The organism is Streptomyces sp. NPDC000134, assembly GCF_042899225.1.
GTDB lineage: Bacteria > Actinomycetota > Actinomycetes > Streptomycetales > Streptomycetaceae > Streptomyces.
The window spans coordinates 1-56,543 of record NZ_JBIAZN010000005.1; the positions used below are offsets into that span (position 1 = coordinate 1).

The 56,543-nt window shown below is 74.6% G+C and carries 48 protein-coding genes (1 of these 48 running past the window's edge); 16 read left to right on the forward strand and 32 right to left on the reverse strand.

Annotation, left to right across the window (positions count from 1 at the left end):
* Positions 1-464 precede the first annotated feature (464 nt).
* Entirely contained in the window at positions 465-914 is a 450-nt protein-coding gene (locus ACFY32_RS08835; protein ID WP_359193921.1) for a PTS glucose transporter subunit IIA, read from the forward strand.
* A 73-nt stretch (positions 915-987) separates the two neighbouring features.
* Positions 988-2,658: a phosphoenolpyruvate--protein phosphotransferase gene (ptsP, locus tag ACFY32_RS08840; RefSeq protein ID WP_359193924.1), complete on the forward strand. Its 1,671-nt coding sequence runs from the start codon at positions 988-990 to the stop codon at positions 2,656-2,658.
* A gap of 60 nt (positions 2,659-2,718) precedes the next feature.
* On the opposite strand, the gene ACFY32_RS08845 is transcribed toward ptsP, so the two are convergent.
* Both ACFY32_RS08845 and ACFY32_RS08850 read right to left on the reverse strand, forming a co-directional pair.
* Positions 2,719-3,609, reverse strand: a complete 891-nt coding sequence (locus tag ACFY32_RS08845) for a hypothetical protein (RefSeq protein WP_390673776.1) — start codon at positions 3,607-3,609, stop codon at positions 2,719-2,721.
* 70 nt (positions 3,610-3,679) lie between these two features.
* Positions 3,680-5,656, reverse strand: a complete 1,977-nt coding sequence (locus tag ACFY32_RS08850; protein ID WP_359193930.1) for an acetoacetate--CoA ligase — start codon at positions 5,654-5,656, stop codon at positions 3,680-3,682.
* Positions 5,657-5,870: 214 nt separating this feature from the next.
* On the opposite strand from ACFY32_RS08850, the gene ACFY32_RS08855 reads away from it, so the two are divergent.
* Complete coding sequence (locus tag ACFY32_RS08855; RefSeq protein WP_390673777.1) at positions 5,871-8,234, forward strand: glycoside hydrolase family 31 protein; 2,364 nt, start codon at positions 5,871-5,873, stop codon at positions 8,232-8,234.
* A gap of 142 nt (positions 8,235-8,376) precedes the next feature.
* Here ACFY32_RS08855 and ACFY32_RS08860 read toward each other — a convergent pair whose 3' ends face one another.
* Together ACFY32_RS08860 and ACFY32_RS08865 are read right to left on the reverse strand one after the other, a co-directional pair.
* The gene (locus tag ACFY32_RS08860; RefSeq protein ID WP_390673778.1) at positions 8,377-8,910 is read right to left on the reverse strand and encodes an NUDIX domain-containing protein; all 534 of its coding nucleotides are present in this window, start codon (positions 8,908-8,910) and stop codon (positions 8,377-8,379) included.
* Between the two features lie 47 nt (positions 8,911-8,957).
* Positions 8,958-9,770, reverse strand: a complete 813-nt coding sequence (locus ACFY32_RS08865; protein WP_359193937.1) for a M15 family metallopeptidase — start codon at positions 9,768-9,770, stop codon at positions 8,958-8,960.
* 130 nt (positions 9,771-9,900) lie between these two features.
* On the opposite strand from ACFY32_RS08865, the gene ACFY32_RS08870 reads away from it, so the two are divergent.
* Complete coding sequence (locus tag ACFY32_RS08870) at positions 9,901-11,535, forward strand: EAL domain-containing protein (protein ID WP_390673779.1); 1,635 nt, start codon at positions 9,901-9,903, stop codon at positions 11,533-11,535.
* Between the two features lie 246 nt (positions 11,536-11,781).
* Here ACFY32_RS08870 and ACFY32_RS08875 read toward each other — a convergent pair whose 3' ends face one another.
* From ACFY32_RS08875 to ACFY32_RS08890, 4 genes are read right to left on the reverse strand one after another with little or no spacing between them, the layout of a single operon-like run.
* On the reverse strand, positions 11,782-12,390 hold the full coding sequence (locus ACFY32_RS08875; RefSeq protein WP_359193943.1) for an ATP/GTP-binding protein: 609 nt from the start codon (positions 12,388-12,390) through the stop codon (positions 11,782-11,784).
* 13 nt (positions 12,391-12,403) lie between these two features.
* On the reverse strand, positions 12,404-12,799 hold the full coding sequence (locus ACFY32_RS08880) for a DUF742 domain-containing protein (protein WP_359193945.1): 396 nt from the start codon (positions 12,797-12,799) through the stop codon (positions 12,404-12,406).
* Between the two features lie 9 nt (positions 12,800-12,808).
* Positions 12,809-13,243 (reverse strand): roadblock/LC7 domain-containing protein, encoded by a 435-nt coding sequence (locus ACFY32_RS08885; protein ID WP_359193948.1) that lies wholly within the window; start codon positions 13,241-13,243, stop codon positions 12,809-12,811.
* A complete protein-coding gene (locus ACFY32_RS08890) occupies positions 13,240-15,993 on the reverse strand; it encodes a nitrate- and nitrite sensing domain-containing protein (RefSeq protein ID WP_390673780.1) in 2,754 nt (917 codons plus the stop codon). Before ACFY32_RS08890 ends, ACFY32_RS08885 begins: the two co-directional genes overlap by 4 nt.
* Positions 15,994-16,434: 441 nt before the next feature.
* Between ACFY32_RS08890 and ACFY32_RS08895 the strand changes: the two genes are divergently transcribed.
* Positions 16,435-16,983 carry a hypothetical protein gene (locus ACFY32_RS08895; protein WP_390673781.1) on the forward strand — a complete coding sequence of 183 codons (549 nt, stop codon included), beginning with the start codon at positions 16,435-16,437 and terminating at the stop codon, positions 16,981-16,983.
* 166 nt (positions 16,984-17,149) lie between these two features.
* Here the strand turns inward: ACFY32_RS08895 and ACFY32_RS08900 are convergent, their stop codons facing one another.
* The 4 genes from ACFY32_RS08900 to ACFY32_RS08915 all read right to left on the reverse strand — a co-directional run bounded on the left by ACFY32_RS08900 (position 17,150) and on the right by ACFY32_RS08915 (position 25,178).
* On the reverse strand, positions 17,150-21,829 hold the full coding sequence (locus tag ACFY32_RS08900; protein ID WP_390673782.1) for a hypothetical protein: 4,680 nt from the start codon (positions 21,827-21,829) through the stop codon (positions 17,150-17,152).
* A 45-nt stretch (positions 21,830-21,874) separates the two neighbouring features.
* The gene (locus tag ACFY32_RS08905) at positions 21,875-22,759 is read right to left on the reverse strand and encodes a hypothetical protein (protein WP_359193955.1); all 885 of its coding nucleotides are present in this window, start codon (positions 22,757-22,759) and stop codon (positions 21,875-21,877) included.
* A gap of 46 nt (positions 22,760-22,805) precedes the next feature.
* Positions 22,806-24,335, reverse strand: a complete 1,530-nt coding sequence (locus ACFY32_RS08910) for a hypothetical protein (protein WP_359193957.1) — start codon at positions 24,333-24,335, stop codon at positions 22,806-22,808.
* A gap of 147 nt (positions 24,336-24,482) precedes the next feature.
* Entirely contained in the window at positions 24,483-25,178 is a 696-nt protein-coding gene (locus ACFY32_RS08915) for a GntR family transcriptional regulator (protein WP_359193960.1), read from the reverse strand.
* Positions 25,179-25,305: 127 nt separating this feature from the next.
* On the opposite strand from ACFY32_RS08915, the gene ACFY32_RS08920 reads away from it, so the two are divergent.
* A complete protein-coding gene (locus ACFY32_RS08920; RefSeq protein WP_390673783.1) occupies positions 25,306-26,628 on the forward strand; it encodes an MFS transporter in 1,323 nt (440 codons plus the stop codon).
* Positions 26,629-26,753: 125 nt separating this feature from the next.
* Here the strand turns inward: ACFY32_RS08920 and ACFY32_RS08925 are convergent, their stop codons facing one another.
* From ACFY32_RS08925 to ACFY32_RS08945, 5 genes are all read right to left on the reverse strand, one after another.
* Positions 26,754-27,107, reverse strand: a complete 354-nt coding sequence (locus ACFY32_RS08925) for a hypothetical protein (RefSeq protein WP_390673784.1) — start codon at positions 27,105-27,107, stop codon at positions 26,754-26,756.
* A complete protein-coding gene (locus tag ACFY32_RS08930; protein WP_390673785.1) occupies positions 27,104-28,273 on the reverse strand; it encodes a glycosyltransferase in 1,170 nt (389 codons plus the stop codon). The genes ACFY32_RS08925 and ACFY32_RS08930 overlap by 4 nt, the downstream gene beginning before the upstream one ends.
* Positions 28,270-29,397, reverse strand: coding sequence for a glycosyltransferase family 4 protein (locus ACFY32_RS08935; protein ID WP_390673786.1), 1,128 nt, complete (start codon positions 29,395-29,397; stop codon positions 28,270-28,272). Before ACFY32_RS08935 ends, ACFY32_RS08930 begins: the two co-directional genes overlap by 4 nt.
* Before the next feature lie 161 nt (positions 29,398-29,558).
* Positions 29,559-30,977 (reverse strand): HEAT repeat domain-containing protein, encoded by a 1,419-nt coding sequence (locus ACFY32_RS08940; protein ID WP_359193972.1) that lies wholly within the window; start codon positions 30,975-30,977, stop codon positions 29,559-29,561.
* 310 nt (positions 30,978-31,287) lie between these two features.
* Positions 31,288-31,680, reverse strand: coding sequence for an ankyrin repeat domain-containing protein (locus ACFY32_RS08945; protein ID WP_390673787.1), 393 nt, complete (start codon positions 31,678-31,680; stop codon positions 31,288-31,290).
* A gap of 308 nt (positions 31,681-31,988) precedes the next feature.
* Here ACFY32_RS08945 and ACFY32_RS08950 point away from each other — a divergent pair, with 308 nt between their 5' ends.
* Both ACFY32_RS08950 and ACFY32_RS08955 read left to right on the forward strand, forming a co-directional pair.
* Entirely contained in the window at positions 31,989-32,183 is a 195-nt protein-coding gene (locus ACFY32_RS08950) for a hypothetical protein (RefSeq protein ID WP_190206493.1), read from the forward strand.
* Between the two features lie 43 nt (positions 32,184-32,226).
* Positions 32,227-34,011 carry a hypothetical protein gene (locus ACFY32_RS08955; protein WP_390673788.1) on the forward strand — a complete coding sequence of 595 codons (1,785 nt, stop codon included), beginning with the start codon at positions 32,227-32,229 and terminating at the stop codon, positions 34,009-34,011.
* 66 nt (positions 34,012-34,077) lie between these two features.
* Here ACFY32_RS08955 and ACFY32_RS08960 read toward each other — a convergent pair whose 3' ends face one another.
* Positions 34,078-35,580, reverse strand: a complete 1,503-nt coding sequence (locus ACFY32_RS08960) for a PLP-dependent aminotransferase family protein (RefSeq protein WP_359193982.1) — start codon at positions 35,578-35,580, stop codon at positions 34,078-34,080.
* Positions 35,581-35,682: 102 nt separating this feature from the next.
* On the opposite strand from ACFY32_RS08960, the gene ACFY32_RS08965 reads away from it, so the two are divergent.
* The 4 genes from ACFY32_RS08965 to ACFY32_RS08980 all read left to right on the forward strand — a co-directional run bounded on the left by ACFY32_RS08965 (position 35,683) and on the right by ACFY32_RS08980 (position 39,187).
* On the forward strand, positions 35,683-36,363 hold the full coding sequence (locus ACFY32_RS08965) for a hypothetical protein (protein ID WP_359193985.1): 681 nt from the start codon (positions 35,683-35,685) through the stop codon (positions 36,361-36,363).
* Entirely contained in the window at positions 36,360-37,127 is a 768-nt protein-coding gene (locus tag ACFY32_RS08970) for a glycerophosphodiester phosphodiesterase (RefSeq protein ID WP_359193988.1), read from the forward strand. The genes ACFY32_RS08965 and ACFY32_RS08970 overlap by 4 nt, the downstream gene beginning before the upstream one ends.
* A 60-nt stretch (positions 37,128-37,187) precedes the next feature.
* Complete coding sequence (locus ACFY32_RS08975) at positions 37,188-38,534, forward strand: MFS transporter (protein WP_390673789.1); 1,347 nt, start codon at positions 37,188-37,190, stop codon at positions 38,532-38,534.
* Positions 38,535-38,812: 278 nt separating this feature from the next.
* Positions 38,813-39,187, forward strand: a complete 375-nt coding sequence (locus ACFY32_RS08980) for an RNA polymerase-binding protein RbpA (protein WP_003977404.1) — start codon at positions 38,813-38,815, stop codon at positions 39,185-39,187.
* A 360-nt stretch (positions 39,188-39,547) separates the two neighbouring features.
* Here ACFY32_RS08980 and fxsA read toward each other — a convergent pair whose 3' ends face one another.
* The 4 genes from fxsA to ACFY32_RS09000 all read right to left on the reverse strand — a co-directional run bounded on the left by fxsA (position 39,548) and on the right by ACFY32_RS09000 (position 43,605).
* Entirely contained in the window at positions 39,548-40,114 is a 567-nt protein-coding gene (fxsA, locus tag ACFY32_RS08985) for an FxsA family membrane protein (RefSeq protein WP_359193995.1), read from the reverse strand.
* 47 nt (positions 40,115-40,161) lie between these two features.
* Complete coding sequence (locus ACFY32_RS08990) at positions 40,162-40,977, reverse strand: polyprenol monophosphomannose synthase (protein ID WP_359193998.1); 816 nt, start codon at positions 40,975-40,977, stop codon at positions 40,162-40,164.
* Between the two features lie 535 nt (positions 40,978-41,512).
* Entirely contained in the window at positions 41,513-43,117 is a 1,605-nt protein-coding gene (locus ACFY32_RS08995) for an amidohydrolase (RefSeq protein WP_390673790.1), read from the reverse strand.
* Positions 43,118-43,164: 47 nt separating this feature from the next.
* Positions 43,165-43,605, reverse strand: coding sequence for an Lrp/AsnC family transcriptional regulator (locus ACFY32_RS09000; RefSeq protein WP_359194003.1), 441 nt, complete (start codon positions 43,603-43,605; stop codon positions 43,165-43,167).
* Positions 43,606-43,871: 266 nt separating this feature from the next.
* Between ACFY32_RS09000 and ACFY32_RS09005 the strand changes: the two genes are divergently transcribed.
* Entirely contained in the window at positions 43,872-44,309 is a 438-nt protein-coding gene (locus ACFY32_RS09005) for a hypothetical protein (RefSeq protein ID WP_359194006.1), read from the forward strand.
* An 88-nt stretch (positions 44,310-44,397) separates the two neighbouring features.
* Positions 44,398-44,643 (forward strand): hypothetical protein, encoded by a 246-nt coding sequence (locus tag ACFY32_RS09010; protein ID WP_390673791.1) that lies wholly within the window; start codon positions 44,398-44,400, stop codon positions 44,641-44,643.
* On the opposite strand, the gene ACFY32_RS09015 is transcribed toward ACFY32_RS09010, so the two are convergent.
* From ACFY32_RS09015 to ACFY32_RS09025, 3 genes are all read right to left on the reverse strand, one after another.
* On the reverse strand, positions 44,606-45,778 hold the full coding sequence (locus ACFY32_RS09015) for an acyl-CoA dehydrogenase family protein (protein ID WP_390673792.1): 1,173 nt from the start codon (positions 45,776-45,778) through the stop codon (positions 44,606-44,608). The genes ACFY32_RS09010 and ACFY32_RS09015 overlap by 38 nt on opposite strands.
* 437 nt (positions 45,779-46,215) lie before the next feature.
* Positions 46,216-46,356 carry an SCO1431 family membrane protein gene (locus ACFY32_RS09020; protein ID WP_359194012.1) on the reverse strand — a complete coding sequence of 47 codons (141 nt, stop codon included), beginning with the start codon at positions 46,354-46,356 and terminating at the stop codon, positions 46,216-46,218.
* A 164-nt stretch (positions 46,357-46,520) separates the two neighbouring features.
* Entirely contained in the window at positions 46,521-47,912 is a 1,392-nt protein-coding gene (locus ACFY32_RS09025) for a peptidase C39 family protein (RefSeq protein ID WP_359194015.1), read from the reverse strand.
* Positions 47,913-47,974: 62 nt separating this feature from the next.
* On the opposite strand from ACFY32_RS09025, the gene ACFY32_RS09030 reads away from it, so the two are divergent.
* Together ACFY32_RS09030 and ACFY32_RS09035 are read left to right on the forward strand one after the other, a co-directional pair.
* Positions 47,975-48,730 carry a uridine kinase gene (locus ACFY32_RS09030; protein ID WP_390673793.1) on the forward strand — a complete coding sequence of 252 codons (756 nt, stop codon included), beginning with the start codon at positions 47,975-47,977 and terminating at the stop codon, positions 48,728-48,730.
* Between the two features lie 458 nt (positions 48,731-49,188).
* A complete protein-coding gene (locus tag ACFY32_RS09035) occupies positions 49,189-51,054 on the forward strand; it encodes an AAA family ATPase (protein ID WP_359194020.1) in 1,866 nt (621 codons plus the stop codon).
* A gap of 105 nt (positions 51,055-51,159) precedes the next feature.
* Here the strand turns inward: ACFY32_RS09035 and ACFY32_RS09040 are convergent, their stop codons facing one another.
* The 7 genes from ACFY32_RS09040 to ACFY32_RS09070 form a co-directional block, all read right to left on the reverse strand.
* Positions 51,160-52,233 carry a hemolysin family protein gene (locus tag ACFY32_RS09040; protein ID WP_359194023.1) on the reverse strand — a complete coding sequence of 358 codons (1,074 nt, stop codon included), beginning with the start codon at positions 52,231-52,233 and terminating at the stop codon, positions 51,160-51,162.
* On the reverse strand, positions 52,230-53,561 hold the full coding sequence (locus tag ACFY32_RS09045) for a hemolysin family protein (RefSeq protein ID WP_390673794.1): 1,332 nt from the start codon (positions 53,559-53,561) through the stop codon (positions 52,230-52,232). The genes ACFY32_RS09040 and ACFY32_RS09045 overlap by 4 nt, the downstream gene beginning before the upstream one ends.
* A gap of 334 nt (positions 53,562-53,895) precedes the next feature.
* Entirely contained in the window at positions 53,896-54,375 is a 480-nt protein-coding gene (locus tag ACFY32_RS09050) for a PH domain-containing protein (RefSeq protein WP_390673795.1), read from the reverse strand.
* A gap of 20 nt (positions 54,376-54,395) precedes the next feature.
* On the reverse strand, positions 54,396-55,253 hold the full coding sequence (hisG, locus tag ACFY32_RS09055) for an ATP phosphoribosyltransferase (protein ID WP_359194032.1): 858 nt from the start codon (positions 55,251-55,253) through the stop codon (positions 54,396-54,398).
* Positions 55,254-55,299: 46 nt separating this feature from the next.
* The gene (locus ACFY32_RS09060; protein ID WP_029383007.1) at positions 55,300-55,572 is read right to left on the reverse strand and encodes a phosphoribosyl-ATP diphosphatase; all 273 of its coding nucleotides are present in this window, start codon (positions 55,570-55,572) and stop codon (positions 55,300-55,302) included.
* 13 nt (positions 55,573-55,585) lie between these two features.
* Entirely contained in the window at positions 55,586-56,092 is a 507-nt protein-coding gene (ribH, locus tag ACFY32_RS09065; RefSeq protein ID WP_390673796.1) for a 6,7-dimethyl-8-ribityllumazine synthase, read from the reverse strand.
* Between the two features lie 30 nt (positions 56,093-56,122).
* Positions 56,123-56,543, reverse strand: partial view of a bifunctional 3,4-dihydroxy-2-butanone-4-phosphate synthase/GTP cyclohydrolase II gene (locus ACFY32_RS09070; RefSeq protein ID WP_359194040.1) — the final stretch only. The gene runs 923 nt beyond the window's last position; only the last 421 of its 1,344 coding nucleotides appear in the window; the start codon falls outside the window, past its right edge; its stop codon occupies positions 56,123-56,125.

A 56,543-nucleotide genomic window follows, 5' to 3' on the forward strand; every position in this document is an offset into this window, starting at 1 on the left:
CCGATCGGAACCGATCAGGTCGGGGTATCAACATATCTGGCGTTGACTTTTGGCACGCTGTTGAGTTCTCAAGGAACGGACGCTTCCTTTGTACTTACCCGAGAGACTCTCTCAGGCTTTCCTCCGGGCGCTTCCCTTCGGTGTTTCCAACACTATCAGGCTTTTCCAGTCCCTCTGACCACCCTCCTGCGGACATGCAGGAGTGGAGCCGAAGATTAGGATCTGACAGGTTGGTCGCTGCCGGGTGAGGACGCGTGGTCGCGCCGCTCCGTCTCCAGCAGGAGTATCGACTGTACACGGAGCCGTGGAACGGGTGCAAATCGATGGGGACTGTGGTCTAGACCTCTATTCGGGAGCACTCATGCGGAACCGGTACTTCCTATGACATACCCTGCTGCTCAACGTGCCGTCCGGGACAGGCAGCGACGGCCGCCCATCTGCATCTCCACTCTGGGAGGCTTCCCATGACCACCGTGTCGTCCCCGCTGGCAGGACGCGCCATCGGACTGGCCGCCGTGCCCGATCCGGTCTTCTCCGGGGCCATGGTCGGCCCAGGCACCGCCATCGACCCCGTCCGGGAGCCCTCCGCGGCGGTCGCTCCCGTGGACGGGGTGATCGTGTCCCTGCACCCGCACGCCTTCGTGGTGGTGAACGAGAGCGGGCACGGCGTGCTGACGCACCTCGGCATCGACACCGTGCAGCTCAACGGCGAGGGCTTCGAGCTGCTCGTGAACAAGGGCGACACCGTGACCCGCGGCCAGGCGGTCGTCCGCTGGGACCCGGCCGCCGTCGAGGCCGCCGGCAAGTCGCCGGTCTGCCCGGTCGTCGCGCTGGAGGCCACCGCCGAATCCCTCTCCGAAGTCCGTGAGGACGGCGAGGTGGCGGCCGGCGAAAGCCTTTTCCTCTGGCAGTGACATCGGGTGCCGTCGCGTGACGGCCGGCAGGACAACCACCGCGGCGGGCGCCGCACTAACGGAGACGGGTGAGATGGAGACAACGCTGCGAGGCGTCGGTGTGAGCCACGGTGTGGCCATAGGCGAGGTCCGGCACATGGGGACGGCGGTGCTGGAGCCGCCCGCCAAGCAGATCCCGGCGGAGGAGGCGGAGCGCGAGCAGGGGCGTGCGCGTCAGGCCGTGGAGGCCGTGGCCGCCGATCTGATGGCGCGCGGCAACCTGGCGGGCGGCGAAGCCCAGGCGGTGCTCGAGGCGCAGGCCATGATGGCCCAGGACCCCGAGCTGATGGCGGACGTCGAACGGCGTATCGCCGTCGGCAGTACGGCCGAGCGCGCGGTGTACGACGCCTTCGCGGCGTACCGGGCGCTGCTGGCCGGTGCCGGGGAGTACCTGGCCGGCCGGGTCGCCGACCTCGACGACGTGCGCAACCGCATCGTCGCGCGGCTGCTCGGGGTGCCCATGCCGGGGGTGCCGGACAGTGACGAGCCGTACGTGCTCATCGCGCGGGACCTGGCGCCGGCGGACACCGCGCTGCTGGACCCGGCCCTGGTGCTCGGGTTCGTCACCGAGGAGGGCGGGCCGACCAGCCACAGCGCGATCCTGGCGCGGGCGCTCGGAGTGCCGGCCGTGGTGGCGCTGCCGGGCGCGGGCGAGCTGCCCGAGGGCACGGTGATCGCGGTGGACGGCAGCAGCGGCGAGATCTTCGTGAACCCCAGTGCGGAGAAGAAGGCGCAGATGGAGGCGCAGGCCGCCGAGCGGAAGGCCGCGCTGGCCGCCGCGACCGGGCCGGGGGCGACCTCCGACGGGCACAAGGTGCCGTTGCTGGCCAACATCGGCGGGCCGGCGGACGTGGCCGCCGCGGTGGAGGCCGGGGCGGAGGGAGTCGGACTCTTCCGTACCGAGTTCCTCTTCCTGGACGACAGCGAGAGCGCGCCGTCCGAGGAGAAGCAGGTCGCGGCCTACCGGCAGGTGCTGGAGGCGTTCCCCGAGGGGCGCGTGGTGGTGCGCGTGCTGGACGCGGGCGCGGATAAGCCGCTGGACTTCCTGACCCCGGCCGACGAGCCGAACCCGGCACTGGGCGTGCGCGGGCTGCGGACGCTGCTGGACCACCCGGAGGTGCTGCGCACCCAGCTCACGGCGCTGGCGAAGGCGGCCGAGGGGCTTCCGGTGCACCTGGAGGTCATGGCGCCGATGGTGGCGGACCGGGCCGACGCCAAGGCGTTCGCGGACGCCTGCCGCGAGGCCGGGCTGCGGGCGAAGTACGGGGCCATGGTGGAGATCCCGTCGGCCGCGCTGCGGGCGCGTTCGATCCTGCGGGAGGTCGAGTTCCTGTCGCTGGGGACGAACGACCTCGCGCAGTACACCTTCGCGGCCGACCGTCAGGTGGGTGCGGTGTCCCGGCTTCAGGACCCGTGGCAGCCCGCGCTGCTCGACCTGGTGGCGCTGGCCGCCGAGGCGGCGAAGGCCGAGGGCAAGAGCTGCGGGGTGTGCGGTGAGGCGGCGTCCGACCCGCTGCTGGCATGTGTGCTGACCGGGCTGGGTGTCACCTCTCTGTCCATGGGCGCGGCGTCGCTTCCTTATGTCCGGGCGTCGCTGGCCAAGTTCACGCTCGCCCAGTGCGAGCGGGCGGCGGCGGCCGCACGGGCCGCGGACAGTGCCGAGGAGGCACGTCACGCGGCGCAGGCGGTGCTGTCCGGCGAGTAGGGACCGGATGTGGTGGTCCGAAGGGGCGCTCCGCCTGTGGGTGGGGCGCCCCTCCGGCGTTCAGTGGTGGTGGTCCGGCCGGGGTTCGTCGTCGCCGAGGTCGGGCGGCTCGCAGTAGTCGACGCCCGGTTCCGGTGAGATGAGGTCGCCGGAGTCGGCGTCGGTGCAGTAGGCGTCGAAGACCTCGCTCGCGGTGAGGGGGGTGAGGCCGTGGCCGCGCAGGCGCCAGCCGTAGATGCGGTCGGGGTGGCCGGGACTGGTGGTGCGCATGACGAGTCCGCCGGGGGTGTGGGTGGCCAGGCCGACGGCGAGGACGCTGGTGAATTCCAGGGCCTCGGCCTCGTCGAGGTGTGTGGTGCCGTCGGTGTCCTCGTCGGCGTGCAGGACGGAGACGAGGGTCTCCGGGGCCGCGGAGACGCTGCAGACCAGGTGGCGGTCGCCGGGTGGGGCGGTGTCCAGGACGCGGGTGAGCAGGTGTGAGGCGCGGGTGAAGGCGGCTCGGCCGATGTCCTGGCCGCAGGAGGCGCAGGTGCCGAGGCGGGCCAGCAGGGTGCTGGCGTACTCCCAGGTGGCCTGGCGGACCGCTTCATCGACGAGGGTCGGCAGGAGGTCGGCGAGGGGCTGGCCCTCGTACGGGACGGTCGGCCCGGTGGCGGCGAGTTCGGCGGTGAAGCGGGTGCGGCTGGTGTGGTGGTCGGGGTCGAGACCCGACTTCGCGCAATAGTCGGCGTACTCCTCGGGGTCGAAGAGGGCGATGGTGGTGTGGGAGCCCTGGAGGGCGCGGGTCCTGAGGACGGCCTCGACGTGCCCCAGGTAGGCGGTGTGGTCGTGGAAGGTGAAGCTTCGGTAGCGCCGCATGGCGCGGAAGTCGTGTTCGTCGGTGAGCAGGCCGATGGTGCCGGCGATCTCGCGGCGCAGGACGCGTCGCGGGGTCAGGTCGGTGTGCGTCATGTTTCCCCCTGTGTGCACGGTCGATCGATGCTCACTCACCGTAACCGCGGGCACTGACAACGGGCCGGGATCAGGGGCGTCGGCGGGCCAGGTCCTCGTAGAAGCGCAGGAGGTCGAGGTTGTCGATGGAGCCGGGGTTGACCGCCTTTTCCAGGGGGGTGCCCTGGAGGAGGCGTTTGACGGGGACCTCGATGCGCTTGCCGGTGAGGGTGTGGGGGATGCCGGGGACCTGGACGATCTCGTCGGGGACGTGGCGGGGGGAGAGCTGTTCGCGGATCGTCCGTGTGATTCGGGCCCGGAGGGTGTCGTCGAGGACGGCTCCGGGGGCCAGGTGGACGAACAGGGGCATCCAGTAGCCGCCGTCGGGCTGTTCGACGCCGATGACGAGGGACTCCCTGATCTCGGGCAGGCGTTCGACGGCTTCGTAGATGTCGGCGGAGCCCATGCGGACGCCCTGCCGGTTGAGGGTGGAGTCGGAGCGGCCGTGGATGACGACGGTGCCGCGTGAGGTGACGGTGATCCAGTCGCCGTGGCGCCAGACGCCGGGGTAGGTGTCGAAGTAACTGTCGTGGTAGCGGCTGCCGTCGGGGTCGTTCCAGAAGTGGATCGGCATGGACGGCATGGGGTTGGTGACGACGAGTTCGCCGAGCTCGTCGGTCAAAGGGCTGCCGCCGGGGTCCCAGGACTGGAGGTCGGTGCCGAGTCCGGGGGCCTGGAGTTCGCCGATGTGGACCGGGAGGGTGGGGACGGCGCCGGCGAAGCAGGAGCAGACGTCGGTGCCGCCGCTGACGGAGGCGATCCACAGGTCGGCGCCGGCGGCCGCGAACTCGTCGTGCAGCCAGCGGAAGCCGTCCGGCGGGAGGGGTGAGCCGGTGGTCGCGACGCACTGGACCTTCGACAGGTCGTGGTCGCGGGCGGGGTGGACGCCGGCCTTGCGGCAGGCCATGACGTAGGCGGCGGAGGTGCCGAACAGGGTGGTGCCGGTGCGTTCGGCGACGTGCCACTGGGCGCCGGTGTCCGGGAAGCCGGGGCTGCCGTCGTAGAGGACGACCGTGGTGCCGGTGAGCAGGCCGGAGACAAGGAAGTTCCACATCATCCAGCCGGTGGACGTGTACCAGAAGAAGCGGTCCTCGGGGCCGAGGTCGCAGTGCAGGCCGAGCTGTTTGAGGTGTTCGACCAGGATGCCGCCCTGGGACTGGACGATGGCCTTGGGCAGGCCGGTGGTGCCGGAGGAGTAGAGCACCCACAGGGGGTGGTCGAAGGGGACCTGCTCGAAGACGGGGTCGGTGTCGGCGGCGGTCAGGGCCTGCCAGTCCAGGGTGCCGTCGGGGGCGTCGGTGCCGAGCAGCGGGATGTGCACCACCGCGCGGAGGGTGGGCAGTTCGCGGCGGAGTTCGGCGACCACCGCGCGGCGGTCGTGTTCCTTGCCGCCGTAGCGGTAGCCGTCGACCGTGAACAGGACGACCGGTTCGACCTGCTGGAAGCGGTCCAGGACGGCGCGGGCGCCGAAGTCGGGGGCGCAGGAGGTCCAGACGCCGCCCACGGCGGCGGTGGCGAGGAGGGCGACGACGGCCTGGGGGACGTTGGGGAGGTAGCCGCTGACGCGGTCACCCGGGCGTACGCCGAGGGCGCGCAGTTCGGCGGCGAGGGAGCCGACCTGGCGGCGCAGCTCTCCCCAGGTGACCGGGCGCGGTTCGTGGGTCTCGTCGACGTACAGGAGGGCCGGTTCGTCCGCGCGGGTGGCGGCCGCGCGCAGGGCGTGTTCGGCGTAGTTCAGTCTGGCGCCGGGGAACCACTGGGCGCCGGGCATCGCGCGGTCGCCCAGCACCCGCGCGCAGGGGGTGGAGAAACGGACGTCGAACCACTCGGTGACGGCCTGCCAGAAGGTGTCGAGTCGCTCGACGGACCAGCGGTGCAGCGCCGGGTAGCCGCCGGTCGCGGGGGCGCCGTGGTGTTCGGCGGCCCAGGTCTGGAAGCGGGTGATCGCGGCTCGGGCGATGCGCTGCGGATCGGGCTGCCAGAGAAGCTGGGGGTTCACGGTCGTCATGGGGCGGCTCCCGGACTGTGCGCGTCGTGTGCGTCGTCCCGCGCACGGGCTGGGGTGTGCGCGTGACGCGGCTGACGCGGACGATGCCATGTGATCGACTTCTGCACCAGGGTGCGCCGCACATAGTCGCCATCGTGAAGATGTGGTCCCGGCACGGGTGAACGGGAGTTGAACGGCGCCCGTTCGAGGGTCGGTCGGTGGCAGGGTGAGCAGCATGGACGGTCGTGACCTGGTGCGTTCGGTGAGAATGGTGGGTTCGTTGCGGACGGGTCAGGGGTTGCGGACCGTACGGGCGGCCTGGCGTCGGCGGCGGGCCGACGCCGTGGGGCTGGAGCGGCGGGGGGCCGAGCGGGCCCGGGTGCCGGGCCTGCTGCGGGAGGCGGAGTCCGGGCCGGGCGGGGGCGTGGTCCGCTTCGAGCGTTCGGAGCTGCGCATCCTGGTGGCCGTGAACGGTGCCGTCTTCTGGAGCTGGGACGGGGCCGGTCCGGAGCCCTCGTACGCGCTGGCGCGGTGTCCCGAGCCCGATCCGCGGGCGGCCCTGGAGCCGGACAAGGACGGTGGCTGGCGGGTGGTGGCCGAGCGGGTGACGGTGGCCGTCTCCAGGCACGGCGCGGTGGAGGTGCGTACGCCGGGCGGGGTGACGCTGCGGCACGAACTGCCGCCCCGGTGGTGGGAGCCGGTCGATGGGGGCCGGGCGCGGTGGCTCCAGCGTTCGGAGGTGACCGCCGACGCGCGGTTCTTCGGGCTCGGGGGGCGTGCCTCGGGGCCCAGGCTGCGGGACGGGACGTACCGGCTGTGGAACACCGATGCGGGGGCGGCGTCCGGGCCCGGGGACGGTCCGCTGTCCGTGACGATGCCGGTGCAGGTGGTGGTGGCCGACGCGGGCACGCACCTGGTGTTCTACGACAGCTCCTGGGACGGGTCCGTGGTGCTGCGGGAGGGCGAGGAGGGGGCCGGGTCGGGGCACGACCGGCCGGGGACCAGCGTGCTGCGGATGGAAGGGGGGCCGCTGCGCTGCTGGGTGTCGGTGGGGACGCCCGCGCGGGTGCTGCTCACCTGGGCCGCGCTGACCGGTGCGCCCGCGCTGCCGCCCGCGTGGGCGCTCGGGCACCATCACGCGCGGCGGGGCGTCGGCGATGAGCAGGAGGTGCGGCGGATCGTCGCCGGCTACCAGGAGCGGGGGCTGGCGCTGGACGCCGTGCACCTGGACGCCGGTCCCTCCGGCGGGCACCGGGTGTTCGGCGTCGACGAGGAGCGGTTCCCCAAGCTGCCGCAGCTCGCCGAGGACCTGCGGGCGGACGGCATCCGGCTGGTGTCGGCCGTCGGTCCCGCGGTCCGGGCGGAGTCCGGTGACGCCGTGTACGACGGCGGGGCGGCCCGGGACGCGTTCGTCCGGGACGCCGCCGGGGAGGTCGTGCGGGGGGTGGCGCGGTCCGGGGAGGCGGTCTTCCCCGACTTCACGCACGCGGGCGTACGTGCGTGGTGGGGCGGTCTGTACGAGCGGCACCTGGGGCAGGGCTTCACGGGGTTCTGGCACGGCACGGACGAGCCGACGTCGTTCGCCGCGTTCGGGGAGCCGGCGCTGCCGCGTTCGGCCCGGCACGCCCTGGAGGGCGGCGGGGGTGACCACCGGGAGGCGCACAACGTGTACGGGCTGTGCATGGCCCGCGCCGGGTACGAGGGGCTGCGCGAGCTGGTGCCCGGACAGCGGCCGTTCGTGGTCTCGCGGTCCGGCTGGGCCGGCCTGCAGCGCTACGGCGGTACCTGGTCCGGGGAGGTGGCCACGGGCTGGGCGGGGCTGCGGGCGTCACTGGCGCTGGTGCTGGGGCTCGGGCTGTGCGGGGTGCCGTACTCGGGGCCGGACATCGGGGGCTTCGACGGCAGTCCGTCGCCGGAGCTGTATCTGCGGTGGTTCCAACTGGGCGCGTATCTGCCGCTGTTCCGGACGCACGCGGGTGCGAGGGCGGGACGGCGGGAGCCGTGGGAGTTCGGGGACGAGGTGCTGGCGCACGCACGCGTGGCGCTCGTCGAACGGCGGCGGCTGCTGCCGTACTTCATGACGCTGGCGCATCTCGCCCGGCGCACCGGCGCCCCGTACGTGCGGCCCCTGTGGTGGTCGGCACCGGAGGACCGGGCGCTGCGGGACTGCGAGGACGCCTTCCTGCTGGGTGACTGTCTGCTGGTGGCGCCGGTGCTCGCCCCGGGGACGCAGCGGCGCGCGGTAAAGCTGCCGCGCGGGCGCTGGTACGACACGGCCACCGGACGGGCGTACGAGGGGCCGGCCCAGGTGCTGGTCGAGACGCCGTCCGCGCGGCTCCCGGTGTTCGCCCGCGCGGGGGCGGTCCTTCCGGTGCGCGGCGCCGACGGCGGCCTGGAACTGGAGGTGTGGGCGCCCGCCCGGGGACGCACCGGGGGCGGGCTGGTCGTGCCGGACGCGGGCGACGGATTCGCCGAACCGGAGATCGAACGGTACGCCGCCCGCTGGCAGGGCCCGCGGCTGGTGGTCGAGCGGGAGGGCGTGGACGGCGGGAGCGGGTCGCCGTATCCGGTGCGGGTGCGGGGGCTGGCGGAGGGCTGACCTCCCGCACGGTCCGCGGGGCCGTGGACGGCGGTACGGGTCTGAGTGCCGTACGCGGGGGCCGGCCTCCGTACGGCACTTGACGGGCTGGTGCCCGTGCTGCCCTGAGCGCCGTGCGGGCGAGCCGGCGTCCGGGCGTGGCTCAGTACCGTCCCTCGAACCAGGCGCGGACGGCGACGGAGTGCAGGGGGAAGGCGAGTTCCTCGGGGCGGCGCAGCAGGTGCCAGCCCTGTGTCTCGTCCGTGGGGGCGGAGGGCGGGAGGCCGTCGGCCGGCCGCTCGGGGAGCAGCCCGAAGAGGAGCAGGTGGCCGTCGGGCGCGCTCATGGCGTCGGCCAGGCGTACGTCGCGGCTCGGCGCGTCGATGCCGGTCTCCTCCTTGAGTTCGCGGACGACGGCCTGCCGCCAGTCCTCGCGGTCGTCGACATAGCCGCCGGGCAGTGCCGTGCCCCCGCGTGCGGGGGACACGGTCCGGGTGATGACCACCAGGGAGGTGCCTTGGGTGTCGTACACGGGCTGGAGGGCGATGGCCACCGGCAGCGGGTTGCGGTACGCGACGGTGCCGCAGGCCGGGCAGGTGCGGGGCCAGCCGGAGACGCCCGCTCCGTAGGGCGTGCCGCAGCTCGAACAGTGCGAGCCCGGGGAGGAGTTGGGGACGTGGGTTTGATTCTCGGACACGCGGCGGACTGTAGCCGATCGTGGTACGGACGTCTCCGGCGGGCGGCTCAGCGGCGGCCGGTCAGGGAAGCGGCCGAGACGGGGAAGTCGAAGTAGGTGTCCGGGTACGCCTCGGGCTTGTAGGTGAAGTGCCACCACTCCTCGGCGAGGTTGACGAAGCCGAGGTCCTCCAGGGTGTTCTTGAGCAGCAGCCGGTGGGCGCGCTGGGCGCCCTGGACGCGCGGGTCGAGGGTGTGGGAGAGGGTGTCGAAGCAGTCGTAACCGGTGCCCATGTCGACGGAATTGTCGGGGAAGCGCTCGTCCTCGGGCGCGGTGCAGGGGACCAGGGGCCGGCCCGGGTGGTAGGGGCGGGTGGGGCGGGACGGGAGCGGGACGAGGGTGAGGTCGACGGTCGAGCCTCGGCTGTGGCCGGACTTCTCGGCGATGTAACCGTCGGCGAACAGGCGGGTCTTGTCGACGTTCGGGTAGAACTCCGCCTTCATCCGCTGGTCGTCGAGGTCCTGGGCCCAGCGGACGAAGTGGTCGACGGCGCGCTGCGGCCGGTAGCAGTCGTACACCTTGAGGGAGTAGCCCTGGCGGCGGAGTGCGGTCTGGGCCTCGGCGAGGGCCTCGGCGGCGGGGCGTGTGAGGACGCACAGGGGCTGCCGGTAGCCGTCGACGCGCTCGCCGACGAAGTTGTGCGGGGTGAAGTAGCGGATGTCCTCGATGATCGTCGGGGCGACGCTCCGCAGGGCGACGAAGTCCCGCGGGGCCTTCGGGTCGCCGGTCGTCGCGTGCGCGGCGGTGGGGGCGGCGGTGACGGTGAGCAGGGCGGTGAGGGTGGTGACGAGGGTGCGGAGGGAGCCGGAGAGTCGTGTCATGTCCCCTGCATCTATCAGGAAGGTGCTCCGTCGCGGAAGTGGCCCCCGCGGACGGTCGCCGGGCGGTACGGGTGCGTGAACGTCTCATGAACTGGCCCTGGGGGTGCGCTCGCGGCGCCATCATGCTCGCGTGCCCTCCTGGACGGACAGCCTTCGCTTCGCCTTCCAACCGGTGGTCAATCTGATGACCGGCGGGGTCGCGGCGCTGGAGATACTCGCCCGTCCGGAGGCCGGCGACGCCCTGGCCGAGGCGCGGCGCGATCCCGAACTGGACGGCAGGCTGGCGGTGTCGGCGCTGCGGGCGGCCGTGCGCAAGGAGACGCTGCTGCCGCTGCACGTCAACGTGTTCGCGGCCACGCTCGCCGACCTCGGCGGGCTCGGGGCGCTGCACGACGCGGTGCGGGAGGCGGCGCGGCTGCCCTGGGAGGTGACGATCGACATCGGTCCGCCGTACACCCATGTGCCGTCGCGGGCGCTGCTGGAGGCGGTCGCCTCGGTGCGCGAGCAGGGGTTCCGGATCTGCGCGGACGGGGTCGGGGACGGGGACGTACCGCTGCGGGCGCTCGCGGACCTCGCGCCCGAGCTGGTGAAGCTCGACGCGTCGCTGCTGGCGCGGCCGGCGGCCGTCCGGGCGATGCGGACGCTGTGCGACGGGCTCGGGGCGCTGCTGGCGGTCGAGGGCGTGGAGACGGAGGCGCAGTGCGCGGCGGCGCGGGAGGCCGGGGCGCAGTGGGCGCAGGGCGAGCTGTTCGCGCCCCCGGCCCGGCTGCCCGCGGCGGACGTGTACGTTCCGCCGCGCTCCCCCGCCGTCTCGCCGGTACCGCGGTCGGGGCCGTCGGTACGGGAGTTCGTCCGGCCGGCCGCGCTGCTGCCGGTGACCGCGTCGGCGGGTCGGGTACGGGCGCTGCTGACCGGGTCGCCCGGGGTGTCCGGGGTGGTGCTGGTGGACCGGGCCGGGGTGCCGGTGCGGTCGGTGCACCGGTCGCGGTTCCTGCTGTCGATGTCGGGGCGGTACGGGCACGCGCTGTACGCCGACCGGCCCGCCGTCAGGCTGGGCGACCCGCCGCGGACGGTCGGTGCCGACGCGACGGCGCGGGAGGTACTGGACGTCGTCGCGGTCGGCGGGCGGGACCGGACCTCGGACGACGTGGCCGTCGTCGACGCGGACGGGCGGTGCGTGGGGGTCGTGCGCCTCGCCGATCTGGTACGGGCGCTGGCCGAGACGCGGGTGGAGGAGGCGGCGGGGCTCAATCCGCTGACCCGGCTGCCGGGTTCGGACGCGATCACCGTCGAGGCGGACCGGTGGATCGCCCAGGGGCGGGGGTTCGCGCTGAGCTGGGTCGACGTGGACGGCTTCAAGCAGATCAACGACACGGCCGGGTTCGCGGCGGGCGACGAGCTGATCCGGGCGGTCGGGCGGGCGCTCCAGGGGCTTGCGGCGGGATCGGCCCGGGTCGGGCACATCGGGGGCGACGACTTCGTGGTGCTGACGGAGGCGGGGGGCGGGGCGGAGCTGGACGCGCTCGTCGCCGGGGTGCTGGACGTGCCCTGGGCGGTCGGCGGGCGGGCCGTGACGCTCTCCGTCGCCACGGTGCTGTGCGCGGCGGGGAGCGTACGGGACCACCGGCAGGCGGCGGCCTGCCTGGCGCCGCTGAAGCGCGTCGCCAAGGGGCTGGGCGGCGCGAGCTGGGTGGTGGGGCGCGCCGGAACGCAGGGTCACCAGGTGCGGCGGGGGGTGAGGGCCAGGGCCGCCGGAGGGTGGTAGGGGGCGAAGTGGCGGGTGGGGCCGGGGCGTTGATCGTGTGATCGGGTGGGTGGGGTTAGGCGGGTCGTCATGCGGTCGGACAGGCGGGGCGGGGGCGGAGGGCGGTCGCCGGGGCGTGGAGGCGGGCGCCGGGCGTCGGGCACCGGGCACCGGGCGCCGGGCTCAGGGGCGTGGAGGCGGGTGCCGGGCGCCGGGGCGTCGGGCTCGGGGGCGTCGGCGGGCACGTGCGTGGGACGTGGTTCCGGGTCAGGTGGTGACGGGGCTACGGCGGCGGGCCGCTGCGTACGCCATGGCGTGCTGGACGACGCCGACGAGGATCTCCTTGACCGACTCGCGGTCCCGGGCGTCGCACATCACCAGGGGGACGCCGGAGTCCAGGTCGAGGGCCCGGCGGACGTCCTCGACCGGGTAACGGGCCGCCCCCTCGAAGCAGTTGACGCCTACGAGGAACGGAATCGCGCGCCGTTCGAAGTAGTCGACGGCGGCGAAGCAGTCCTCCAGGCGGCGGGTGTCGGCGAGGACCACCGCGCCGAGCGCGCCCTCGGACAGCTCGTCCCACATGAACCAGAAACGTTCCTGGCCGGGCGTGCCGAACAGGTAGAGCACCAGGTCCTCGCGGAGCGTGATGCGGCCGAAGTCCATGGCCACGGTGGTGGTGTGCTTGCCCTCGACGCCCTTGAGGTCGTCGACCGGGCGCCCGGCCTCGGTGAGCAGTTCCTCGGTGCGCAGCGGCCTGATCTCGCTGACCGCGCCGACGAGGGTGGTTTTGCCCGCGCCGAAGCCGCCGGCCACCAGGATCTTGAGCGTGACGGGCTCGACGGGGTGCTTGCCGCCCTGGGAACGCCCGAGGACCATCGTTTCCTTCTCCTCACAGGGCCCGGAGGCCGTTGATCACATCACGCAGAACGCTTTCGTCCGGCAGCTCGGCCGGGGGCACGGGCCGGTTCACATGCACCAGGTCGGCGGCCACCAGGTCACCGACGAGTACGCGGACCACGCCGATGGGCAGGTCGAGTTCGGCGGCGAGTTCGGCGACCGACTGGGGCGTCTCCCGGCAGCGGCCGACGATGTCGACGTGCTCCGGGGAGAGCGTGGTGTCGGCTTCCGGATCGTCCGCGTGCGGTTCCGCGACGACCACCGCGATCAGGTCGAGGCGGTGCTGGGCCGCGCTGGTGGTGCGGCCCCGCGTCATGGCGTACGGACGGACTACGGGTCCGGCCTCGTCGTCGAACCAGTGAAGTCTTGCCTGACCGTCTGCGCTCATGTCATCTCACTACCCGCCCGAGGGCAGATCGGTGCGCGGCGCGGTGCCCAGGTGTGCGCCGACGCGCTTGACGAGCAGGGTCATCTCGTACGCGACCTGCCCTACGTCGGAGTCGGCGTCCGACAGGACGGCCAGGCAACTGCCGTCGCCGGCGGCGGTCACGAACAGGAACGCCTCGTCGAGTTCGACGACCGTCTGCCGGACGTCACCCGCCTCGAAGTGGCGGCCGACGCCCTTGGCGAGGCTGTGGAAGCCGGAGGCCACGGCGGCGAGATGCTCGCTGTCCTCGCGGGTGAGGTCCCTGGACGCCCCCGTCGCCAGTCCGTCCCCGGACAGGACGACGGCCTTGCGGATGCTCGCGACGCGGTCGACCAGGTCGTCGAGGAGCCAGTTGAGTTCCCCGGCGGTGGTCGTGGTCCGGCCGGTCGTCTTCGGTGCGGTCATCGACCGTCCCCCTCTTTCGTTCCTTGTGGTGCCTGTGGTGCGGGTGCTGCTTCAGGTGTTTCAGGTGTTCCAGGTCCTTCTGGGGCCTGCGGTTCTCGGGCCTGTGCTGGGGGCCGCGTCTCGTCGTCCTCGGCGTTCTCCCGGCGGCCGCGCTGCCAGCCGCGCTGGAGGGACGCCATACGGTTGCGTACTTCGTCGGCGTCCCGTTCGGCCGGGTCGGCGCGGTCCTCGGGGCGCCGCTCGGGGTCCTGCCGCAACTGGGGGGCCAGGCTGGCCTGCCGTACCCGCCGGGGCAGACCGCCGGGGGCGGCCGTGTCCTCGGGGGGTGTACCGCGCCGGCGGCGGGTCGGCAGCGCCGGTGCCGGTTCGGGGGCGTTGTGGTCGTCGCCGGGCGCCGGGGTGTCGCGCCGGGGGCGCTCGGGGACCGGGCGGCCGTGGGAGCTGACCAGCTTCGGGGTCGTACGGCGGGGCAGCGGGGCCGGGGCGCCCGGAGCGCTGCCCGCGCCCGGCCGTTCGGTCGCGTCACCGGAGCCGGGGGCCTCGCGGCCGGGCCGGTCGGGCGTGTCGTGCCGTCCGTGCCGGTCGCCGTAGCGGGCGCCCGCCGGTTCGTCCGCCGTCGGGGCGTGGGAGCGGCGGGGGCCGAACAGCCCGCCGCGGTCGCCGTCCGCGCCGCCCAGCGGGCCCGGCAGGCCGTCGAGGGCGTCCAGGTCGACGGGGGCCTCCAGTTCGACCGGCCCGTCGAGGATCGAGGCGGGCAGACCGGACGCCCGTACCGGCGTCTTGGCGAGGGACGGGCGGCCGTCCTCCTTGGCGCGCTGGGGGCGGTCGAGGCGGAAGCCGACGCCGTTGGTGTCGGGGGCGTCCTCCGTGAGCAGCGAGTCCGGCAGGAAGACGACCGCGGTGGTGCCGCCGTACGGGGAGGGCTGGAGGGAGACGCGGACGTTCTGGCGCTGGGCGAGCCGGCTGACCACGAACAGGCCGAGCCGGTCGGTGTCGGAGAGTTCGAACTCGGGTGTCTCGGCGAGCCGGAGGTTGGCGTCGAGCAGGGCGTCGGCCGTCATGCCCAGGCCCCGGTCGTGGATCTCCAGGGTGAAGCCGTTGGCGACCCGCTCGCCCAGGACCTGCACGGCGGTGTGCGGGGGCGAGAACACCGTGGCGTTCTCCAGGAGTTCGGCCACCAGGTGGGTGAGGTCGGCGACGGCGGGCCCGGTGACGGCGATCCGGGGCAGCCGGCGTACCTCGATCCGCTCGTAGTCCTCGACCTCGGCGACCGCCGCGCGGACGACGTCCATGAGCTGGACGGGCCTGCGCCACTGCCGGGAGGGCGCGGCGCCGGAGAGGATGACCAGGCCCTCGGCGTGCCGGCGCATACGGGTGGTGAGGTGGTCGAGGCGGAACAGGTCGGCCAGTTCCTCGGTGTCCTCGGTCCGGCGTTCCATGGTGTCCAGCAGGGTGAGCTGCCGGTGCAGCAGGACCTGGCTGCGGCGGGCGAGGTTGACGAAGACCTCGGAGACGCCCGCGCGGAGTTCGGCCTGTTTGACGGCGGCCTCGACGGCGGCGCGCTGGAGGGTGTTGAGGGCCTGGCCGACCTCGCCGATCTCGTTCTTGTCGTACTCCAGGCGCGGGACCTCGGTCTCCACGTCGACCTGCTCGCCCGCCGACAGGCGGCGCATCACGCTGGGCAGGCGGACGCCTGATGCCTCGTGGGCCTCCAGGCGGAGCTTTCTGAGGTCGCGGATGAGGGCGCGGCCGACGCGTACGGACAGGAACAGGGAGAACAGCAGGGCGACCACGCCGAGGGTGCCGGCGATGACCGCCTTGGTGATGACGGCCATCGCGACCGGCTCGGCCCGGTTCTCGTACCGGTCGGCGGCCTGGTCGTCGTAGGTGCCCAGTTCGTCCAGCACGTCCCCGGCGACCGTGTCCCAGCTCTTGGCGTCGATGCCGCCGGGCGTGCCGGAGCCGGCGGCGATGACGGCGTCCTCGGCGGCGCGCAGGGGCGCGGAGGAGGCGTTCTGCCAGAACCGTTCGTAGCGTTCGCGCTCCGCGACCGGCAGCGACGGCAGGGTGACGTCGTACATCATGGTGCGCTGGGCGACCAGGTCGGAGACGTCGTCGACCTCGTCCCGGGAGACGCTGCCGGTGACCAGGGCCGAGCCGAGGAGGGCGTCCTCGCGGGAGAGCAGTTCACGCGCCCGTGAGAGGTTGACCAGGGCGCGGTACTGCTTGTCCATCGCGACGTTGTCGATGACGCTGAGGTCGGCGAGGAGCAGGTGGCAGGGGTCGACCAGGCGGTTGTAGAAGCCGAGGGCCTGCTCGCGGTCGACGGTGCCGTCCTCGACGCCGCGCCGCAGGGACCGGATGCCGTCGAAGGCGTCCAGGGCGGCGGTCAGCCGCTCGTCCTCGGCCTGGTCCAGGGCGTCGCGGACATCGGAGCCGGCGGCGTTGCCGCGGATCTCGGCGATGGCCTCGTCGGTGGCGGCGCGGCTGCGCCGGAGGTCGGCGAGGCCGTCGGAGGCGCGGGGGTCGGCCAGGTAGACCAGGGTCTGGCGGCGTTCCTGCTGGAGGACCCGGACGGTGTCCTCCATGGGATAGCCGATCTCCTCGATCAGCGTGGAGACGGTGAACAGCCGGCTCGCCTCGCGCCAGGTGAGCACCGTGGCGAAGGCCCAGATCACGGTCAACGACACCAGCGGCACGAGAAGCAGCGCCACGATCTTCCGGCGGATCGACTTCCCGCGAAAGCGCATGGCCTCCCCCAGCTCGAACCCCACCGGCAGGGGCACGGATGTACGTCAACAAACGGCGCGAGCCTACTACTCACCCACGGATAACTCGAAGACCCGTCCGGACGGCGAACTCCCCTGTACGCGGCATTGGATGGTCAGTTGTCCGGCCATTGCGGGAGATTGCGTCCCGGGAACCGTGGGGCGGGCACGGAGGGCTGGCCGGGCGGGTGCGGCGACCGGTTGGCCGGAATTCCTCGCCGCTCGGCCATCTTCCGGGAATCCCCGGGAATCTTGAGGAAGGGCCGCTCGTCCTACTCTTCGGGAGATGGGGGCGGAATCGGCCACAGGAGCCGCATCCCGCATCCGTGCGGCGTGAATGAGTGCAAGCCGGGCAGCCACAGGGGAGTCGGGTCCTTCGGGACGGGGCGAAGCGGTCTGCCGGCGGTGGGGAGTGACACGGTGATGGGCACGGTGGGGCGTCGCGAGGCGCCCGATGACAGCGGCACGGTCCGGCTGAGAGCACGGCACGGGCCTCGGGCACCGGAGCGGAGGCCCGAGGCGCCCGGACCACCGGGTGACCGGCGGGACGCCGGCGACCGGGGAACCCGCGCGGGATACGCGTACCGGCCGTTGTGGGTGGAGGAGCCGGCCCGGCGGCGCAGGCTGCCGGACCCGGTGCGGACGGCCGCCGTGCGGGCGGTGCTGATAGTCGCCGTGACGCTGATCCAGGCGATGGTGGCCTTCCTGGCCGCGCTGGCCGGGTCCTGGCTGGCGTTCCCCATGGTGATCAGCGGCGTGGCCAGCACGGTGGTGGCCACCTGGGGTGTGCTCGACGTCTGGGTGACCCGGCAGGTGTGGAAGCAGCGGCACGGGGTGGTGTCGGTCCCGAGCAGCACCGCGCGGGCGCTGCGGCGCGAGCGCCGTCGGGCCCGGCGGCGGGCCCGCGCCATGGAGCGGACGCGGGAGCGGATACGGCGCCGGGGCGGCGCGGGGCAGTTGTCCCACCCCTGAGCGCCCCGCCGTTGCCATACCACCGGGCGGCGCCGCCGACGCCTCGGCGTTGTGCGCGCCGCCCGGCGCTGTCGGCGCACCGGCGCCGCCCGGCGCACCGGCGTCGTGGGCGCCGGGGCGGTGTTGTCCGCGCCGGGCGGTGTTGTCCGCGTCGGGCGGCCGGGCGTCAGGCGGGCCGTTTGAACATGCGGGTGGCCGTGATCTCGCTGTGCACGGCCTCCCCCTCACCGGCCGGGGCGACCTGGGGCAGACCGGGCCGCAGGTGTTCCTCCACGCTGATGTACTTCAGCCCGGCGCGCAGGTCGGCGTCGTTGCGCAGCCGGATCACCAGGGGGAACTCGGCGAGCGCGGTGGTGTCGAACAGGCCCGTGGTGTAGAGGAGCTGCACCCCGAGCGCGTCGGACACGGCCCGCTGGAGTTCCAGCAGGTACGTGGCGTTGGCGCGGCCGATGGGATTGTCGAGGAACAGGGTGCCGGCGTACCGGTGCTTGTCCCGGCCCCGGTCGTTGGAGCGCAGCGCGGCCATCGTGCAGTACAGGGCGATGGCGGCGGTGAGCAACTGGCCGCCGGAGAAGACGTCGCCCATCTGTCCGACGGGGACGCGCTCGGCGCGCAGCACCGCGTCGGGCTTGAGGATCTCCACCGCGACGCCCTTGGGCCGCAGCGCCGCCGCGACCCCGCGCAGCAGCAGGGACATACCGTCGCGCCGCAGGTCGGAGTTCTTCTTCACGGCCGCCCGGGTCGCCTCGTCGATCACCTCGCCGAGCCGCTCGGTGAGGGTGGCCTGGTCGGGTTCCTCGAAGCGGATACGGAGGAACTCCTGCCCGGACCACTCCCCGAGCCCCTCCGGAAGCCGGGAGAGCCGCTGGGCGGAGCGCAGGGTGGCGAGGGCGGATTCGACCAGGCCGCGCAGCCGGTCCACGATCGAGTCGCGGTTGCGCTCCAACTGGGCGAGTTCGTCGGTGAGGACGCGCAGCCGGGGCGCGAAGGCGTCCGCCCACTTCTGCGCGTGCTCGGGCAGCGCGGAGGTGGGCAGTTCGCGGATCTGCTGCCGCGCGGGGGTGCGGACCTGCTCGTAGCGCGTGGAGTTGGCGTGCCGGACCAGGATGTCGCTCGCCTCGCGCACGGCGGAGTCGGCGGCGGACAGGTCGGCGGCGCAGGCGCGCAGTGCGCGGCGGGTCTCGGCGGCGGACTGCCGGGCCTCGTCCAGGCTCCCGGGGTAGGGCTCGGGGTCCTCCTGGTCCTCCTCGGGGTGCTCGCGCAGCAGGTCGCGGAGCATGGCGGCGATCTCGTCGAAGCCGCCGGCCGCGTCCTCGGCGGCGCGGTGCGCGTCGAGGAGTCCGGCGTGCGCCTCGCGGGCCTGGGCCAGGGCCTCGGTGCGGGAGGCGAGTTCGGCGGTGGCGGTGCGCAGCAGCGTCTGCGCGTGCTCGGCGTCGCGCGGGACGAGGTCCCCGGGCAGTTCGGTGTGGGCCTCGCCGTCCTCGGGGGCGAGCCGCTCGGCCTCGCCGCGCAGCCGGCCGAGCTGCTCGCTGGCGCCGGTCATCCTGGTCTCCAGCAACTGCACCAGTTCCTCGGCGCGGGCGGCGGCGGCCTGCCGGGACGGGCCGTCGGAGCCGTCGGGCGACTGGAGGAGCTGCTCGGCGCGGGTGCGGACCTTGTTGCTGAGCCGGTCCAGCTCGGCGCGGGCGGCGCTCTCGTCGCTCTCCGCGCGGGCCTGCTCGGCCCTGAGGTCGGCGCCGACGCCGACCTTCTCGTACAACTGCGAGGCGGCCCGGTACGCCTCCCGCAGCGCGGGCAGCGACGCGGCGGACGGCCGCGCACCGTCCTCCGGTACGTCGTCGGGGGCGCCGGCGATCTCGGCGCGCTCGGCGCGCAGCGCGCGGGCGGTGCGGCGGGCGTCGTCGGCGGCGCGCTGGGCGGCGCGGCGGTCCTCGTCGGCGGCGCGGGCCCGCTCCAGGCAGGTCTGGGCGCGGGTCTCGGCCTCGGTGGCCTCGTCGGCCAGCTCCCGCAGTCCGGCCTGCCAGCCGGCCCGTTCGCGCAGCCGGAAGGCGAGTCCGGCGAGGGCGTCGGCGGCGCGGCGGGCCTTCTGCGCGGCCTCCTGCCGTTCGTCGCGGACCCGGACGGCCTCGGCGGCGGTCTCGTCGGCCTCCGCGCGGGCGGTGCGGGCCTCGGTCAGCTCGGCCTCGGACTCCTCGGCGAAGGCGCCCGCCTCCTCGGCGGCGCGGGCCAGTTCGGCGAGCCGGCCGGGCGGGCAGCCCGTGCGCCAGGAGGCGAGGCGGGCGGCCAGCTCGCGGTCCTTGCCGAGCCGGGCGGCGAGGGCGCGGATCTCCTCGTCGCGGGCGGTCGCCCGAGCGCGCAGCGCGTGCCGTTCCTCGTCGGCGGCCTGCTCGTCGTGCATGGCCGGGTTCGGCGGGACGAGGAACACCTCGCCGTCGTCAACCCCGGCGGCGGGGGCCGGGGCGAGCAGGGCGGCGGCCGTGCCGACGGCGACGGCGGAGCGGGGCAGCAGCGCGGCGTCGCCGAGGGCCTCGCGGGCGCGGGCGTGTGAGTCGGGGTCGGTGATGATCACGCCGTCGACCAGCTCGGGCCGGGCGGCCAGGACACGCGCGTGGTCGGCGGGGTCGACGGCCTGGGCGAGATAGCGCCAGCCGGGCAGGGCCGGGATGCCGTGCTCGCCGAGGTACTCCACGGTGGCCAGGACGTCGGGGCCGGGCGGCAGCAGCCCGCCGTCACCGAGGGCGCCGAGGATGCGGGCGTCGTCGGCGGCGGCGGTGCGCAGCTCGAACAACTGGCGTTCGGCGGCGGAGACGGCGTCGTCGAGCAGCTCGCGCAGCTCGTCGGCGAAACGGTCGAGTTCCTCCGCGGTGAGGGCGGTGTCGCCGGGAGCGGCGTTGCCGGGGGCGGTGTCGCTGGTGGCCGTATCGCCGGGGGCGGTCGGGGCGGGCCGGTTGCCGCGCCCGGCGTCCTGCCGGGGTGCGGGGATGCCGGGGCGTCCGCCGGGGGCGGCCAGGCCGAGCAGTTCGGCCAGCCGCTCCTCGGCGGCCAGGGCCTCGGCGGTGCGGCGCTCCGCCTCGTGGGCGCGGGCCGCCGCGGCGGCCGCGTCCGCCGCGCGGGCCGCCGTCAGTTCGGCGCGGCTCTCGGCGGCGGCGGCCTCACGCGCGTGCTCGGTGGCCCGGCGGGCCGCCTCCCGGGCGGTGTCCCAGGCGGCGACGGCGCTCTTCTCGGCGTCGCTGGCGGCGAGGGCGGCGCGGGCCGGGTCGGCGTCGGGGGTGCTGTCGTCGAGCCAGCCGGCCCGGACGGCCTCGGCGGTCTCCTGCTCGACCTCGGTGAGCCGCTGGCGCAGGTGTCCGGCCTCGCTGCGGGCGCGCTGGGCCTCGGTGGCGGCGGCGGTGGCGTCCCGGTGGGCGGTGTCGCCGGTCTCCTGGAGGACGGCGGACCGCTCCTCCTCCTCGTTGGCCTGGGCCTCGGCCTGCCCGGCCGCCGCGTGCAGGGCGCGGACGAGGTCGACGGCGGCCCTGGCACGGGCGGCGAGGGCGGGGGCGGCGTCCCGCTCGGCCTCCTGGATCGCGGCGGACACCCGGGCGACGCGGTCGGCGGCGGCGCGGTGGCGCAGTACCGCCTCGGCGGCCTGCCAGGCGGCGTGCAGGGTGCGGGCGTCGGCCAGCTCGCGCTTCTGCGCGGCGGCGGACTTCTCGGCGGCGGCGAGGGCCAGCGAGGCGTGCCGGTAGGCGAGTTCGGCGGCGACCAGCGCGGCGCGCTCCCGGGCCGCCCCGGCGTGGGTGACGGCGGACGCGGCGCCGGTGACGCGCTGGGCGAGGTCGGCGGCGCGGACCCGCTCCTGGGCGCCGCGCGCCGAGAGGCGGCGGGCGAGGGTCCTGGTGCGGCGCTCGGCGGCGGTGTGGACCTCCCGCGCGCGTGTGCGGGCGTCGGCGGCCTCCACGATCCGGCCGAGCAGGTCGGCGCTGCCGGCGGTGAAGTCCCGTTCGGCCATCAGCTCGGCGCGCCGGCCCAGCTTGTTGCCGAAGCCGCTGACCAGGTCGGCGAGTCCGTCGGTGTCGCGGGTGTCGGTGACCGCGCGCAGCAGCAGGTCGGTGAAGTCGGCGTCCTTCTTGACGGCGAAGAGACCGGCGGCCTCGCCCTCGTCGGCGTTCATCTCCCGCTGGTAGCGGAAGAGTTCGGGGTCCAGGCCCAGGTCGCCGAGGTGCTCGGTCCAGCGCTCGTGGATCTCCTCCCAGTGCACCTCCAGGTGCGGGTACGCCTTGCCCGCCTCGGTCAGCGCGTCCCGGAAGCCCTTCATGGTGCGCCGCCGGCCCTGCGCCCCGGAGGCGCCCTCGACGGGCGGGCGTACGGCGGTGGACTCGGCGACCGGCAGGCTGTCCAGGGAGAGCCCGGGGCCGGGCCGGAAGGAGTACCACGCCTCGGCGAACTTGCGCGGGTCGTTGGAGACCTGGCGTCCCCGCCACTCGCTGACCTTGCCGACGACGACGCACTCGCCGGTCAGCACGTGCTGCCACTCCAGGGCCACGTGCCCGCAGTCGTCGGCCAGGAGGAACTTGCGCAGCACGCCGGAGCTGGCGCCGCCGAGGGTGTTGCGGTGGCCCGGCAGCATCACCGAGAAGATCAGCTTCAGCAGGACGGACTTGCCGCCGCCGTTCTCCAGGAAGAGCACGCCGGCGGGCGCGGGGCGGCGCGGCGGGCCGACGGGCTCCTCCTCGAAGAACTCCCCCTGCGCGGGCGCGGGGTCGGGCACGGGCTCTCCGACGCCCCGCAGGTCAAGCACGGTGTCGGCATAGCGCGCACCGGCGGGACCGATGGAGTAGAGGCGGACCCGGGACAGCTCGTACATGGCGGACTCTCGTCAGTCTTCGTTGCGTCGTGGGGGGGGGCGGGGTCAGGAGGAGTGGAACGGCAGCCCGGCGTCGGCCACCAGCTCCAGGGCGTCGGTGTCCTCGGGGGGCAGCAGGGTCGGCGTGCCGTCGGTGACCGGGACGACGCCCAGTTCCAGCAGCTCGGCCAGCGCGGCACTGCCGGCCATGTCGCGCACCTGGAGCTGGTAGCGGGCGGTCGTGCGGTACGTGCCGCCGTGCTCGTCGCCGGTGCGCTGGAGGAAGCCGGAGTCGGTGAGGAAGGCGACGGCCTTGCCGACGATGCCGGTGGTGGAGCCGGGGAGTCTGCGGGCGTCCTTGGTGGCGCCGGTGGCGCTGCGCCGGGCCCAGATCCGCCAGGCGGCCTCCAGGCCGGGGGCGTCGCTGACCGGGTCGGTGTTCTCGCCCTGCTCGGCGGCGCGCTCCTCCAGGCGGTGGCACGCCTGGCGGACGAAGGAGTCGACGCCGTTGACGGTGACGCGGCCGATGTAGCCGTCGTCGGCGAGGTCCTCGGGGCGGGGGAACGCCATGGCGGCGACGGCGAGATGGGCCAGTCCGTGCAGGAAGCGGTCGCCCGAGTCGGCGGCGGCGCGGCGCGCGTAGTCGCCCATGCGGACGGCGAACACCGAGTCCTCGGCGGCGGTCACGGCCATGCCCGCACGCGGGGACACCTCCAGGACGATCAGCCCGAGGCCGGCCGCGACGGCGTCGGCGAGCCGGGCGAACGGGGGGTCCTCGCGGTAGCGGCGGAGCAGGTCGGCGTACTCCTGGTCGCGGGCGGGCAGCAGCTTGGGCTGGAGACCGAAGGCGACCAGCCGGGCCGCGTCGGCGGCATCGGCGGGCGTGACCGCGGCGGCGGCCGGCGCGGTGCCCTGGGGCTCCGGTTCGCTCCAGTCGGCGTGCTCGGTCACGGTCGGGGCTCCTTGCTGCGGGGGGTGTTGTGGGTGTGCGCGGCGGTCACGCCGCCTCCGTCCGGTCGGCGGCCATGCCGGCCGCGTCCAGCAGGGCCGTGCCCACGACGAGGTCGGCGCCGCCGAACTCGGGGTCGTCCAGTTCGGTGCCGTCGTCCACGGCGAAGAGCAGCTTCCGCTCGCCCTGCCGGTAGGCGGTGCCGACCGGCGGGCTGGCCGCGTGGACCGCCAGCAGGGCGACGAGGTAGGCCAGGTCCGGGTCGCCGGTCGCGCGGGCCTCGGCGAGCAGCCCGGAGAGCCGGCGCGGCGCGTCGTGCGGCAGGTCGAGCAGCTCCATGGCGACGGCGAGCTGCTCCTCGCTGAAGCGGCTGTCGTCGGGGGTGGCGATCAGGTCGGGCTCGGGCATCTCGGCGCCCAGGTGCTCGCGCTCGACGGGCGGTGTCAGCAGGATGTCGACGAGGTCGCCGACCCGCACGGAGACCGGCGTGCGCAGCCCGGTGCCGTGCGCGAAGAACGCGTCGGTGACGCGCAGCGCGCCCTCCAGGGGCAGCGGCAGGACGGGCGCGAGGAGGTGGCCGTAGAGGTCGGTCCCGGAGGTGGCGAGGGGGGTGGCGAACGCCTGCCGGTCCTGCTCGGCGCGGAAGAGGGGGCCCGCCTCCAGCAGCCGGGACTGGAGCTGGGTGTGCCGGCGGATGCAGTCCTTGACGATGTCGACCAGCTCGGCCGCGCGGCGCTTGTGCTCGGGGTCCTCGGACTCGTCGCGGGCCTTGCGGATGTTGGTGAGGATCGCGTTCTCGTGGCGGTACCGGTCGGCGACGTGGTCGAGGGCCTCGGCGATCATGTCGGGGACGGCGTTGAGCCAGTCCACCGCGCGGACGTTGCGCCGGGTGGCGTCGAGGGCCTTGCGGAGGGTCTCGGAGTACTGCACGGTCCGGTACCGGGCCTGCTCGGCGGCCAACTGGGCGTCGGCGAGCCGGCCCCGGCTGATCAGCACCTCCAGCTTGACCTCGGCGGCGATCTGGGCGCTGGTGACGTCGGTGTCGAGGGCGCCCACCAGGACGTTGACCGCCTCGTCGGTGGTGCGCAGGTAGACGGTGCCGCCGGGGCCGGGGACCTCTTCGAGCAGCTTGAAGTCGTAGTCGCGGCGCACATAGGTGCCGTCGGGGTCGAACGTGCCGTACACCGCGCGGAAGCCGCGGTCGACGCTGCCGACGTTGATCAGGTTCTCCAGGACCCAGCGGGCCACCCGCTCGTGCTCGGCGGCGGGGCGGCGCGGGGCCTGGGCGGCGACGCGGGGGACGAGCCGGGCCACGACCTGGTCGTGGTCGGCGCCCGTGTCGAAGTCCATGTTGAGCGTGACCAGGTCGATGGCGGCGAGGGCGATCTCCGCCATGCCGTACACCGAGTACTCGCCGGCGAGGTTGGCCTTGCGGGCGTCGAGGTCGTGCAGGGGGGCGGTGCAGGCGAGCGCGCGCAGGCGCCGCGCCAGTCCCTCGTCGGCGGCCGGGCCCGTCGCGGGGCGCGGCCCCGCGCTGAGCTGGGGCGGAACGCTGTCCGTCGGTGCAGGCGAAGTCACGGTGCACAGACTAGGTGCTGGGTCCGACAACGACCCAAACGGTACGCACGCCCCCGGCCGCACCGGCGTCCGGGCAGCGCGCCGGCCGCCTCACCGGGCCACGACGAGCACCCCGGGGACCCGCGGCGGACACCCGTGAGTCCCGCCTCAGCCCTCCTCCCCCACCCGCCGCCGGTACACCTCCACGAGCCTCTCCAGCGAGTTCCCGAGGTACACCGCGAGCAGGCGCTCGGCGCCGCCGCGGTCCCCGGCCCGCAGGGCCTCCAGGATCTCCTGGTTGCGGGCGAGGTACGGCTCGTGCAGGGCCCGCCAGTCGTCCACCACGTGGAAGGCGAGGCGGAGTTCGGCGAAGACGCTGCGCATCACCTCGTCGGTGCGCTCGCTGCCGGCCAGGGCGACCAGTTCCCGGTGGAAGTGGATGTTGGCGGTGCCCACCCGTTTCCAGTCGCCCTCGCCCGCCGCCCGCCGCCCCTCCTCGACCGACCCGGCGAGCGCGTCCAGCGCGTACGGCGGCTCGCCGAGGCCGCGGACGACGGCGCACTCCACGAGGGTGCGGGTGCGGTAGATGTCCTCGACGTCGTCGACGGTCAGGACCCGGACGAAGACCCCCCGGTTCAGCTCGTGCACGAGCAGGCGCTCGTGGGTGAGCAGCCGGAACGCCTCGCGCAGCGTGTTGCGGGAGACGCCGAGGGCGCCGCCGATGCTGTCCTCCGACAGCCTGGTCCCGGGCGGGAAGAAGCCCTCGGAGATCCGGCTCCTGAGGATGTCCGAGACCCGCTCGGCGGTGCTGGTGCGCCCCAGGAGCGCCCGGTCGTCCGCGAGTTGGGCGAGCTGCTCTGCCATGCCCGGAATTCAACCGCAGACACCGGAACGAGACAACATGGGTATTGAGGGATCGTTGAACGATACTCTACGGTGCTGGGCACGGCTCATTCCGCACGCACCCTCCGTCCTCCTCTGCGAGGTGCCCATGAGCACGACTCCGCCCCCGCCACCCCCTCCGCCCCTGGCCGCGTCCTCCGGTTCCGGTGAGCGCGCCGACCACGGCGGCGCGCTGGGCTGGCTGCGCGCCCTCGGCCCGCGCGGGCGCCGCGCCTTCGCGGGCGCGTTCGGCGGCTACGCCCTCGACTCCTACGACTACTTCACGCTGCCGCTGAGCATGGTCGCGCTGGCCTCGTACTTCGGTCTGGACAGCGGTAGGACCGGGCTGTTCACGACCGTCACCCTGGTCGTCTCGGCGGTCGGCGGCGCCCTCGCGGGCGTGCTGGCCGACCGGATCGGCCGGGTCAAGGCGCTGATGCTCACGGTGACCACGTACGCCGTGTTCACGGTGGCCTGCGGTTTCGCGCCCAGCTACGAGACGCTGCTGGTCTTCCGGGCGCTCCAGGGCCTCGGTTTCGGCGGCGAGTGGGCGGTCGGCGCGATCCTGGTCGCCGAGTACGCGAGCGCCCGGCACCGGGGCCGTACCCTCGGCGCGATCCAGAGTTCCTGGGCGGTGGGCTGGGCGCTGGCCGCGGTCGTCTACACGCTGGTGTTCTCGCTGGCCGGCGACGACCTGGCCTGGCGGATCATGTTCTGGACCGGTGCGCTGCCCGCGCTGCTGGTCGTCTGGGTGCGGCGCCGGGTGGAGGACGCGCCCGAGGCGAGCGCCGCGCGGGAGCGCAGCCCGGCGAAGGGCTCGTTCCGGGCGATCTTCGCGCCGGGCTCGGCCGGCTCCCCCGGTCTGCTGCGGGTGACGCTCTTCGCCGGTCTGCTGTCCACCGGCGTGCAGGGCGGCTACTACACGCTGGCCACCTGGGTGCCGACGTACCTCAAGGACGAGCGGGGGCTGTCGGTGGTCGGCACCGGCGGCTATCTGACGTTCCTCATCACGGGCGCCTTCCTCGGCTATCTGACCGGCGGTCACCTCACCGACCGGCTGGGCCGCCGGCCCAACATCTGGCTGTTCGCGCTGCTGTCGGCGGTGTGCGTCATGGCGTACGCGAACATCCCCGCGGGCGCGGACACCCTCCTGCTGGTGCTCGGTCTCCCGCTGGGCTTCTGCATGTCGGCGATCTTCAGCGGCTTCGGCTCCTATCTGGCCGAGCTGTATCCGACGGCGGTGCGCGGTACGGGGCAGGGCTTCACGTACAACACCGGACGCGCGGTGGGTGCCGTCTTCCCCACCGCGGTCGGCTTCCTGGCGGACGGCTGGGGCGTCGGCGGCGCGCTGGTGTTCGGCGCGATCGGCTACGGCGTCGCGGCGCTGGCGCTGCTCGGGCTGCCCGAGACGCGCGGGAGGGAACTGGCGTGAGCCGCACGCCCGCGACGCCGGGTGCCGCGCGACCGGCACCCGGCACTCGTCACCCTGCCGCCCCCAGCCCTCCGACCCGCCACCGGCCACCCGCCACCCGGAGACCCGGCCCGCCACCCGGCCGCTCACGCCGCCTCCGGGCTCTCCGCCGCCGACAGCGGGGCCAGTGCCGCCGATGCCGCCGCCGAGGCGGTCAGGCCGAGGCGGGCGCCAGTGCCGCGCGGGCGGTGGCGGACTTCGTCGGCGGTCAGGGTCAGCAGGTGGGGCGGCAGGTCGGCGCAGCGGGGGTCTGCCGCTCCAGGTGCGTCCCGGGTCTGCGCGCCGCCGGCCGCGAGGTCGGTGGACCGCACGGGGCCGGCGCCCGGGTCGCCCGGTCCGGTCGCGAGCAGGGCCGCCCAGCCCCGCCAGTGGCCGCCCGCGGGGTCGCCGACGCCCTCGGTCGGCGAGTCGCCGAGCGCCACGTACCGCAGGGGTCTCATGCCACCCCCTCCGGCACCCCGGGGAGCGGACGCCGGGCCGGGGACGGCGCGTCGTGGGCGGCGAGGAACGCGGCCACCGCCGTGTCCCAGCCGAAGCACTCCGCCCGCGCTCGTGCCGCCTCTCGCCGCTCCCCTTCCGTACGGACCGCCAGCAGCGTCTCCACCGCGTCGGCGAACGCCTCGCCGTGGTCGGCGGCGACCGCCCCGGCGGAGCCGATCACCTCGGTCAGCGCGGAGGAGGCGCTGGCCACCACGGGCGTGCCGCAGGCCATCGCCTCCAGCGCGGCCAGCCCGAACGTCTCGGCGGGCCCCGGCGCCAGGCACACGTCGGCGGACGCCTGCAGCGCGCCGAGCGCGCCCCGGTCGGAGACGTGCCCGAGGAAGGCGACCGGCAGCCCCCGCTCCCGCGCCCGCTGTTCGAGCCGGGCCCGCAGCGGCCCGTCGCCGGCGACCACCAGCACCGCCCGCGTGCCGCGCCGGCGCAGCGCCTGGAGGGCGTCCAGCGCGGTCCCGGGCCGCTTCTCCACCGACAGCCGGGAGCACATCACCAGCAGCACCTCGTCCACGCGCACGTGCCGCGCCCGCAGCCCCGGGTCGCGCAGCGCGGGGTGCCGCGCGGTCAGGTCGACGCCCAGTGGCGCCCGTACGACGTTGCGGACGCCGATCCGTACGAACTCCCGCTCGGCGAACTCGGTGGTGCACACCACCCGCGCGTAGGTGTGCGCGGTCCGGATGTTGAGGGCGTCGGCCGCGCGGCGGGCCGCCGCCCCGGGCAGGCCCCAGGTGCGCAGGACGCCGTCGGCGGTCTCGTGGGAGACCATCACGGCGGGCACGCGGGCCCGCCGGGCCCACTTGCCGGTCCAGCGCAGGGTGGTGCGGTCGGACACCTCCAGGCGGTCGGGGGCGAGGTCCGCCAGGAGGGCGGCGACCCGCCGCCGGTCGGTCAGGACGCGGTAGCCGCCGGTACCGGGCAGCGGCACCCCGGGCAGGGTGACGACCCGGCCCTGCTCGGTCTCCAGGTCGCTCGCGCGGTCGCCGGGCACGATGAGGACGGGTTCGTGACCGGCGGCCCGGTACCCCTTGCCCAGTTCGCGCAGGGCGGTGCGCAGGCCGCCGGAGGCGGGGGCGACGAAGTTGGCGAGCCGGACGATCCGCAGGGCGCTCATGCCGCCGGCACCGCCTTCCGGACGGCGAGCACGTCCGTGTAGTGGCCGATCAGCCGGTCGCCGACGGCGGCCCAGGTGCGGCCCTCGACGGCCGCCCGCCCGGCGCTGCCGTAGGCGGCGCGCAGCGCCGGGTCGGCGGCCAGCGCCCGCACCGCCTCCCGTACGGCGGCGGCGTCGCCGGGCGGCACCAGCAGCCCGGTGCGGCCGTGGCCGACCAGGTCGAGCGGGCCGCCGACGGCGGGGGCGACGACCGGCACGCCGCTGGCCATGGCCTCCTGCACGGTCTGGCAGAACGTCTCGAAGGGCCCGGTGTGGGCGAAGACGTCCAGGGAGGCGAAGATCCGGGCGAGGTCGTCGCCGCCGCGGCGGCCCAGGAAAACGGCGCCGGGCAGCGCCTGCTCCAGGCCGGGCCGGCTCGGCCCGTCGCCGACCACCACGACCCGTACGCCGGCCAGGGCGCCGACGCCGGCCAGCAGGTCGACCCGCTTCTCCGGGGCGAGCCGTCCGACGTAGCCGACGATCAGCTCGCCGTTCGGCGCGAGTTCGCGGCGCAGTGCCTCGTCGCGCAGGGCGGGCCGGAAGCGGGCGGTGTCGACGCCGCGCGGCCAGAGGGCGACCCGGGGCACGCCGTGCGCCCGCAGGTCGTGCAGGGCGGCGCCGGACGGGGCGAGGGTGAGGTCGGCGGCGCGGTGCACGGAGCGGATGCGCCGCCAGGCCGCCGCCTCCCCGGCGCCCAGGTAGGTGCGGGCGTAACCGGCGAGGTCGGTCTGGTAGACGGCGACGGCGGGGACGCCGGACCGGGCGGCGGCGGCCATGCCGCGCACGCCGAGGACGAAGGGCCCGGCCAGGTGGACGATGTCCGCGCGGTGCTCGGCGAGGGTCGCGGCCAGGCGCCTGCCGGGCAGGGCGACGCGGACGTCCGGATAGCCGGGGAGCGGGAGGGAGGGGACGTGCACGACCGGGCAGGGGGCGGTCCCGTCGGCCCGCCGGCCGGGCGCCGGGGCGGGGGCGACGACGACGGGGGTGTGACCGCGCTCGACGAGGTGCCGGGCGGTCTGGAGCGCGCAGTGGGCCACGCCGTTCACATCGGGGGGAAAGGACTCGGTGACGATGACGACACGCATACCGGTGTTGTCGCCGCACTGGACGTGCCCGCGTCAAAGTGGATCTGTCCGGGCGAGGAACGGCCCATGAGCGTTGCGCTGCGCCCCGGGCAGGTCAGGGCGGGTCCACGCCCGCCTGGCCGGTGGGCCACCCCCGGTCGGCACCCGGGGCGCGCCCCCGCTCACGCGGCGGGCGCGTCCGGCCCGATCCGGCTGCGGACGGCGGTCTGCACCTCGGCCTCCTCGGCGGGGTCGGCGGCGAGCCGGCGCAGTCGCTCGACGACCCGGGTGTCACCGGTCTCGGCGTGCCGGGCGGCGACCTCGCGGGTGGACTCCTCGCAGTCCCACAGGCACTCCACGGCGAAGCCCGCGGGGAAGGAGGGGTCGGTGGCGGCCAGGGCGCGGGCGGCCCGGCCGCGCAGATGGGAGGAGGCCGTCTCGCGGTAGACGTGCCGCAGTACGGGGGCGGCGCAGGCGATGCCGAGCCGTCCGGTGCCGTCGACGAGGGTCCACAGGGTGGCGGCGTCGGGGCCCTCGCCGCGCACCGCCTCGCGCAGCGCCGCGAGGACCAGGTCGGAGTCCTTGGCCACGCCCCGGCAGGCGAGGACGCGGCCGGCGGCGGCGCCGAGGGCGTCGGGCCGGTGCACCCAGCCGCGCGCCCGGTCCACGGCGTACGGACCGCGCATGCGTTCGAAGGCGTCGACCGCGGCGTCCACGACGGCCGCGGTGCCGGCGGCCACCGCGCCCTCGATCAGGTCGAGGGCCTCGGGATCGTCGCTGTCGGCGAGATAGCGCAGGGCGGTGCAGCGGGCGCCGTCGTCGCCGGACCGGGCGGCCTCGACGATCTCGGACCGGTCCTCGGGGCCGGCGACGGCCGCGAGACAGCGGGCGGCCGGCACATGGAGGGCGGCGCCGCGCTCCAGGCCCTGCTGGGCCCAGGCGAGGACGGCGCCGACGCTCCAGTCCGGGCGGGGTCCGGCGGGCCGCATCTGCCGCTGCCAGCGGTCGAAGCAGCCGGTCTCCTGGGCGGCGCGCACGCGCGTGGCGACCGCCGGGCGCGGATCGTCCGCCCACAGCCGCCAGGGGCGCGGTTCGAAGGCGTCCCGGACGGCGGCGGCCAGCTCGGCCTCGCCCTCGGCGCCCTCGGGGAAGCGGGCCAGCACGGGTTCGGCGAGGGCGCGCAGCCCGGCGTCGTCGTCGCGCAGCGCCAGCTCGTCCAGGGCCCAGGCCCAGTTGGAGCCGTGGGCCGCGTACCGGCGCAGCAGGTCGAGGGCGCCCGGACGGCCGTAGGAGGCGAGGTGGCCGAGGACCGCGAGGGCCAGGCCGGTGCGGGACTCGTCGGTGTCGAGGATGTCCTCGGCGGCGAAGAGGTGGGCCTCCAGGGCGTCCAGGCCGCCGCCCAGGTCGAGGAAGAGACGGGCGTAGTAGAGGGAGCGGTTCTCCACCTGCCAGTCGTGGCGGGGGTCGCGCACCACACAGTGGTTGAGCGCGGCGAGCGCCTCGGGGCGGGGAGCGGTGAGCGCGTGCAGCGTGCCGTCGCCGCGTCCCCGCTGGAGCAGGCCGAGCAGCGTACCGCTGGGCGCTATGAACGGATCGAACATGGGAAACAGCCTCATATCAAGCGTCGGCGCAACCGGGGAACACGCGTTACCTGGCCGCGTGACCACACGTCGGGACGCCCGCCGTCTCATGCTTGTCGAAGACCATTTTCCTCTGCCTCTCGTCGGTGGCCCTTGCGGACCGGATCACGGGCCGCGCGGTGCGGCAAGAACTGCCCAGCCATCACGTCCGTGAACCACGTCGTCATGATGACCCGGCGCTTCGGTCGACCGCGACCGAAATTTCGGCGGCCCGGTTCCGCCTCCCCCGTTTTCGTTGTTTCCTGGTCAGAAGGTTGAGCACGGCCGGGCGTCAGGAGGCGCCGAACAGCTCCAGTACCTCCGTACGAGCGAACATGCGGGCCGTGTCGACGGCCGAGGGGGTCCCCGCGGCCGGGTCCGCGCCGGCCTCCAGCAGGGCCTTGACGACGTCCGCCTCGCCCTTGAAGACGGCCCCGGCGAGCGGGGTCTGGCCCCGGTCGTTGATCCGGTCGGCCTCGGCGCCGCGGGCCAGCAGGGCGCGGACCGCGTCGGCGTGGCCGTGGTAGGCGGCGAGCATCACCAGGGAGTCGCCGCGGTCGTTGGTGAGGTTGACCGGCACGCCCGCGTCGACGTACGCGACGAGTTCGTCGGTCCGCCCCTGCCGGGCCAGATCGAAGATCTTGGTCGCCAGCTCCACGACCTCGGGGTCGGGGGCTTCACTCATCGGCCGGACCGCCTCTCAACTCGGACGCCGCAACGTCGGGGAATCGGGTGCGTACGGCCGCGAGCGGCGCGGCCGTACGAGTGAATCGCCAGGGTACTGGCTCGTGGCACGCCTAGCCGGACGCGCCCGAGGCAAAGATCACACGGCGTTCACACAAGCGCGCGGCCCCGCCCGGCGGCCGGGGAGCCGCTCGGCCGGCCGAGGTAAATCGTCCCCTTTTCACCCACTTGCACCTTTTATCGTATAGATACATGCTGTGATCCTGGAAGTACTCATGGCGACTGTCCCCGCGAACCAGGAGAACTCACATGATCCTCTCGATCTCAGGCGTGGTCCTGCTCGGCGTCGTCCTCTTCATCTTCTTCCGCAAGGACGGCCTGAAGGCGTCGCACATGGTGGTCGCCATGCTGTTCGGCTTCTACCTGGCCAGCACCGCCATCGCCCCGAGCATCAAGGCGGGCGGCGAGAGCCTCGCCGGACTCCTCGGCGGCATCAAGTTCTGACCGTCCCCCGCCCCACCCCCGTACGCACGCCCAGGAGGCAGCAGTGGCCCGGCGCCCCCTCCCCCGCATTCTGAGCAACGGCGGCGCGCAGCTCGCCCGGAGCCGGGAGCTGGCCCGGACGGCGGCCGACAGCGCCACCGACGTCCTCCAGCCGCTGATCACCATCGCCCGCGGCCTGCGCCGGCTCGCGTCGGCCGCGCGGCGCCGATGGACCCACACCCCCGAGGACCGGCGCGGCGCGCTGCTGTTCCTGGTGGCGTCGGTGGTCCTGACCGTGGCGCTGATGCCGTACGGTCCGCTGCTCGCCGCCGTCACGCTGATGGCGGCGGCGGCCTGGCAGGGCCGGGACCGCACCCCGCCCGCCCCCGAGGGGCCGGACGACTCCGGCTCCCAGCGCCTGGCCTCGCTCTACGAGGCCCTGGTGCCGTACTTCTCGCTCGCCGAGGACCCCGAACCGCTGTACGCGCACGGCGGCTCCTGGGAGAAGGCGTTCCCGGCCTACGAGTTCGGCGACGACGGCCGCTTCACGCACCTGGTGGTGCACTACCCGGCGTACTTCACCGACGGGGAGGCCGCGGCGCGCGCCCGGATCGAGCACCTGCTCGCCGCCAAGGCCGGCCGGGGCCGCGAGTACCGCTTCGACTGGGACGAGGAGGCCAACCACCTCACCGTCACCGCCCTGGCGCCGCTGGCCACCGACATCGCCGCCCAGCGTTTCGTGACGGCCCCCGGCGAGACGGTCCTCGGCTTCACCGACCCCACCGAGGTGCAGCGCACCCTGCCGCTCACCTCGGGCGAGGAGCGGCGGGACGTGCCGCCGGTCGTCTGGCGCACCGGCCCGCGCTCCACCGAGCCGCACCTGCTCGCCCTCGGCCAGCCGGGCGCCGGCACCTCCACCCTGCTGCGCTCGGTCGCGCTCCAGGCCCTGCAGCACGGCGGCGACCTGGTGATCGTCGACGGCGGCGGCACCGGCGAGTACGCCTGTCTGACCGGGCGCGACGGCGTCCTGGCCGTCGAGTGCGGCCTCACCGGGGCGCTCGCCAGCCTGGAATGGGCCGCCCAGGAGACCGAACGCCGGCTGATCGCCGTCAACCGCGCCCGCCAGGAGGGCCGCCCGCCGCCGGACGACACCCGGCGGCCGCTGTGGGTCCTGGTGGACCGCCCGAGCGCCTTCGCCCACCTCGCCGCCGCGGACGGCCGCCGGGACCCGCAGTCCGCGCTCCGGATGCCCCTGCGGCACGGCCGCGCGGCCCAGGTGACGGTGGTCGTCGCCGAACAACTGGACGCCTACGACACCCTGAGCGACGCCGTACGGCAGCACACGCGCGCGCGGGTGGTCCTCGGCCCGGCCGGCGCCGGCCTGCTGGCGTCCGTGCTCGGCGCGCCGCCGCCCACCACGCCGGTCGAGCGGACCGTGCCCGGCCGCGGTTACGCCCGGCTGGGCACCGGCCCGGTCCACCGCCTCCAGGTGCCTGCCACACCGGACCCGTACGACGACGCCACCGGCGAGGCCCTCCGGAACGCGGTCCTCGAGCTGCTGCCGCCGCGCACCACCCCGGCGGACGGCGAGCACGTCCCGGACGTCCCCGGCGGCGAACAGGACCCGGCCGCCCCGGCGGACCAGGACCCCGACCAGGCCGGGGCCCGCCCGGCCCCCGACGGCACGGTGCCGGAACCGGCCGCCGGTCCCGAGTCCGCCCCGGCGGCCGCCCCCGTGCCGGCCCTGGCCGAGGCGGAACCGGAGCGGCCCCGGACGGTGCCGACCCTCACCAAGCCGGAGCAGCCGAAGAAGAAGAGGAAGTCGGTCCCGACCCTCATCAAGCCGTAGCCGGCCCGGGACCGGGTCAGGCCCCCCGGGCCGGTTCGGGACACCCGGCCCCTTCCCCCGGCCTCCTCAGGCCACGAAGGTGCGCGGTGCTTCGGTCGCTCCCCCCGCGCCGCCCTTCTCCACCAGCCGGGCCGCCGCGGCCAGCCGGGAGGCCGCCTCGTCGGCCAGCGCGCCGCCGACGGTGAACGGCAGCCGGACGTACCCCTCGAAGGCGCCGTCGACGCCGAAGCGGGGTCCCGAGGGCACCCGCACGCCGACCCGCTCCCCGGCCTCGGCCAGCTTGGAGCCGGACAGTCCGCCGGTGCGCACCCACAGGGTGAGGCCGCCGCGCGGCACCTCGAACTCCCACTCGGGCAGCTCCCGCCGTACCGCCGCCACCAGGGCGTCCCGGTTCTCCCGGGCCTGCTCGCGCCGGACCTCGACGGCCTGTTCCCAGTTGCCGGTGCCGAACAGCCAGTTCACCGCCAACTGCTCCAGCACGGGTGTGCCCAGGTCGGCGTAGGCCCGCGCGGCGACCAGGCTGCGGACCACGTCCGGCGCCGCCCGCACCCAGCCGATGCGCATCCCGGCCCAGAACGCCTTGCTGGCCGACCCGACGGTGATGACGGTCGAGCCGGCCGGGTCGAAGGCGCAGACGGGGCGCGGCATCCGCGCGTCCCGGTCCAGCCGCAGCTCGCTCATCGTCTCGTCGGCGACCAGCACCGTGCCCGCCGACCGGGCCGCGTCGACCAGTCCCCGGCGCCGGTCGTCGTCGGCGAGCGCGCCGGTGGGGTTGTGGAAGTCGGCGACGACGTAGGCGAGGCGTGGCGCGGCCTCGCGCAGCACCTGGCGCCAGCGGTCCAGGTCCCAGCCGGTGAGCCCCTCGGCCATCGCCACGGGCACCAGCCGGGCCCCGGCCTCGCGCATCAACTGGAGGATGTTGGCGTACGACGGCGACTCCACCGCGATCCGTTCGCCGCGGCCCCCGAAGAGATGGCAGATCGCGTCGATCGCGCCCATCGCGCCGGTGGTGACCATGATCTGCTCGGGCATGGTGGGGATGCCCCGCGCGGTGTACCGGTCGGCGATCGTGGCGCGCAGCGCGGGCAGCCCGGCCGGGTAGTCGCCGTGCGTGTGGGCGTACGGCGGCAGCTCCTCCAGGGCGCCCCGGACGGCCCGGGTGAGCCAGGGTTCGGGCGCGGGGAGCGCCGCGCAGCCGAGGTCGATCATCGAGCCGAGCGCCTCGGGCGGCAGGGGTTCCAGGCCGCGGGCCGGCAGCGGGTTGCCGGCCGGGACGGCGGTCCAGCTTCCCGCGCCGCGCCGGGACTCCAGGAAGCCCTCGCCGCGCAGGGCCTCGTAGGCGGCGGCGACCGTGGTGCGGCTGACGGACAGGGCGAGGGCCAGCTCGCGTTCGGCGGGCAGCCTGGCGGCGACCGGCACCCGGCCTTCGAGGACGAGCAGCCGGACGCCGTCGGCGAGCGCCCGGTAGGCGGGCGGGCGGCGGGTGCCGGGGCCGGCCGGGCGGTCCTGCTGGGAGCGGAGCAGCCGGGCGAGCTGGGCGGCCCCCACCGCCGAGGTCCACTGCGCCATGTGAATCAGTCCACCTTCCCCGGATTGGCCATGGTTGACTTCCCTTTGCAGGCCACAGAGTGACATGCGTCAGTCCATTACCACCACACGGGGGGGCACATCTTGTTCGCGCGGCGGTCCAGGCAGGGGCATCTCACGCAGGGGCATCTCCCCCGGCGGCTCGTCCAGCTCTACGGCGGCCTGGCGCTGTACGGCGCCAGCTCGGCCCTGCTGGTCCGCTCCGGGCTCGGTCTCGAACCGTGGAACGTGCTGCACCAGGGCCTGGCGGAGCGCACCGGCCTGTCGATGGGCGTGGTCCTGACGGCCGTCGGCGCCCTGGTGCTGCTGCTCTGGATTCCGCTGCGCCAGCGTCCGGGCCTGGGCACGGTCTCCAACGTGCTGGTGATCGGCGCCGTCATGGACGCGACGCTGGCCGTGCTGCCGGACGCGCACGGCTGGGCGCCGCGCGTCCTGGCGATGGCCGGGGGCATCGTGCTGAACGGCGCGGCGACCGGCCTCTACATCGCGGCCCGGTTCGGGCCGGGCCCGCGCGACGGGCTGATGACGGGGCTGAACCGGCGTACGGGGGTGTCGGTGCGCCTGGTGCGTACGGCCCTGGAGATCACGGTCGTGCTGACGGGCTTCGTCCTCGGCGGCACCGTCGGGATCGGCACCCTGCTGTACGCGGTGGCGATCGGCCCGCTCGCCCAGGTGTTCCTGCGCGTGTTCGCCGTCCCGCGGGCATCCGGCGGCAGCACGGTGGTTGCCGTCGGTCGACCCCGTACGGCGATACTGCGTCGGTGACCTCGCCGATACGCCACCCCTACCTGGACCACCCCGGCCCGATCGCCTTCGCCCACCGGGGCGGGGCCGCGGACGGCCTGGAGAACACGCTCCGCCAGATCCGGCGGGCGGTCGAGTCGGGCTACCGCTACATCGAGACCGACGTGCACGCCACGCGCGACGGCAGGCTGGTCGCCTTCCACGACGCGACGCTGGACCGGGTGACCGACGGCGCGGGCCGGATCGCCGACCTGCCCTGGGAAGAGGTGCGGCACGCACGCGTGGCGGGCGCGGAGCCGGTGCCCCTGTTCGAGGAACTGCTGGAGACCTTCCCCGAGGTCCGCTGGAACGTCGACGTCAAGGCGGAGCCGGCCCTGCTGCCCTTCCTGAACCTGATCGGGCGCACGGCCGCCTGGGACCGGGTCTGCCTCGGCTCGTTCTCCGAGGCCCGGGTGGCGCGCGCCCAGCAACTGGCCGGCCCGCGCCTGGCCACCTCCTACGGCGTCCGGGGCGTACTGGGGCTGCGGCTGCGCTCCTGGGGACTGCCCGTCGCGCCGCGCCCCTCGGCGGTGGCCGCGCAGGTGCCGGAGAGCCAGTCGGGCGTCCCGGTGGTCGACCGCCGCTTCCTGCGCGCCGCCCACGCGTGCGGGCTGCGGGTGCACGTGTGGACGGTGAACGAACCCGACCGGATGCACCGGCTCCTGGACCTCGGCGTGGATGGCATCATGACCGATCACATCGACACACTGCGCAAGGTCATGGAGGACCGCGGCGTCTGGGTCTGAGGCCCCGCGCGCCCGGCGGCCGAAGCGGCGTCGCGCGTTCACGGGGAGGCGAGGGCACGGGTGGGCACCGACACCGTGCGCACGGACGCGGCCGGCGGGGCCGCCGAACGCCGGCGCGAGCAACGCGGCTGGTACTTCTACGACTGGGCGTGCTCCGTCTACTCGACGAGCGTGCTCACCGTCTTCCTCGGCCCCTATCTGACGTCGGTCGCCAGGTCGGCGGCGGACGCAAGCGGTTACGTCCATCCCCTGGGCATACCCGTGCGGTCCGGGTCGTTCTTCGCCTACTCGGTGTCCCTGTCGGTGATCGTGGCGGTGCTGGTGATGCCCCTGGTGGGCGCCGCGGCCGACCGCACGGGCCGCAAGAAGCCGCTGCTGGCCGCCGCGGCGTACACGGGGGCCGCGGCGACGGCCGGCATGTTCTTCCTGGACGGCGACCGCTACCTGCTCGGCGGCGTCCTGCTGGTGATCGCCAACGCGGCGCAGTCGGTCGCGATGATGCTCTACAACTCCTACCTGCCGCAGATCGCCCCGCCCGAGGAACGCGACGCGGTCTCCTCGCGCGGCTGGGCCTTCGGCTACGCGGCCGGGGCCCTGGTCCTCGTCGCCGACCTGGTGCTCTACTCCGGGCACGACTCCTTCGGCCTGAGCGAGGGCATGGCGGTGCGCGTCTGCCTGGCCTCGGCCGGCCTGTGGTGGGGCGCCTTCGCCCTGGTCCCGCTGCGCAGGCTGCGCGACCGGCGCAGCGCCGCGCGGGAGGGCGCCGCCCCGGGATGGCGGCAGTTGGCGGCGACCGTGCGGGACATGCGGCGCCACCCCCTGACCCTCGCCTTCCTGCTGGCGTACCTGGTCTACAACGACGGCATCCAGACAGTGATCTCCCAGGCGTCCGTCTACGGCTCCGAGGAACTGGACCTCGGCCAGTCCACGCTCATCGTCGCCGTCCTGCTCGTGCAGGTGCTCGCGGTGGCGGGCGCCCTGCTCCTCGGCCGCCTGGCCCGCAGGTACGGCGCCAAGCGCACGATCCTCGGCTCGCTGGTCGCCTGGACGGTCACCCTCGCCGCCGGGTACTTCCTGCCGGCCGGGGCGCCCGGGTGGTTCTTCGCCCTGGCCGCCGGCATCGGCCTGGTCCTCGGCGGCAGCCAGGCCCTCTCCCGGTCCCTCTTCTCCCACCTGGTCCCGCCGGGCAAGGAGGCCGAGTACTTCTCGGCGTACGAGGTGAGCGACCGCGGCATGAGCTGGCTTGGCCCGCTGCTGTTCGGCCTCACCTACCAGCTCACCGGCAGCTACCGGGACGCGATCCTCTCCCTGGTGGCGTTCTTCGTGATCGGTTTCCTGCTGCTCGCCCGGGTCCCGGTGCGGCGTGCGATCGGCGACGCGGGGAACCCGGTGCCCGAAAGGATTTAGCACTCAGCGCGAAAGGGCGGTAGTGTACGCGTTTGGCCTGCCAGGCGTACCGTTACTGCGCGTCAAAGGTGTCAAGACGCTGGGTGACATCTCCTAGCAGAAGTGACAAACCGGACGTCGGTGGGTACTGCACGGTTGACAAGGCTGCGGCTACGACGGCGACGCATGGCCCCGGAACGGGACTCGGGACGGGAATCTTTACCGCCGACCGGACGTTGACCGGATGACGACGACAGCGACACCTGTCCTGTGGGCGACAAGCCCGGGAGGCACGATTCATGAGTGAGCGAGCTCTTCGCGGCACGCGCCTCGTGGTGACCAGCTACGAGACGGACCGCGGCATCGACCTGGCCCCGCGCCAGGCCGTGGAGTACGCATGCGAGAAGGGGCACCGGTTCGAGATGCCCTTCTCGGTCGAGGCGGAGATCCCGCCGGAGTGGGAGTGCAAGGTCTGCGGGGCCCAGGCACTCCTGGTGGACGGCGACGGCCCTGAGGAGAAGAAGGCCAAGCCCGCGCGTACGCACTGGGACATGCTGATGGAGCGACGCACCCGCGAGGAACTCGAAGAGGTCCTCGAGGAGCGGCTGGCAGTTCTGCGCTCCGGCGCGATGAACATCGCGGTTCATCCGCGGGACAGCCGCAAGAGTGCGTAGTCCCTGCGGGGCTTGAGGGAAAATCAGCGCAGGTTCATGACCGTGGGCGCCGTACGAGGTAAGTACGGCGCCCGCGGTCATTGTCATGCGCGGGTGGTCACGCTTCGGGTCTTGCGCGGGGGTCGCGCTTCGGGCTCGTCCTCGCCGCACGGGCGGGCCGGGCGCGACGACCGGGCGGGCCGAGCACGGCGGCCGGTCGGGCCGAGCACGGCGGCCGGTCGGGCCGAGCACGGCGGCCGGGCTGGCCGAGCGCGACAAGCGAGCAGGCCGGGCGCCGCGGCCGGGCGGGCCGGGCGCGGAAGCCGGGTCGGCCGGGCGCCAGAGCCGGGTCGGCCGGGCGGGCCGCGTGTCCGGTGGCTTTCAGCGGGTCAGGGGCGGGCGGGGGGTGTCCCGCGGCGGGTCGTCGCGGATGACCTCGCCCTGGACGACCTTGCCGTCGGGGCGGTGGATGCGGGACTGGCGGAAGGCGTCGCCGAAGCCGCCCGGGGCGGCCTCGCGCAGCTTGCGCTCGACCGTGCGCTCCGCGGTGCGGCCGACCGCCTTCTGCACCGGGGGCAGCAGCAGGAGCAGGCCCAGGGCGTCCGATATCAGGCCGGGGATCATCAGGAGCAGGCCGCCCAGCATCATCAGGCCGTTGCCCTCGCTGTTCGGCCGGGGGGCCGGCGCCGTGCCGCTCTGCTGCTGCCGCAGCGTCTCCGTCAGGTTCCGGAAGGCGCGGCGCCCCGCGCTCTTGATGACCACGGAGCCGAGGACGACGCCGGCCACCAGGAGCAGGAGGACGACCAGGCCGCTCGACGCGCCCGCGACCACCGTGAGGAGCCAGATCTCCAGCACCAGCCAGACGGCCGCACCGAGCGGCAGGAAGGTGCGGAGCCGGGAGCGCCGGGTCCGGGCGGGGTGGCTGGGGGTCTGAGCGCCGGTCGTCATACCTCCAGTGTGCCCGCACCCGGCTCAGCGCGGCGTAAGGGGCCCGGTCAGCGGCGACGAGCCCCTGACCTGGTCCGCCCGGCCCGGCCGGTGACCTTGGTGACCCGCTCCCGCACGCCCCAGGCCGTGACCCGCCACAGGGCCTCCACGAGGATGTCGCGGCTCATCTTGGAGTCGCCCAGCTCGCGCTCGACGAAGGTGATGGGCACCTCGACGACGTGGTACCCGGCCCTGACCGCCCGGCGGGCCAGGTCCACCTGGAAGCAGTAGCCCTGCGAGGCGACCTCGGTGAGGCCGAGGCCCTCCAGGGTCTCCCGCCGGAAGGCCCGGTAGCCGCCCGTGATGTCACGCAGCGGCAGGTCCAGGGCGAGGCGGGAGTACAGGCTGCCGCCGCGGGAGATGACCTCGCGGGACTTCGGCCAGTTGACCACCCGGCCGCCGGGCACCCACCGGGAGCCGAGCACCAGGTCGGCGCCCTTGAGGGCGGTCAGCAGACGGGGCAGTTCCTCGGGCTGGTGGGAGCCGTCGGCGTCCATCTCGACCAGCACGCCGTACTCGCGCTCCAGGCCCCAGCGGAAGCCCGCGAGGTAGGCGGCGCCCAGCCCCTCCTTGCCCTTGCGGTGCAGGACGTGGACGTGGTCGTCGGCGGCGGCCAGTTCGTCGGCGAGCTTGCCGGTGCCGTCGGGGCTGTTGTCGTCGGCGACCAGGACGTGCGCCTCGGGGACCGCCGCGCGGACCCGGCCGACGATCGCCTTGATGTTCTCGGCCTCGTTGTAGGTCGGGATGATCACCAGGGCGGTGCCGAGAGGACCGAACCGTCTCTCCTGGCCCGATGCCGCGCGGGTCTCGTCGCCGTCGTTCACTGCTGCCCCTTCACGTCGTACACAGGGGACCACCATAGTGGCCGCGGCCTGCGCCGACGTGACAGGACGTACGGATGGTGGTGTCGTCCTCCGAGGGGCCGCTGCGGGCGGCGGGGCCGTCGGTGCCGGCTTGCTGCGGATGGGGGCCCGGCGCCCTTCGGGCCGGCCTGGGACCCGCTGGCTGCGGGTCGACCGAGAGCCGTTGTCTACTGAGCTTCCGGGCCCCATCCGGGTCACACCTCCCGACCGGCCGGAACGTTCCCTCGCCGCAGCGCTGACGCTGAGCCTGGCTCCCAGTGGCGGTGCCCCGGTGCGGCACACCGTCCCTGACCCAGCGGCGCCGCGCCGTGAGCGCGGAAGATTCCCCGGTAGGGCGTCCGGTGGTGGACCCGCCGAACCTACCGGCCCCCGGCCGTCGCCTGTCAACAGCCGTGCCACCTGCGGGTATGCCGCAGGTGGCCTGGTCAGCGGCGCGCGGGCCCGGGTGCGGCGGCCCGGTCCCGGGCGAAGACCGTCGCCCCGTCGGCGGCGCGGATCACTCGCCCGGCCGTACGAAGACCGTCCGTCCGCCGACCACCGTGCGCAGACAGACGGGCAGGTCACGGCCGGGGGTGAGGTCGGGCAGGCCGGGGGTGCCGGAGCGCGGGTCGGTGGACCAGCGGGCGACCCGGTCGTCGGGGGTCTGGACGACCAGCTCGCCGGTGCGCCACACGGCGTAGTCCGCGGGCGCGCCCGGCACCAGGACGCCCGCGTCGTCCCGGCCGACCGCGCGCCAGCCGCCGCGCGTGTGCGCGGTGAACGCGGCGCGCACCGGGACGCGGTGCTCCGGCGTGCGGTGGAAGGCGGCAGCCCGGACGGTGCCCCACGGGTCGAGGGGCGTGACCGGGCTGTCGGAGCCGAACGCGAGCGGGACGCCGGCCCGCAGCAGGGCGGCGAAGGGGTTCAGGGTGCGGGCCCGGTCGGCGCCCAGGCGCCGGGCGTACATGCCGTCGTCGCCGCCCCACAGGGCGTCGAAGGCGGGCTGGACGGAGGCGGTCAGGCCGAGTTCGGCGAAGGCCGCGATCGTCTCGGGGGTGAGCATCTCGGCGTGTTCGACGCGGTGGCGGGCGGCGCGGACGCGGGCGAGGCCCAGCTTCCCGGCGGCGGCGCGGACGCCCTCGACGACGGTGCCGACGGCGGCGTCGCCGATGGCGTGGAAGCCCGCCTGGAGCCCGGCCTCGGTGCAGGCGACGACGTGCGCGGCGACGTCGCCGGCGTCCAGGTGGGCGGTGCCGGTGTGGCCGGCGTCGGCGTACGGCCGGTGCAGGCAGGCGGTGTGGGAGCCGAGCGCGCCGTCGACGAACAGGTCGCCCGCGGCGCCGGCCGCGCCGAGGGCGCGGGCGCGGTCGACGTCCCGTTCCGCCCAGTAGCCGACCACGCGGGGGCCGGGCTCCTCGGCGGCGAGCCGCAGCAGGCCGGTGAGGTCGTCCTCGGAGGAGATCTCCGGTCCGGCGCACTCGTGCACGGTGCCGATGCCGAGGGAGGCGGCGTGCGCGAGCGCGGCCCGCTGGGCGGCGGCGCGCTGGGCCGGGGTGACGGCGCCGAGGGCGGTGGCGCGTACGGCGTGGTGGGCGTCGCCGGTGAGCGGGCCGTCCGGGCGGGCGGGGGCGCCGTCGGTGAGGTCGAGCAGGGCGGTGGTGACGACCGCGGAGTGCACGTCGATCCGGCTGAGGTAGAGGGGGCGGCCGCCGGTGGCCTCGTCGAGTTCGGCGCGGGTCGGCGGGCGGCCCTCGGGCCAGGCGGAGGCGTCCCAGCCGTGGCCGAGCAGGACCCGGTCGGCGGGGCGGGCGGCGGCGAACTCCCGTACCCGGGCCAGGGCCGCCGCCAGAGTGGGCGCGCCGGACAGGTCCAGGCCGGTGAGGGCGAGACCGGTGGCGGTGGTGTGCACATGGGCGTCGGTGAACGCGGGGGTCACCAGGGCGCCGTCCAGGTCGATCACCCGGTCCACGCCGTCCGCGAAGGCGTCCGCGGCGCCCTCCGAGCCCACCCAGGCGACCTGGCCGCGCTCGACGACCATGGCCGTGGCGAAGGGATCGGCGGGACTGTGGACCTCGCCGCGGCGCAGCAGGACGGTCTCGGTCGGGGCGCTGGACTCACTCATGGGCACCAGTCTCACCCCTCGCCCCGCGCGCCCGGCACGCAGGCCCGTCAGATACGCGGCGGCCGGGCCTCGTACGGGGTGGAGAGCACCACCGTCGTCCGGGTGGACACCCCGGCCAGCGAGCGCACCCGGGCGAGGAGTTCCTCCAGTTCGTGGGGGGTGGCCACGCGCACCTTGAGGATGTAGTTCTCGTCGCCGGCGACGCTGTGGCACGCCTCGATCTCGGGGACGCCGGCCAGGCGGTCCGCGATGTCGTCGGGGGCGCTGGGGTCGAAGGGTTTGACGGAGATGAACGCGGTCATCGGCAGGCCGACCGCCTCGGGGTCGACGACGGCGGCGTAGCCGCGGATGACGCCCCGCTGTTCGAGCCGGCGCACGCGCTGGTGCACGGCCGACGTGGACAGGCCCGTGGCCTTGCCCAGGTCGGTGTAGCTCATCCGCCCGTCCATGACGAGCAGGCGCACGATCTGTCGGTCCAGCTCCTCCATGGCGCAAGAACCTACAGGGCGTTTGATCTCCTCCGATACCCGAGCAGCCCAGGTCATACCCGGTTCGTGATGTGCGGGGGTGCGGGCGGCCGGGGGCCGGGGACAAACGGGCCGCTCCGGACACCGTCGACCCTCATGTGACGAACGCCACATCCCCCGGACGGTCTCCGTGATGTTCTCGTGATTACCCCCGAGGGGGGACGGGAAGTGCTTGCTGTGGTCGAGGCCGCAGTGCCTTCACGGCCCAGCCCGAGGGGGAGAATCCCATGCAGAGTCTTAAGCGCCCTGGTCGTACCGCGTCCAAGCGGCAGCAGTCGGTCGTCGAGCCCACGCCGGAGGGTGTCGAACCCGACGCCTACGACGAGGACGAGCTCGACGCGTACGACACCTTCGAGATGTACCGGGTGATCTGCCCGGACTGCGCGCAGCCCATCGCGCTGCTGGCGGACGAGGAGGTCCTGCCGGAGCACGCGCTGTGCGCCTCGCCGTGGAACCCGTTCGGGCTCACGGTCTGCGCCGGCACCGGCCGCCGCGCCTCGGACGCCCGTCCGGCGGACGAGTCCTTCGAGCCCCAGGAGCAGGACACCGCGCTGCTGCTGACGCTCCCGCAGGGCCTGGACTGGCGGACCCAGCCGTTCTCCCACGTCGGCGGGCCGGGCTCGCGCCCGATGCGGGTGCCGACGATGCGCCGGCAGGCCGCCTGACCGCACGGCCGCGCGGGCGGCACCTCGTGAACTGACGCGCGATTGCGTACGGCGGTGACCTGCCCGCCGTGCGGCGCGTTGCCCGGGTATGACCCCCACGTTCACGGTGACCGGGCAGCGACGACGCCTGTTCGTCCCGGTGGCCACGGTGCCGGTTCCGCCGGCGCCGCAGCCACCGGACCCGCCGATCTACCGCGAGTTGATGCGGACCTGGGCCGACCGCGGCCGGACCCTGCCGGGGCACCACGATCCGGAGTGGGTGCGGCTCGCGGCGCCCCCGCGCGGGCCCGGCGAGGTCAGCGCCCCTCGGGACCCGCTAGGTGACGGGCGATGACCATCCGCTGGATCTGATTGGTGCCCTCGACGATCTGGAGCACCTTGGCCTCGCGCATGTAGCGCTCGGCCGGGAAGTCCGCGGTGTAGCCGTACCCGCCGAGGATCTGTACGGCGTCGGTGGTGACCCGCATCGCCGCGTCGGTGCAGTGCAGCTTGGCCATGGCCGCCTGCCGGGCGAACGGCCGTCCGGCGTCGCGCAGCTTGGCCGCCGACAGGTACAGCGCGCGGCCGGCCTCGATCTGGGTGGCCATGTCGGCGAGCATGAAGCGCAGCCCCTGGAAGTCGGCGATGGCCCGGCCGAACTGCCGCCGCTCGCGTGCGTAGGCCACCGCCTCGTCCAGTGCCGCCTGGGCGACGCCGGTGGCGCAGGCGGCGATGCCCAGCCGGCCCGAGTCCAGCGCGGACAGGGCGATGGCGAAGCCCTGTCCCGGTTCGCCGAGGCGCCGGCTGTCGGGGACCCGGACGCCGTCGAGGTGGAGCTGGGCGGTGGGCGAGCCCTTCAGCCCCATCTTCTTCTCCGGCGTGGCCGCGCTCAGTCCCCCGGCGTCGGCGGGGACCAGGAAGGCGGTGATGCCGCGCGGCCCCTCCTCGCCGGTGCGGGCCATGACGGTGTAGAAGTCGGCGACGCCGCCGTGGGTGATCCACGCCTTGGTGCCGGTGATCACCCAGTCGTCGCCGTCGCGGACCGCCCGGGTGCGCAGCGAGGCGGCGTCGGAGCCGGAGGACGGCTCGGAGAGGGCGTAGGCGCCGAGCAGTCCGCCGCCGAGGATCGCGGGCAGGTGCTCGACCTGCTGCTGCTTGGTGCCGTGGGCGGCGAGCGCGTAGGAGGCGAGGGTGTGCACGCTGACGCCGAGGCCGACGGTGAGCCGGGCGGCGGCCAGTTCCTCCAGGACCTGGAGGTAGACCTCGTAGGGCTGGTCGCCGCCGCCGTACTCGGCGTCGTACGGCAGGCCGAGCAGGCCCGAGGCGGAGAGCAGGGTGAAGATCTCGCGGGGGAAGCGGCCGGCGTCCTCCTCCTCGGCCGCATGGGGGGCGATCTCCTGGCGCGCGATGTCGCGGACCAGCGAGATCAGGTCCCGTGCCTCGTCGGTGGGCAGTTGGCGGTCCACCAACTGCGGGGCGCGGTCGTGCATGGCGACGCTCTCCTCCCTGTCGGGCACATCGGCGGACGTGCGCCCTGGGTGGAGGCGGCTCCGCCTGGTCGTTCCAGCCCCGGCCGGCGCTCGCGCCCTCCGGGTCTCGGAAAGCGGCTGACCAGCGGCTGTGCGCTGAGTATGCCCGATCCGGGGGACCGAGTCACCAGTTAACGACCGCTTACTTCGGGAATTGTCCCGGGCGGTTCTCCGGGCCCGCAACCGGGCGCGTTCCGGACGGCAGGGGCGGGGCGGGGCGTCAGTCCGCGCGGTGGGCCGGCCCGGGGGGCCTGGCGGGCGATGTCGTCCATGGAGAACGCGTCGCAGGAGGTGCCGGCGAACAGCGGTTCGGTTTCGTCCCTTGTCCGGCGGGCGGTGGGACCTCCGCGGTACGGCAGGCCGGGGCATGGGTCAGGTCACATCGGCCGGGCGGGCGCTCACAGCAGGCCGAGCTGGACCACCAGCATCGCGATCACCACGACGAGGGTCCAGCCCAGGGCGTGTTCGAGGAACTCCGGGCCGTCGTCCCGGGGGCCGCCGGTGCGGGCGCGGGCGGCGGTGGCGGTCTGTGCGGTCATGGCTTCTCGCTGGTCTCGACGTACTGGACGGGTCCCCCCGGGCCGGTCCCCCGCCGGTGCGTCCACCTTGCCACCGAAATGCTCCGCCGCGGCCGAGATGTCCGTCACAGGGGACGGCCCCCGGCGGGTGCCGGGGGCCGTCCGGGGCCGGGCGCGGTGCCGGTTCAGCGCACGCCGACCGCCGCGAGCGCCTTGCGCTGGCGCGGGGTGGGGTGGGCCGGGAAGTACAGGTAGCAGACGCCGCCGGTGCCGGAGGCGACCTTGCCGGAGGCGTTGTAGCGCTTGGTGCGCAGCCAGATGTTCTCGAACTCCCGCCGCCGGTAGACGCGGCGGACCTCCTCGTTGCTGTCCGAGGCCGGGTCGTTGGCGATCACGTCCCCGGTGGCGGTGAAGCCGATCACCGTCATCAGGTGGCCCGAGGTGCCGTACCCGGCCCCGGTCAGCTCGGTGGCGAGGAAGGACTGGGACGTTATGGCCGGGATGCCGGCCGCGATCAGCGTCTCCAGGTCGGTGAGCGAGCGGAGCCGGGTGACCACGCCCTGGAGGCCGTCGAAGGTGGCCGCGTAGGCGGCGTTGAACGGCCAGTTGCCGCAGCCGTCGTACTGGTAGTCGAAGGTGTACCGGGCCGCGTGGCAGATCTGCGGGTCGGCGTAGGAGGGGTCGACCCAGGCGAGCTGTTCCTGGGTGAGCCGGCCGCCCCAGTACTCGATGATCATCTGCGAGGAGGTGGGGCTGCACCACGCCTCGCCGCCGTTGTCGTACTCCGGGTACTGGCCCTTGTGGACCTCCTGCGAGTAGCGCGGGACGGTCAGTTCCTGGGCGAGGCCCGGGGTGGAGGCCGGGACCGTGAAGCGGTCGGGGATGTCGGAGCCCATCGCGCCGAGCCGCCAGACGGTCGGGGTGACGTCGGCGCCGGGCCGGCGGTAGAGGGTCAGCCGGAGCCGGTAGGAGGCCAGGCGCAGCCCGGTGGAGGCGTCGTCGATGGCGAAGGTGTCCGTCCAGACGCTGCTCCTGCCGTCGCCCTGGTCGTCGACCGAGGTGCGGCGGATGTCCTGGTCGCCGGCGGCCCAGCGGCCCAGCACGTACCAGGGCGTGGCGGTGCCGTCGGAGTAGGTGCCCTTCAGTTCGACCTGGAGCCAGGTGCCGCCGGGCGTGCGGGCGTTCCAGGAGGCGATCACCTCCGTCGCGGGCACGGCGAGCCGGTGGACGGGCGAGGTCCACCGCGCGTACTCCCAGGTGGCGGTGGTGCCGGTGTGCGGATCGGTGTACTCGGTGGTCCCGGCCGGGGCGCCGATCACGACGCCGGGCCGGGCGCCCGATACGGCCCGCGTACCGTCGGCGGCGCCGCCGCGCCAGTCGCGGTACGTGGTCCAGGACCGGTAGTCGACCTGGCGGCCGGGGTCGCGGTCGGCGTCCGCGGCGCCGGTGCCGCCCTCGGTCGCGGGGCCGGCCGCGGTGGCGGTGCCGGCGGCGGCCGGGACGGTGCCGCCGGCCACCGCGGCGGCCACGGCCGCGGCCAGAACTGTTCTGCGGGAGGGCTGTTCGGCTCTGCTCATGGGCGGAAGACCCCCAGGTGTCCGAGTCGGGGCAGGTCCGGTTGCACGGTTGTGCGCCAACTATGGCCGCAGCCGCCCGCCGCTGCCAGCAATTTCGCCGTGCCACGCCCAGGAATCAGGAATACGGCGCGGCGGGGCGGCGGGTGCGGTGCCGGGCCCGGCCGCGGTTAGAGTGCTGGGCGACCGAACACCCGTACCGTGCCCGCCCAGGACCCGTCATCCACGCTCTCGCCGCCCGGCTCCGCGCCCTGCCCCCGTCCTGCGGCCCGGTCCGCCTGATCGGGGTCGACGGACACGCGGGCTCCGGCAAGTCGACGTTCGCCGGGAGGCTGGCGGCGGTGCTCGGCGGCGCTCCGGTACTGCACCTGGACGACATCGCCAGCCACGAGGAACTGTTCGACTGGACCGGCCGGCTGCTGGCACAGGTGATCGAGCCGTTCGCCCGGGGCGAGGACGCCCGCTACCGCCCCTACGACTGGCGGGCCCGCCGCTTCGGCCCGCCCCGCCCGCTGCCCTGCGCTCCCCTGGTCCTGCTGGAGGGCGTCGGCGCCGGCCGGCGGGCGCTGCGGCCCCGGCTGGCGGCGCTGCTGTGGATGGAGATGCCGGCCGGGCGCGCGTGGGCGCGGGGACGGGCGCGCGACGGCGAGGAACAGCGGGAGTTCTGGGACGGGTGGACCCCGGCCGAGCGCGAGCACTTCAGCGCCGACCCCACGCGCCCCCATGCACATCTGCTGGTGCGCCAGCGGCCGGAGGGCTACGAGGTGCTGGAGGGCCCCTCCGGGACGGGCCGATCCAGGGGTGATCCTCACCCAGAGTGACAGGCCGTCCGCGTTGTGGTGAACCCGTGAAGATCCCTGTTCGAGCGCGCCCCGGAGTGCCCCAACTCCGCTTGACCCGACGGGCGTACAGGTCTTACGTTCTCAATGTGCGGTTCCTCCGGAGCCGCCCGCGGACGCGAAGCCCCCGGTTGTTCCCCCGTGACCGGGGGCTTCGTTCTGCCCGCGCCGCTTTCGCGGGCGCTCCGCGCCGCCGAGCGCTCACCCACGGTCACCGCGCCCCCTGCGCCCCGTCTGCTCCCACCTCGCGAAACGCCCCTCGCGGCACCCTTCGGGGGGAAGACCGCCGCGGGTACGATGCCCTCGGTGCGACCTTCCGACGACTGGTTCGCGCACCTGCAACTCCGGGCCGTGGCACAGCGGTTCAGCGGTCGGACCGACAGGCCGACGGGCGACGGCCCGGCGGCGTACCGACGGGGGCGCGGTTTGTGGGGGACGTGATGGACTTCGGCACGCAGGGCCCGCCGGCCCCGGCCGACCTCGCCTGGCTGCGCGGCGTGGACGCCTACACGATGGGCGCCTACCCCCAGGCCGAGGAGGAGTTCCGGACGGCGGTGCGCATCGACCCCGGCATGGCCGACGGATGGCTCGGACTGCACGCGCTGCGTATCGACACCACGGCCGCGCTGCTGCGGATGTTCCGGCACCGGGACCGCTTCGGCGAGCAGCGCGCCCGGCACCGCCGCACCCTGAACTCCTGGTACTGGCTGGGCTGGTGGGTGCAGCCGGTGCTGGAGAGCCCCCGCGACCTGCTGCTCGCGCACGCCTCGCACTGGCTGGACGGCCGGCACGTCCCGGAGCTGGACCGGGCGCTGGCCGGGCTGCCGCCGGTGGACGCCGACCCCCAGGTCCGTTTCCTGCACGCCTGCCGCGCCTATCTCGTCAAGGACTGGGAGCAGTTGGTCCGGCACACCGACCCGCTGCTCGGCGATCCGCTGCTGGGCATCGAGGCGGGGCTGTTCGGCGGCATGGCCCGGGTCCGGCTGGAGATGTACGGGCAGGCCGAACCGCTGCTGTCGGCGGCGCTGATGCGCTGCCGCAGCGAGCAGCCGCAGCGCAAGGAGCTGCGCTACTGGCTGGCGCGGGCGCACGAGGGCACCGGCCGCAGCGCCGCCGCCCTGCCGCTGTACCGGGCCGTGCACCGGGTCGACCCGTCGTTCATGGACACCGCGGCCCGGCTCGCGGCGATCGCCGAGGGCGACGGCTACGAGGACGCCGCCGACCTGGGCGCGTTCGCCCCGGCGGGCGCCGGGCAGGACCCGCCGGACCTCCCGGACGGGGGCCTGGACCCGCTGTTCGGCACCCCGGAGCGGGACCTGAAGCTGTCCGACCCCGAGCCGCCGGCCGGGCCGCTCGCCCCGGTCGCCGGCACCTCGGTCCGGCAGCGGACGGCGGCCCCGGACCCGTCCCTGCCCGCCGGGCCCACCGACCCGGCCCTGCTCGCGCAGGCGCTGGCCGAACTGGAGCGCATGGTCGGCCTGGAGCCGGTCAAGCGCCAGGTCAAGGCGTTGTCGGCGCAGCTCAACATGGCCCGGCTGCGGGCCGGGCAGGGCCTGCCGGTCCAGCCGCCCAAGCGGCACTTCGTCTTCTCCGGCCCCTCCGGCACCGGCAAGACCACCGTGGCCCGCATCCTCGGCCGGGTCTTCTACGCCCTCGGGCTGCTCGGCGGCGACCACCTGGTGGAGGCACAGCGCGCCGACCTGGTCGGCGAGTACCTCGGACAGACCGCGGTGAAGGCCAATGAGCTGATCGACTCAGCGCTCGGCGGCGTCCTCTTCGTCGACGAGGCGTACGCGCTGTCCAACTCCGGGTACGGCAAGGGCGACGCGTACGGCGACGAGGCGCTCCAGGTGCTGCTGAAGCGGGCGGAGGACAACCGGGACCACCTGGTGGTGATCCTGGCCGGCTACCCGGAGGGCATGGACCGGCTGCTGGCCGCCAACCCCGGACTGTCCTCCCGCTTCACCACCCGCGTGGACTTCCCCTCCTACCGCCCCCAGGAGCTGACCTCGATCGGCGAGGTGCTCGCCGCGGAGAACGGGGACGGGTGGGACGAGGAGGCCCTGGACGAGCTGCGCTCGATCGCCGGGCACGTCGTCGAGCAGGGCTGGATCGACGAACTGGGCAACGGGCGGTTCCTGCGCACGCTGTACGAGAAGAGCTGCGCGTACCGGGATCTGCGGCTGTCGACCTATCCCGGCACGCTGACCCGCGACGACCTGGCGACCCTGCGGCTGCCGGACCTGATGCAGGCGTACGGGGAGGTCCTGTCGGGGCGGGGGCCCCAGGACCCGCCCGGTCTCTGAGGCCGGGCGGGGCCGGCTGGGCTCTGAGGCCGGCTGGGCTCTGAGGCCGGCTGGGCCGTCCCGGACCGGGGGCCCGGCCGGGCCGTCCCGGGTTGTGCGGCCCGGCTAGGCCATCACCTCCTCGGGCTCGCTGCCGGTCCTCGGGGCGCTCACCGCCGGCTCGCGGTGGGCCGGGTCGCGGACCTCGCCGACCAGCAGTTCCAGGACGTCCTCCAGGGCGACCAGGCCCAGCACCCGGCCGCCGGCGTCGGTGACCTGGGCGAGGTGGGTGGCGGCGCGGCGCATCACGGTGAGGGCGTCGTCCAGCGGCAGCTCGGGGCGCAGGGTGGTCATGGGCCGCCATATCTGCTGGGGCACCGCCCGCTCCGACTCCTCCAGGTCGAGGACGTCCTTGACGTGGAGGTAGCCCATGAACGGGCCGTTGTCGGCGGCGATCGGGAACCGGGAGTAGCCGGTGCGGGCGGTCAGCTCGACGATCTGGCCGGGGGTGACGGACGGGGGGACCGTCACCCATGCCTCGCGCTCGACGAGGACGTCGGTCACCGGGCGGGAGCCCAGCTCCAGGGCGTCCTCCAGGCGTTCCTGCTCCTCGGGGTCGAGGAGTCCGGCCTGGCCCGCGTCCTCGACCAGCCGGTTGAGCTGGGCGCGGGTGAAGACGGCCTCGACCTCGTCCTTGGGCTCGACCCGGAACAGCTTGAGGATGCCCTGGGCGACGGCGCCGAGGGCGGCCGTGACCGGCTTGCACAGGCGGGCGAAGGCGACCAGGCCGGGGCCCAGCCAGAGGGCGGCCTTCTCGGGGGCGGCCATGGCGAGGTTCTTCGGGACCATCTCGCCGATGACCAGGTGGCAGAAGACCACGGCGGCCAGCGCGACGACGTAGCCGAGCGGGTGGACCATGCCGTGCGGCAGATGTATCCAGGTGAAGACCGGCTCCAGCAGGTGGGCGACGGTCGGTTCGGCGACCGCGCCGAGCGTCAGCGAGCAGACGGTGATGCCGAACTGGGCGGCGGCCATCATCTGCGGCAGATGCTCCAGACCGTGCAGGACCTGGCGGGCGCGGGCGGTGCGCAGCGGTTCGATCTGGCTGCGGCGGACCGACACCAGGGCGAACTCGGCGCCGACGAAGAAGCCGTTGGCGAGGACCAGCAGGGCGGCCAGCAGAAGTTGCAGCACGCTCATCGGACGGCCTCCGGTACGGGCACGGGCGCCGTCCGGACCAGCCGGACCCGCTCGGCGCGGTAGTGGCCGACCCGGCGCACCGAGAGCCGCCAGCCCGGCAGCTCGGCCCGGTCGCCGACGGCGGGGATACGGCCGAGCAGGTCGGCGACGAGCCCGGCGACGGTCTCGTAGGGGCCCTCGGGGACCTCCAGGCCGATGCGGCGCAGGACGTCGACGCGGCAACTGCCGTCGGCGTCCCAGGCGGGGCGGCCGTCCTCGGGCGGGGCGGCGGCCAGCTCGGGGAGATCCTGGCCGTCGTGCTCGTCGCGGACCTCGCCGACGATCTCCTCGACGATGTCCTCCAGGGTGACGACGCCGGCGGTGCCGCCGTACTCGTCGACGACGACGGCCATCGGCTGCTCGCTGCGGAGCCGGGTCAGCAGGGGCCGCACCGGCAGGGTCTCGGGGACCAGCAGGGCCGGGCGGGCGATGCGGCCGACGGGGGTGCGCAGCCGGTCGTGGACCGGGACGGCGAGGGCGTCCTTGAGGTGGACCACGCCGGTGATCTCGTCGATCTTCTCCCGGTAGACGGGGAAGCGGGACAGGCCGGTGGCGCGGGTCAGGTTGACCACGTCCTCGGCGGTGGCCGAGGACTGCAGGGCGCTGACCTTCACCCGGGGGGTCATGACGTGCTGCGCGGCCAGCTCGCCCAGGGAGAGGGTGCGGACGAAGAGGTCGGCGGTGTCCTGCTCCAGGGCGCCGGCCTGGGCGGAGTGCCGGGCCAGGGAGACCAGCTCGCCCGGGGTGCGGGCGGAGGCCAGTTCCTCGGCCGGTTCCACGCCGAGGGCGCGGACGAGCCGGTTGGCCACGGTGTTCAGCGCGGCGATCACCGGGCGGAAGGTGCGGGCGAACAGGTGCTGCGGGCCGGCCACGAAGCGGGCGACCTGCAAGGGGCGGGAGACCGCCCAGTTCTTCGGGACCAGCTCGCCGACCACCATCTGCACGGCCGAGGCCAGCAGCATGCCGACGACGACCGCGACGCCGGACACCGCGCCGTCGGGGACGCCGATCGCGGTGAACGGGCCGGCCAGCAGCCCGGCGAGCGCCGGTTCGGCGAGCATGCCGACGACGAGGGAGGTGATGGTGATGCCGAGCTGGGTGCCGGAGAGCTGGAAGGACAGCTCCCTCAGGGACTCGACGACGCGCCGGGCGCGCCGGTCGCCGCGGGCCGCGGCCTCCTCGGCGTCGGGGCGCTCGACGGTCACCAGGCCGAACTCGGCCGCCACGAAGAATCCGTTGGCGAGGATCAGCAGGAAGGCGGCTGCCAGGAGCAGCAGGGGGGTGGTCATGATGCCGCCGCCTGTGTCGTGTCACGACCGGGGGCGGCGCAGGTACTGCAGGACGATCCGTCCATCGCCGGAGGGAGTCACTCCTCGGGTAGCTGGAACCCCTGTGCACCGGGCGGAGCGACAGGAGCGGAGGCGCACTCGGCACGCCTCCGCCCACCAGGTTAATCACCAGCGGCCGGTGAGCGGCAGGGTGGACGACCCCGAACGGACCCCGGGCGGTCCCGGACGGGCCCCGAGATGCCCCGGGCGTACGCCGGGGCGCGCGGCGTCAGGGCCCGCGCGGCCCGGCGTCAGGGCCCGCGCGGCCCGGCGTCGGGGCCGGCGCGGCCCGGTGTCAGGGCCGGCGCGGCCCGGCGTCGGGGGTGCTGCGGGCCTCGGCGAGCGCCCGCAGCGCCCGCGCGTCGGCGACGGCCCGCTGCTTGGCGATGCCGGGCTGGATGCCGAGCGCGGGCAGGCTGGTGCCGTCGCTGAGGTCGAGGAAGACCCAGGGGTCGCCGGGGCGGAGGTTGACGCGGAGGATCTCCGCCCACTCCAGGCGGCGCCGCCGGGTGAGGTTCACCACGGTGACCCCGGACTCCTCGGCGACCACCTTGGGGCGGGCCAGCAGGAGCAGCACGCCGGCCAGGATGAGCGCCGTCAGCACGAAGCTGAGGCGCTCCCCGGGGCCGAGCCGTTCCATCAGCATGGCGACCACGGTGATGACCACGAAGACGGCGACGGCGGCGCCGACCAGGACGGCACGGGTGCGGCCGGGCCGGAAGGTGACGGGCAGGGCGGGCGGCTCGGGTCGGGCCCCCGGGGTGGCGTCCGGCATGGTGTGCTCCGGGATCTGCGTCAGAGGCGGCAGGCGTGGATGGCCGTGGTGAGGATGGCGCGGGCGCCGATCTCGTACAGGTCGTCCATGATCCGCTGCGCCTCCTTGGCGGGGACCATGGCGCGGACGGCGACCCAGCCCTCGTTGTGCAGCGGGGAGACGGTCGGGGACTCCAGGCCGGGGGTGAGCGCGACGGCCTTCTCCAACTGCTCGACGCGGCAGTCGTAGTCCATCATCACGTACGTCCGGGCCACCAGGACGCCCTGGAGGCGGCGCAGGAACTGCTGCACCTTGGGTTCGGCCTCGGCCGTCTCGTCGGCGCCGGTGCGGCGGATCACGACGGCCTCGGACTTCATGATCGGCTCGCCGATGACCTCCAGACCGGCGTTGCGCAGCGAGGTGCCGGTCTCCACGACGTCGGCGATGACCTCGGCGACGCCCAGTTCGATGGCGGTCTCCACGGCGCCGTCGAGGTGGACGACGGAGGCGTCGACGCCGTGGTCGGCGAGGTGCTTGGCGACGATCCCCTCGTACGACGTGGCGACGGTCATGCCCTTGAGGTCCTCGACGCCGCGGGCCGTGCCCGGCTTGGTGGCGTAGCGGAAGGTGGAGCGGGCGAAGCCGAGGGGGAGGATCTCCTCGGCGTCGGCGCCGGAGTCGATCAGCAGGTCGCGGCCGGTGATGCCGATGTCGAGGCGGCCGGAGGAGACGTAGATCGCGATGTCGCGGGGGCGGAGGTAGAAGAACTCGACCTCGTTCTCCGGGTCGACGATGCGCAGTTCTTTGGACTCGCGGCGCTGCTGGTAGCCGGCCTCATGCAGCATGTCCGCCGCAGGGCCGGAGAGTGAACCCTTGTTGGGGACGGCGATGCGCAGCATGAGGTCGGCTTCCTTCGCGTTAAAGGGGGAGGGTGGTGAACTCGGTTTACAGGTGGGCGTAGACGTCGTCCAGGGAGATGCCGCGGGCGACCATCATCACCTGGACGTGGTACAGGAGCTGCGAGATCTCCTCGGCGGCCGCTTCCTTGCCCTCGTACTCGGCGGCCATCCAGACCTCCGCGGCCTCCTCGACGACCTTCTTGCCGATGGCGTGGACGCCCTTGTCGACCAGCTCGGCGGTGCGGGAGGTGGCGGGGTCGCCGTGGGCGGCCTTCTGCTGGAGCTCGGTGAACAGCTCCTCGAACGTCTTCTTGGACATGGTGGCGCCCACTCTACGGGTTGTGCGGACCGCCCTGGCGCCAGGGCTCGGATACCGAACGCAGCGTGGCCGCCGTCGCCACCGCCGCGGTCACCGCCTCGTGGCCCTTGTCCTCGCTGGAGCCCTCCAGTCCGGCGCGGTCCAGGGCCTGCTCCTCGGTGTCGCAGGTCAGGACGCCGAAGCCGACCGGGACTCCGGTGTCCACGGAGACCTGGGTGAGGCCCTGGGTGACGCCCTGGCAGACGTAGTCGAAGTGGGGGGTGCCGCCGCGGATGACGACGCCGAGGGCGACGACCGCGTCGTAGCCGCGGCCGGCCAGGGCCTTGGCGACCACGGGCAGCTCCCAGCTTCCGGGGACCCGCAGCAGGGTCGGCTCGCTGATGCCCAGGTCGTGCAGGGCCCGCAGGGCGCCGTCCACCAGGCCGTCCATCACCTTCTCGTGCCACTGCGCCGCGACGACGGCGACCCGCAGGTCCCCCACGCTGCGTACGGACAGTTCCGGTGCACCCTTGCCGCTCACGTTGCTCCTCGGCTCCTCGGAGTTCTTCGCTTACTGGTTGCCGCAGGTGGACACCGGGGCGGTGTCCAGCCAGGGCAGGTCGTGACCCATCCGGTCCCGCTTGGTGCGCAGGTAGCGGAGGTTGTGCTCACCGGCCTGGACGGGCATCGGCTCGCGGCCGGTGACCTCGATGCCGTGCCGCTCCAGGGCGGCGGACTTGTCGGGGTTGTTGGTCAGCAGGCGGACGCCGCGGACGCCGAGGTCCTTGAGGATCTGGGCGCCGGCGCCGTAGTCCCGGGCGTCGGCGGGCAGGCCGAGTTCCAGGTTGGCGTCCAGGGTGTCGCGGCCGCGCTCCTGGAGTTCGTAGGCGCGCAGCTTGGACATCAGGCCGATGCCCCGGCCCTCGTGGCCGCGGAGGTAGACGACGACGCCGCGGCCCTCGGACTGGATGCGGGCCAGGGAGGCGTCCAGT

Coding starts and splice junctions, on each gene's coding strand:
- ptsP (WP_359193924.1), top strand. CDS start 988: ATGGAGACAACGCTGCGAGGCGTCGGTGTGAGCCACGGTGTGGCCATA.
- ACFY32_RS08995 (WP_390673790.1), bottom strand. CDS start 43,117: ATGAGTGAGTCCAGCGCCCCGACCGAGACCGTCCTGCTGCGCCGCGGC.
- ACFY32_RS08930 (WP_390673785.1), bottom strand. CDS start 28,273: ATGAGCGCCCTGCGGATCGTCCGGCTCGCCAACTTCGTCGCCCCCGCC.
- ACFY32_RS09015 (WP_390673792.1), bottom strand. CDS start 45,778: ATGCACGACCGCGCCCCGCAGTTGGTGGACCGCCAACTGCCCACCGAC.
- ACFY32_RS08845 (WP_390673776.1), bottom strand. CDS start 3,609: ATGACGCACACCGACCTGACCCCGCGACGCGTCCTGCGCCGCGAGATC.
- ACFY32_RS09010 (WP_390673791.1), top strand. CDS start 44,398: ATGACCCCCACGTTCACGGTGACCGGGCAGCGACGACGCCTGTTCGTC.
- ACFY32_RS09030 (WP_390673793.1), top strand. CDS start 47,975: ATGGCCGCAGCCGCCCGCCGCTGCCAGCAATTTCGCCGTGCCACGCCC.
- ACFY32_RS08935 (WP_390673786.1), bottom strand. CDS start 29,397: ATGCGTGTCGTCATCGTCACCGAGTCCTTTCCCCCCGATGTGAACGGC.
- ACFY32_RS08890 (WP_390673780.1), bottom strand. CDS start 15,993: ATGCGCTTTCGCGGGAAGTCGATCCGCCGGAAGATCGTGGCGCTGCTT.
- ACFY32_RS08915 (WP_359193960.1), bottom strand. CDS start 25,178: ATGGCAGAGCAGCTCGCCCAACTCGCGGACGACCGGGCGCTCCTGGGG.
- ACFY32_RS08855 (WP_390673777.1), top strand. CDS start 5,871: ATGGACGGTCGTGACCTGGTGCGTTCGGTGAGAATGGTGGGTTCGTTG.
- ACFY32_RS08885 (WP_359193948.1), bottom strand. CDS start 13,243: ATGACCGCACCGAAGACGACCGGCCGGACCACGACCACCGCCGGGGAA.
- ACFY32_RS09000 (WP_359194003.1), bottom strand. CDS start 43,605: ATGGAGGAGCTGGACCGACAGATCGTGCGCCTGCTCGTCATGGACGGG.
- hisG (WP_359194032.1), bottom strand. CDS start 55,253: ATGCTGCGCATCGCCGTCCCCAACAAGGGTTCACTCTCCGGCCCTGCG.
- ACFY32_RS08980 (WP_003977404.1), top strand. CDS start 38,813: ATGAGTGAGCGAGCTCTTCGCGGCACGCGCCTCGTGGTGACCAGCTAC.
- ACFY32_RS09035 (WP_359194020.1), top strand. CDS start 49,189: ATGGACTTCGGCACGCAGGGCCCGCCGGCCCCGGCCGACCTCGCCTGG.
- ACFY32_RS08920 (WP_390673783.1), top strand. CDS start 25,306: ATGAGCACGACTCCGCCCCCGCCACCCCCTCCGCCCCTGGCCGCGTCC.
- ACFY32_RS08865 (WP_359193937.1), bottom strand. CDS start 9,770: ATGACACGACTCTCCGGCTCCCTCCGCACCCTCGTCACCACCCTCACC.
- ACFY32_RS08850 (WP_359193930.1), bottom strand. CDS start 5,656: ATGACGACCGTGAACCCCCAGCTTCTCTGGCAGCCCGATCCGCAGCGC.
- ACFY32_RS08875 (WP_359193943.1), bottom strand. CDS start 12,390: ATGGTCCTCGGGCGTTCCCAGGGCGGCAAGCACCCCGTCGAGCCCGTC.
- ACFY32_RS09050 (WP_390673795.1), bottom strand. CDS start 54,375: ATGCCGGACGCCACCCCGGGGGCCCGACCCGAGCCGCCCGCCCTGCCC.
- ACFY32_RS09020 (WP_359194012.1), bottom strand. CDS start 46,356: ATGACCGCACAGACCGCCACCGCCGCCCGCGCCCGCACCGGCGGCCCC.
- ACFY32_RS08945 (WP_390673787.1), bottom strand. CDS start 31,680: ATGAGTGAAGCCCCCGACCCCGAGGTCGTGGAGCTGGCGACCAAGATC.
- ACFY32_RS09060 (WP_029383007.1), bottom strand. CDS start 55,572: ATGTCCAAGAAGACGTTCGAGGAGCTGTTCACCGAGCTCCAGCAGAAG.
- ACFY32_RS09045 (WP_390673794.1), bottom strand. CDS start 53,561: ATGACCACCCCCCTGCTGCTCCTGGCAGCCGCCTTCCTGCTGATCCTC.
- fxsA (WP_359193995.1), bottom strand. CDS start 40,114: ATGACGACCGGCGCTCAGACCCCCAGCCACCCCGCCCGGACCCGGCGC.
- ACFY32_RS08880 (WP_359193945.1), bottom strand. CDS start 12,799: ATGAGCGCAGACGGTCAGGCAAGACTTCACTGGTTCGACGACGAGGCC.
- ACFY32_RS08900 (WP_390673782.1), bottom strand. CDS start 21,829: ATGTACGAGCTGTCCCGGGTCCGCCTCTACTCCATCGGTCCCGCCGGT.
- ACFY32_RS09005 (WP_359194006.1), top strand. CDS start 43,872: ATGCAGAGTCTTAAGCGCCCTGGTCGTACCGCGTCCAAGCGGCAGCAG.
- ACFY32_RS08895 (WP_390673781.1), top strand. CDS start 16,435: ATGGGCACGGTGGGGCGTCGCGAGGCGCCCGATGACAGCGGCACGGTC.
- ACFY32_RS09040 (WP_359194023.1), bottom strand. CDS start 52,233: ATGAGCGTGCTGCAACTTCTGCTGGCCGCCCTGCTGGTCCTCGCCAAC.
- ACFY32_RS08925 (WP_390673784.1), bottom strand. CDS start 27,107: ATGAGACCCCTGCGGTACGTGGCGCTCGGCGACTCGCCGACCGAGGGC.
- ACFY32_RS08960 (WP_359193982.1), bottom strand. CDS start 35,580: ATGGCGCAGTGGACCTCGGCGGTGGGGGCCGCCCAGCTCGCCCGGCTG.
- ACFY32_RS09025 (WP_359194015.1), bottom strand. CDS start 47,912: ATGAGCAGAGCCGAACAGCCCTCCCGCAGAACAGTTCTGGCCGCGGCC.
- ACFY32_RS08940 (WP_359193972.1), bottom strand. CDS start 30,977: ATGTTCGATCCGTTCATAGCGCCCAGCGGTACGCTGCTCGGCCTGCTC.
- ACFY32_RS08950 (WP_190206493.1), top strand. CDS start 31,989: ATGATCCTCTCGATCTCAGGCGTGGTCCTGCTCGGCGTCGTCCTCTTC.
- ACFY32_RS08835 (WP_359193921.1), top strand. CDS start 465: ATGACCACCGTGTCGTCCCCGCTGGCAGGACGCGCCATCGGACTGGCC.